Source organism: Planctomycetia bacterium (assembly GCA_015200345.1).
GTDB lineage: Bacteria > Planctomycetota > Phycisphaerae > UBA1845 > UTPLA1 > PLA3.
In genome coordinates, this window is the sequence record CP054187.1 from 288,115 (window position 1) to 345,785 (window position 57,671).

Genomic DNA, 57,671 nt, shown 5'->3' on the forward strand with positions numbered 1-57,671 from the left:
GAGCGAGTCAAGAAAAGCCTCCATGCGCCGAATGCCTTCCTCGTTCAGGCGGCGCAGTTCCATCTTTACTCCTCCTCCCTGTACCATTCCCGGAACCGTCCGGCTATCTGAGCCTTGCGGCAGAAGGCAGCGACCGCATCATCGATCCATCGTTCCACCTCACCGTCCTCGGAACGCGGTGGTGCCCCCGCCGCGCCCGGCAGCCCAGCGGCGAATCGCAGCCACTGAGTCCGCCAGTCTTCCACGTCGTCCAAGTCAGTGTGTTTCTCAACGAGCACGATATGCTTCAGAATCGAACGGAAAATCTCGGGCAGTGCGAGCGTCACGAACTCCCGCGTGCCGGGCAGCGAACGCCAGTCCGGGACGAGATGACGGCTTACCTTGAGAACCGGCGGGCCTGATTCGTCGAACTCCAGTCGCCAGACTTCGTCCCGGAAATCGCCCTGGTCGATAGCCAGAAGCGAGCGTTTCTCACGCTCCTTCACCGCACGCGGGCGAATGCCGTCCGCATGCGCGAAAATCCGCGCGGGGCGGTTTCCGCCCGCGGCGCTGGGGACCTCTACAACTTTCACACGGAACAGAACGCCCTCGGTCGACCCGAAGGCGCTCAGCCGCCGATCCGGCGGTGGCCGGAGTTCTCCGACTGTGCCGAAGTCGAACCGCTGCCAGGCTGTCTGCCGGTATGCCTCGATGAACACCCGGGCATCGGAGGGCAGCCGATACCGCGCCAGCGAAAGCGTCGCATCAACGGAAGGCACTTCGTCGCCGTTGGTCTGGATCCGGATCCCGATATCGTCGCGACGGATACGACGACGCCCTGTGTAGTTCAGTCGTCTGATCATCGCGCGGCCCCCGTCGCACCTTCGGTCAGGGGAGTGTCAGTTTCTTCGCCCTCTGGGAAGTTTACTCGGACATACAGATCGCGGTTCTGGTCAAAGCCTGTGACTTCGATCCGGAAGTCCTCGCCCGTCAGCCGCACCTGCAACTGATTGGCCGAAACCGTGACCTGCTCCGCGCTCTCCAGGACAATCTCGATCGGCGGCTCAGCGAGATCGAAGTCAGCGGGGTGATACTTCTTCAGCGGGCTCCCCCGCGTCGTGTCGTAGGCCACTCGCACGTCAAGCGCTGTCGGCAGCGGCGCAGCCCCGGGGTTGTCGCGCACGATGCGGAACCCGCCAGGAGCGTGTTCAATCCGGTACGGCTGCGGTCGGCCCTGCGGCTGTGGCGGGACAGGTCGCTCGACTTCACGGCCTTCGTCCGTGCCGCCGTCTTCCTCGGGCAGCCCTTCATCCAGCGGAGGTGTCGGAAAGAAATCGGCCAGGGTGAGCCAGTCCCGTTCCTGGCGCGCCCGGCTAAGAATGTCAAGGATCTCGGCGGGCGCGGTACTGACAAAGTTGATTACCTCTTTTCCGTTTTCATATTTGTGCCTGAAGTTTCTCGAATCCGGCGACCAATGCGTGTGAGCCGGTGTCTCCGCATCACCGAGCATCGATGAAAGGCTTTCATCGTCGATCACAACCAGTGCGTGAACGCTGTGCCCTTTTACGCGCCTTTTCCGTACCTTGGGTATGATGAGTCCGCCCCGGACGAAGACAGGCGGGTATCCCTGTCCGTCCCGGTCGAGACGGACATACACGAGAAAGTTTGAATCTCGCACGGTTCCGCGACGCTCCCGGACAACGAGAGGAATGCGGAAGACAAGCAGTTCGCTCCGCTGATAGCACCTGGCCAGCTCTTCCAAGCTGCCCTCCCGGAAGATTGAATCCGTCCATCGCGGCGGCTCGTCGGGCCGTAGCAGCGTCATGATCCGGGACTCGGGCGAGGTCTGGGCATCAATGGCAAACTGAATCAGAGATCGCAGTTCGCTTCCGAGGCCCGCACGATCCTCTTCGGCGGCGCAGCCGAGAAGCGTGTCGGGGTCGAGCCGCACAGCTCCGCCTTCCGGAGAGTTGATCGCGACGGTGAGCCTTCCGGTGAGGATCGGCCAGAAGTATTCCCGGACGACCGCCGAACGGATCGCCTCCACCGTGATCTCGTCATCAACGTACGGGAGCACGACGGACAGGCCGGGGTTATCCGGGGCACGGGCGATGCGGAAATCGCGGCGGAACTGAGCGAGCGTGCCGGCATCTTCCACCGGCAGAATAAAATCGTCCGCCTCGACCAGACCGAATCGGCCGTAGGGCTGGTATTCGTCGCCGTTGACCTTGTGCGTGAGAAGAAAACAGCGACCGATCAGGTGGGTGGCGCGATCGCTGTTTCGTACGGACAGCGCCAGAAAGCTGTTGATCCGGCTCGCACGGTTGAACACGCTCTTGCCGACGCCCCATCGTCCGCCTTCCTGGCCCGCCTTGCCGGACAGACCATTCGCCCGGAAAAACGCGAAGAAGTCATCCCGCTCATCCTCGTCCGGCGTGGTGCCGCGACGCGGATCGCCTTCGAGGCCGCGGGTGCCGAAATCCTCGACGACCGCGAAGCGGCATGCCTGCGGGCAGGGCGGGACATCGCGCAGACCGCTGCGCCGCGCCCGCAGGTGCGGCCAGAGGCCGGCGAACCAATGTCGGGCACGGTCGGTGGCCAGACCTTCGCCGGAAGACAGGTAGAATCGCACATCAACGGGGCCGCTGCCCACCCGGGCATCCAGCGAGTTCTGGATCGCCTCACGCACGAGCGATGCGGCCGGCCCCCTGCGGCGCTCATCGGGATCGGCGGCTTCGTCGAAGAACTCCCCCTGAATGGGGTCGGCGACCTCGTCGGATCGTTCGCGCCGCTTGAAGTGCCAGCCCGGATTGAACATCAGTAATCTCCCGTCACGAAGCCACTTTCGAAAAACGCATGTCAGCCCGGCTCTCCATGCCGCGACCGTAAGGGAGCGGCTTCTCCATGATCGCGCGACAGGAACGCGGGTTCGCGAATCGAACACGCCTGCTCACGCGCGCGGCGCGGATCATTCGCGCAACCGTAGGACACGAACTCCAGTCCCCACGACCAGCCTCCGCCGTCCGGCGTGGTGAGAAACCCCCGTCTGTCGAACCGCGTCCGCCACTGCTGGCCGAGGTTGCGCGCCCGCCAACCGCCCTCGACGGCGAAGGCCTCATGCCGCTTCGTCTCATACGCCGCGCGGATGCCCGACCAGGCCGCGGCGCTCTGCCCCTGCGGCACACGGCCGTCAAATGGCCCGTCATCGGCTGGCCCGGTCGCCGTGCTGGCGTTGGCCATCAATAGGGCAAGGGTCAGGGAAACAACAAAAGACCGACGAGTCGAAAGGATGCGTCCACGTCGCAAGGCAGTCCTCCGGAGAATAGAGGCGACCGTCAGGCGATGAAACGATGGATCGTCCAGGTTCACGGCGCCTGAACGGCCATCACGATAACCGAAGAGGGTGGTCGAACTCAAGCGGAAGCCCCGTCTTGACAGGAGCCGGGCACCGCGAGCCGCCGTGTCGCTACAGCGACCCATATCGCCGGACGCTGCGGATTCACACCAAGCATGTGGCCACGGACCCTTGACACGCCGCGTGCCGCTTTGCGGCATCGGTCGCAGAGCGACCGCCGGGCTTCGCCCGAAGCGGCGAGTCAAGGGCGGAGGGCTGAGACGTGACGAGCGAGAGCGATAACGGCTGGCCATTGACACGCGGCTCAGGCAAAAGGAGCGAGCCGATCTCGCGGAAAGCGCTGAATCAGCAATTCAATCGTTTTGCGGCGCGTCCGGCCGAGTTTCAAGGAACGCTCCTTTTGCCTGGCCTGATCCGGCGTCTGGAACTCCTCAAACCAAACCAGCTCCACCGGAAGGCGCGGCTTCGTCGCCCGGACTTGGCCCGCTCGGTGCAGAGCCAGACGCCGGATCAGATCGTTCGTGCTGCCGTAGTAATACCGCCCGTCATGGCAGCGCAGGATGTATGCGTAGGCGGGCATGGTCACAGATAGGAAGGCACGAACGATGCCGCGTGTCAATGGCTGGCCGGAATACAAGAAGGCTGTGCTCTGGCGACTGGACGACCTGGACAAGCGGATCAGCGCCATCGACCGCAAGCTGTGGGGCGTGATGGCCGGCGTGGTCTTTGTCGGACTGAAGGCGGTCTTTGACATCATCGTGAAGTGACGCATGAGCACGATCCTCGACATCTCCGACGCCGTGACCAGCAGCCTGAATGCCGGGCCGTTCGACCCGGCGCTGAACGCCGAGCGGCGCTATCAGCCGGCCTTCGACCTGGCGGACCTGGCGGCGCTGAAGGTCAGCGTGGTGCCCAAGTCGGTGACGATCAGCAACGCCACGCGGACGGACGGCTATTTCGACTGCGCCGTTGATATCGGCGTGCAGAAGAAGATTACGGACGACGCGGAGATTGATGCGCTGGTGAACCTTATTGAAGAAATCGCCGACCACCTGCGGCAGAAGCGTTTAGACGATGCGCCCGAGGCGGCGTTCGTCTCGATTGCCAATGAGCCGGTGTTCGCCCCCGAGCACCTGGATACTCAACGGGTGTTCACCAGCGTCCTGACCGTGACGTATCGGGTGCGGAGGTGAGCGACCGTGGCCCCGGTCTTCATCCGCTCGATCACGTTGTCGTCCACATGGCAGAAGCTGGCGGCCACGCGGACTGTGCTGACCGCCGCGATCACCACGGCCTCGACCAATGCGCAGAACGCGCAGTTCCGCGTGGATGGCGGCCCCACGGTGCTCTGGCCGGCCGGCGTGTCGGCCACGCTGATCGGCGTGGACCTGTCGCGGATCGAGGTCAAGGGCACGTCGCCGGACTCGGTGCTGGTGACCGGCGGAGTATCGCGGAATGTGATCAGGCTGCCGCCCCCGCCGGGCGGCGGCGGGTCGGACGCGTTCTTCGGGATGGGTTTCTGAGCGGGATGCGGCGATGCGCAACATCTTCATGAAGTCGTACACCATCTCGGCCAACTGGCAGAAGCTGGCCGACACGCGGACCGTGCTGGTCGCCACGCTCATCGCCAGCCCGCTGAACGCCGGGGCGCTCCAGGTGCGGGTGGATGGCGGCCCGACGTCGCTGTGGTCCAAGGGCGTGTCGGCGACGTTGTTCGGCGTGGACATCTCGCGGATCGAGGTCAAGGGCAACGCCGGCGACATGGCGCTGGTGGTGGGAACGGGATAGTCGCACGGAGGTGACGCATGGCGATCAAGCTGGGCATGGATGCCCGACTGAACTACAAGGCCGGCGGCCAGGGGGGCGGCGGGGCCTGGACGGAACTGGCCAATGTCAAGGACGTGACGCTGAGCCTCGAAACGGGCGAGGCCGACGTCACCACCCGCGCCAATTCCGGCTGGCGGGCGATTGTCGCCACGCTGAAAGAGGCATCCGTCGAGTTCGAGATGGTCTGGGACACGGCCGACGCCGGGTTCACCCGTCAGAAGCGAGTGCCGTTCACGTGGGGACGGGACGCGATTCGGGAGCGAGCGTAGATGCCCATGCCGATGAGCCCTAGGGCAAGTCCAGCCGATAGAACTTCGCTCTTAGGACTAGCGGGAGCGTAGCCCAGGTGGGCGAAGACCCTTCATGCGTCATCACGTTTCTAAGGCTCCTCGTGTCTTGCACGAGCGCAATTTCGGATGCGTCCTTTTCCGTAAAGATACCGCACTCTTCGCATGCGATGAGAAGATCAAGATTAGATTTGAGGGCGTCCGGCTTGTTCTCTCTCTCGATTGCCGTCAGCACGGCACTTCGGATTTCGCTTCGCGGTATTCCATGCCGCACGGCTTGACGGACGACCCACCCGCGATCAAGAATCTTGCTGCCTGATTTCAGATATGCGATGAGGTTGGCGGGCGGCGTTTGAAGCTGAATCTTCTCGGCAAGCGTCCTTAAGAATCGGGTTCGTGGATCGTCTTCTTTCAATGTCTCGGCGGTGCGTTGTATCCACTCCGCGAATGCCGCATCTCCCAGGGTCGCGAGCGACTCCATTGCCGGATGCAGCCGCTCGCCTTTCCATGCCTCGGCCACTTCATGGAGAAGCGCCTTGCGGCCTTTCTGGTCGGCCACGTAGACAATCAGCACACAGGCTTCGTTGACAACCGTATCATTCGCTGCGTTCCGGATGACGCGCAGGAGATAATCCTGGATTAGCGCGTTGTCCTTGGCGAGATGGATCATAGCGCGAAGCGCGATTACCCCTATGGACGGATCAACGCCATCGCGGGAAGCGATAGCCCGTAATCTGTTGGTGACAGCATTCGCCTCCGTTCCCGATCGCACGCAGTCCATGCTTGAGTTGATGTACGCGAGGTCCTCATTCGGGTCTGGACGGTCATCGCTGAACGCGATTTGAGCTTGAGACACGGTCCCTGCTGCGAACAGAAGGGCGAGACAGGCTCGGAGCGGTTGTTTGGTTCTTTCGGTGGTCATGGCGGTAGGCACCCCTGATTTAGGTTACGAATCTGCTGTTGCACCGTGGTCGGGACCTGTGCCGGCCTCTTTCCATTATAGACGCCCTGACAAGGGCCGGCGAGCAATATATCGCCACCAATGCAGAGATTCTGTGGACAAGGATTCGCGGGTGTTGCACTCGGATGTGCGGCATCCCCTAGGCGTTGTAACCAATGGCAGACAACCTCATGAGTAAGCGTCTTGCGATCCCGAATCTGGTTGGGGTCGGTCGGGTTTGTGCAACTCGTGAGGGCGAGATCGTTGATAAAGACGAAATCCGGAATGCCCATCTGGTTCGGCGGTATCGTCGCCCCCGCCAAACTGAACAAGCCCACCGAGGCCCCGCGCGTGTTGGAGCATGGCGGCACGACCACCGTCACGAAGTTCACGCGCGGCCGGCTCCGCAAGCGCCGCGTCCGAGTCAGGGCAAGGCCCTTCATGGGGCCTGCCCTCGAGAAGGAGCGCCCGAAACTGTCGAGACTCTGGGCCGGAAGCGTGCGGGGAGGGTAGGTGAGTGGCCAACACGCAGGGCATCCGCGCCGGTCGGGCGTTCATCGAACTCGGCGTGAGCGACAAGCTCACCAAGGGCCTGCGTGCTGCGCAGAAGCGGCTCGAAGCCTTCGGCGCGGGCCTGCGTTCCATCGGCACGCGAATGACCGCCCTCGGCGCGGGCATCCTCGCGCCCCTGGCCGCCAGCGCGAAGACGTTCGCCAACATGGGCGACAGTCTCGACGAGATGTCGGCGCGGACCGGCGTCAGCGTCGAAGCCCTGTCGGAGTTGGGGCTGGCCGCCGAGCTGTCCGGCGCGGACTTGGAGACGCTGTAGATCGGCCTGCGCAAGATGCAGAAGGCCATCACCGAGGCCGCCGGCGGATCGAAGAGCGCCATCGACGCCCTCGCCCAGCTCGGCCTGAACGTGCAGGACCTGGTCAATCTCTCCCCCGAGCAGCAATTCAAGCTGATCGCCGACCGGATCAGCAAGATCGAGGACCCCATGCGCAAGGCGGCGCTGGCGATGGAGATCTTCGGCAAGAGCGGCACGCGCCTGCTGCCCATGATCCAGGATGGCGCGAAGGGACTCGAGGCGTTCCAGGAACAGGCCCGGCGATTGGGCCTGACCATTTCCACCCAGACGGCCAAGGATGCGGCGCTGCTGGCAGACAGCCTGGACATCTTGTGGCGCGTCTTGAAGCAAGGCGTCTTCATCATCGGCTCGGCGCTGGCCGGGACGGTCCGCGACCTGGCCAACGCCGTCACGCGGACGGTGGTCACCATCACCAACTGGATCAAGCAGAACCGCGAGTTGGTGGTCTGGGTCGCCAAGGTTGCGGCGGTTGTCGCCGTCGCCGGCGTGACGCTGATAGCTCTGGGCTACCTCGTCTCCGGCATCGCGGCGGCATTCGGCACGCTGGCGGCAATTGCCTCAGGCGTGGCACCGTGCTGGGCGTTGTCGGCTCGGTGCTGGCGGCGATGGTGTCACCCATCGGGCTGGTCATCACCGCCGCCGTAGCCTTGGGCGGAACACTGCTGGTCGTCTCCGGCGCTGGCGCGGATGCGCTGGCGTGGCTGGGCGAGCAATTCCGTTCCCTGCGGGACACGGTCATGAAGGTCGTCGGTGGGATTGCAGACGCCCTGGCCGCCGGCGACATCGCCCTGGCCGCGCAGATCCTCTGGCTCTCGCTGAAACTCGCCTGGCAACAGGGCGTGGCGGCGCTGAACCGCGTGTGGCTGGAGGCCAAGCGGTTCTTCATCTCCACCGCGCAGAAGATGTGGTTCGGCGCGCTCGCTACAGCCGAGACCGTATTCCACGTCCTCGAGGTCGCCTGGATCGAGACGACCGCGTTCCTGTCAAAGACCTGGACCAGCTTCACGTCCGGCTTCCAGAAGGCCTGGAACACGGCCATCAACTGGACCACCAAGCGGCTGCTGGAACTGTGGGGCCTGTTCGACGAGACGCTCGACGTGGAAGCGGCCCAGCGGATGGCCGACCAGGACCTGGCCGACCTGAACGCCGAGATCGACCACCAGCGCGAGGCGGCCCTGGCCCAACGAGAGGCGCAGCGAAAGCAGCAGCGCGATCAGGCCAGTGAAGAACACGACGCCGCGCTCGCCGAGATCGGCCGGCAGCTCGACGAGGCCGAGAAGCGCCTGGCGGGCGAGACCGACGCGAAGGTTGCCGAGACGCGCCGCGCCCTGGCCGAGGCCCGGCGCCAGCTCGACGAGGCCATCGCCCAGGCGAAGAAGCGCCGCCACGAAGCGGAGCAGGCCGGCGGCCCACCGCGCCGCAGGCTGGGCGATCCGCTCGAAGGTCTCGAAGACCGTCTGGCCGGCATCGGCGATGCCCTGGCGCAGAAGATCAGCGTCACCGGCACGTTCAGCGCCGCGGCCGTGCACGGCCTGGGCACCGGCGGCGATGCGATGGAGCGCACCGCGCGGGCCACGGAACAGACCGCCCGCCACACGAAGCGCCTGGCCGAGGCCGCGTCCATCGGCGGGCTGACGTTCGCGTAGTCAAGCGTGCGGGCATGAACGGAGTCATGCGAGGCCCGTCACCGTCGAGGAGAAGTTCGAGAGCCGGCTGGTCACGACGGGCAACAATCCGTCGGCCGAGCTGCGCTACGTCATTCGCGGCACGAATGATGACGTGCAGGCCCGCGGCGCGCTGGCGGCGGCCGCACCGGCCACGTTCGACCTGAACGGCAACGGCCTCTTCTTTCTTCCGCGCGACAGTCTGTCCATCGAACCCGTCGGCGATCAACTGTGGGAGGGCGTCGCCCGCTACTCGAACAGCGCCCCGCAGACCGACGAGAGCGTCTTCGCCTTCGATACCGGCGGCGGCACGCAGCACATCACGCAGAGCCTCCAGACTGTCGGGGCCTACGGATCGCCAGGTCAGGCCGCGCCCAATTTCAAGGGGGCCATCGGCGTCACCGCCGACAGCGTCGAGGGCGTCGACATCACGGTGCCCGTCTATCAGTTCTCGGAGACGCACTACCTCGACGACGCCTATGTGACGCCGGCCTACAAGGGCACGCTGTTCGCCTTGACCGGCAAGGTCAACGGCGGAGGTTTCAAGGGTCTTGACCGGGGCGAGTGCCTTTTCCTCGGCGCTTCCGGCTCCAAACGCGGCTCAGGCGACTGGGAAATCAACTACCGCTTCGCCGCCAGTCCCAACGTCACCGGCCTGAACGTCGGCGACATTTCCGGCATCAATAAGAAGGGTTGGGAATATTTGTGGGTTCGCTACATGGACACCGAGGACACCTTCGCCAAGGCGCTGGTGAAAAAACCCGTCGCCGTCTACATAGAACAGGTCTATCCCTACGGCAACTTCGGCGGCCTGGGCATCTGAGGAGGAAGCGATACCCACGCTCAAACACGTCCGCCCCGGCGATCCGCTGACCATCCCGGCATCGACGTTCAACACGTTCGTCGATGCTGCGCGGGACTTTCAAGAGCGGCAGCGTAACCGCAGCCGCGATGCCCAGCGCGACTTTCGGCAGAACGGCATCGTCCTGATCCGCAATGACAGCGGCGGCGACCTGGGGCGCTTCGACATCTTGGGCATCGAAGGGCCGATAATCGACCCCATCGTGAACTCCAACGCCTTCAAGGAGCGTGTCTCGCTGCGCGGCATCGTTCCGCTACGGCGACATCGAGGGCGCTTCGCCGTGCTACTCGAGCCGATCGCGGCCTGTCGCCGCCGCGGCATCCTGCCGCTGCTCGGGCGGCCACGCGTTGGGCACGGCAGTGGGCTGGGCGTATTCCGGTATGTCGTCGAGAGTTGCATGTCGTGGTTCAGCAACTTCCGACGCCTGAAACTGTGCTATGAAAGGACCGGTGAACACTTTCAAGTCTTCCACGAACTGGCCGCCGCACTCATTCTCGCCAAAAAGCTCGGATGGACGTGACTGGTTTTGAAACAGCTCCTAAGGATGAATACCGAGTTACTTCCCGCATTCGACGCCGCCAGATCCACGTGCCCGTCAAGGTCGAGGTCCACGGCCACCACATCGCTCGGGCCGGTGCCGGCGACGAGGTCGGCGGCGACGACGTTAAAGCCGCCATTTCCATCGTTCTGGCGGATTCTGATCATGTTCCCGGAATCTAGAGCGACGGCCAGGTCGGCGACGTGATGAAGGAGTCCGCCCAGACCGCTTACTCGCTCGTCCGCAGCAACGCCGCGCGGCTTGGCATCGACCCCAAGCGCTTCGCCGAGTCCGACGTCCACATTCACGTCCCCGCCGGCGCCGTCCCCAAGGACGGCCCCAGTGCCGGAATCGCCATGTACGCCGCGCTCGTCTCGCTGCTCACCGCCCGCGCCTGCCGCAGCGACGTCGCCATGACCGGCGAGTTCACCCTGCGCGGGCTCGTCCTGCCGATCGGCGGACTGAAGTCCAAGGTGCTCGCCGCGCACCGCGCCGGCATCCGAATGATCCTGATTCCGAAGCGCAACGAGAAGGACCTGGTCGACGTCCCGGCCGACATCCGCCGGCAGCTTTCGTTCAAGCCGGTGGAGAACGTTGAGCAGGCGCTCGCTGCGGCCTTGGATCGCAGGCCCGGTTCCCCGCGCCGCCGCAAGGCCCGCCCCCGCACACCGCGGTCGACGCTCCCGCGGCGGGTTGAAAAAAGAAGGCCAGCGGGAAATGCGAGCCGGGTGTCCCCGGAAAGCCCCTTGCACAACCAGAAAACGCAGTAGTGACAGACCACTAGCGCGGCAGTTCGGTCGCCCTGCTCACTGCTACGCCGATGTGGCGCGCCGCCCACTCCATGGCTCTTCGAGTGCCTGAGTCCTTTTCCGTGGCCAGCAGGCGAGCTACTTCGTCTCGCAAACCCGCCGATGCTCTCCGTCGCAAAGCGGCGACAGCGCGAGCCCAAAGGTTCTTCAGTTTCGCGGTCACAAGGCCGGCGGTGGCGATGCGAGTCAGCTCGGCATCAACGGCCCGAACCACGGCGACGGAGACACGTGGCCGCTCGAGGATGCGACGATACGTAATCAGAAGAACGGCAACGAGTTGTCGGTCGACGCAGCGATCGCCGGAACCAGCGGCAATATCAGCGGAAAGCCGCGTGATTTCGTCTGCATCACGAACGCCCCTTCGAGCCAACCGGCGCAGGTGGTTGATCTGTGCTCGGGCCGTCTTGAACGCGGGTTCCGACAGCCGTATGTCGCGCTCCGGGCAATCATCATCATCTTCGCGAGCACGGGCGCCCCCATTTCCGTGCGCCTTCACTTCTTGCAATAATGACGAAACGGCTTCAATCTCATCATCCGCTGTCCGCATCAAAACCGCTTCCAGTGCGGTGCGCCGGCTGCCGGTGAATGATTCCGCCATCGTTCCTAGCCGTTCAGGCGTAACGGAATCGGCCATGACGAGGCTCAGCAACTCGACAAACTCCAAGTCCTCTGCCCGAATCGATTCGGTCAATTGCTCGACAGACACACCGTGCATTTCACTTACCTGGGCGACCACCTCGGGGGTCCAGATCGTCGTCTGACTGGACGAACACCGCGACGCCAGCTCCTCCAACAACTCCTGAACCTCACCATCGCCCGCTCGAGCGACGCGAACGAGAGCGCCTGCCACGGGTGCCAGTGCGTCTGGAAGAACTTCAGGATAGCTGCTGGACTCCACCTCCGAGAGGCCGCCCGTCCGGCAGAACTCTAAGAGACTCGACCGAATGGCGTCGGAGATCACTTCATCCGGTTTCCGTCTCTGATCATCGGCGATCGCCTGGATCACAAGCAGCAGGCTGTGCTGAAAATCAAAGTTGAGTGCTGGATTACCCCAGTCTTCCCACAACGCCGAACAGAGTCCACGAACGCTTTCGGGGTCGATGTTTTCAAAGCTGGTCAGTTCCGTGATCCGTTGATTCATCGCCTGAATCGCATCGCCCATGTCCGACGTGTATTCACCGGGCACCGCTCGGGGGACGCGGCCTGACGGAGGCCAAGCGCTAGCATTCGCCATTGGGACCGAGACCGAGGAAAGACTCAATACGCCCAAAACTCTGCACGTAATGGTACTCGACATGTTCTTCCTCCACGGACCGCGTATCCATGAGCAAAGGGCGTTCACATGGTGCGATCACCTTCACCTTCACCAGGGAATTGTCCTGCAAAGCGCGAAGCATCCGCGCCTGCAGGCAGCCCGCGCAATGGGGTTGGGAATCAGATTACAGGCAATCAAGCACGCCCGAACACAAAGCGGTCCCGCCTCGGAGTCGCCGTAACCGATTTCGAGCGCAACTCGTGGCTCTTCCGCAACAACCTGCAGCGTCGGTCCAAACACGAACACGCACACGAGACACAAGCAAACCGTAAGCAAGCATAAACTCAATGGTTTCGACCGCATGGGAATCCTCCGTACCGGCCGTTCAGTTCCGCGTCGGGCTCCGCCCCGTTTGGGGGCGTCGCGGCCCCCACGCCATGCGCGATCCACGCCGCGAACGCCGCGGCGCACGCGGGCAAGCGCGATCTGAAACGTCGCGTGGCGATGTCGTCTGGGATTCGAACCGAAGAACGGAAGCAACCGACCGTTCACGACCATAACTCCTCCTCGTCGCCGCCGGTTCAGGCGCGAGCAGGAATACGTCACAAACGCCCTGCGGACCGCCTGCGAGGCGTCCATGAGCACCTGATAATATACCCCTCCCCCCCCACCGCCGTGTCAAGACCTTTCGCAGATTTTTTTCAACCGGCTGGAATGGCCTTCGGGGCCTGGGGCTGCATGTTGTCTCACATCATACTGGAAGCGGCGTTGATGGACGGCCTCGATCAGCGTGGCGGCGTGCTCCTCGTTCTGGAGGATGACGCCCTCTTTCCCCCGGACTTCGCGGAAAAAGGCCAGCGGTTCATCGCCGCACTGCCGCGCGATTGGGAGCAGGTCTATTTCGGCGGCCAACATCGGGGCATGCGCGTTCGTCCCCCCAAGCGGATCAACGACGAGGTGATCCGGCCCTTCATGGTCAATCGCACGCAGGCCTACGCCGTGCGCGGTTCGTTCATCCTCACGCTGTACCGCCATCTGTGCGACTGGCCGACGCATTCGCGGCATCCTCGGCACCACGTCGATCATCGCATGGAGCTGCTGCACAGCACGGGCCGACACAACGTCTATGCCCCGACGCGCTGGATCATCGGCCAGGCCGGCGGCAAGAGCGACGTCTGCGGCCGCGTGGCCCAGGACCGCTTCTGGAACTTCCACGTCGCCGGCCGCCGCCGCATGAAACCGTCCGGCACGGCCCGCAAGCCGCCGGTGTGGGTCATTGGCCTGCACCGCTCGGGCTCTTCGGTGACCGCCGGCATCCTGCACAAGCTCGGCGTCAACATGGGCAATCGCCTGATCGGCTACGAGAATCGCGGCACCGGCGGCTTCGAGGCCCGGGGCCTGGCGAAGATCTGCGAGCGGGCCTACCCGTTCCCCGCGACCGAGCCGGCCGTCGATCCGGCCGTGACGAAGCGCCAGCTCCGCGCCTGGCTTGATCACCGCCTGCGCGAGGCCGCCCATCGCGGCACCGTAGCCGGCGGCAAGTACCCGCACCTGTGCTTCCTTGTAGACGTGCTGCTGGAACTGGAACCGGAGAGCCGCTTCATCCACATCGACCGCCCGCTCGACGAGTCGATCTGCTCCCTCACCGACCGCTCCACGAAGGCACGCGGCTGGCTCCGCGCAACGCCGAATCAGTGCGAACAGCTCCAACGCGCCCTCAATGCCGCCAAACGTGACGCGCTGGCGAAAGTCTCACCGGATCGCGTGCTCACGATTCGCTATCACGACCTGCTTGCCGATCCGGCCTCACACGTCGACGGAGTGATGGAATTCTTGAGCCTCGCCGTCCGCCCGGAGCAGCGCCAGGCGGCGATTGCCCTCGTGGAGCCTCACCGCAAGACCCATTGACTGTGCATTGCGGAGTCTGAATCTGCGAGACACGATGCCCACTAATCAAACTAGCGCCTCGCTGCAAACAATCCTTGGGTTTGCGTGGTCCTGAAGCGCCACACTTCTGCGATCCGCGATCTCTCGCATGTTATGCTGGTGGTAGATTCGCGCCAGGTTCTTCAAGAGCGATTCGCCCATCACTCCATTTCGTCGCAAGATATTCAGCTCCCTGTTTATCGCGGTCGTGATCGGCTGGCGAAAGGACGCCTCCAGAACGTTAATCTGTGCCTTCGTGTCCTCGTCACGAATCCCGCCGAAGAGCGTGCGCAGCTCCCGCAGGATGTACCGTTGTGCAATCGTGAGGGAAAGCGTGTGCTCACGCTCCGATTGCCGGTGCCGGACTTCCTCTGCGAAACGGCGAAGCACCCGCATGACTGCCGCGTTGTATTCCATAGGAAGCGGCGCAGCAGAAGCATCCGGTGTACATTTGAGTTTTGCCAGAATCCGTGGAATCTCGCGTGAAACAACTTCGCCACTCTCGTCTACCAGGAACAGCTGCTGATAACGACCGGCTTGGCAAAGCGCGAACAGCCCTTTTGCATCGCTCGACATGGCACTGCGGATGCCGTCTCGAAGGTCCCCAATTCGCTCGTACTCCCCAGGATTCTCGCTGCGAAGCTGTCGCAGCAGCTCCTCCGCCTCATTCAAATCAATGAATTCCTCTTCTTCCTCCTCGAACAAGCTCAGTTGCCCGCCCTTCTGTTCGTAAATTGCGTACATCGCCTCTTCGTTGAGTCGCTCGGCCGGATCGAGAATCGCGGCGTCCTCGCCGATTGAGTCGTGAATTTCCTGAATTCGATTCCGGAGCTTCTCGCGTAGCCGAAGCGTCCGTTCAATTCCTGTCTCCGGCAAGAAGTTATAGCCGAAAATCACGTCGTGCTCCGATCCAATCCGATCAATTCGACCGAAGCGTTGAATCAACCGCACAGGATTCCAGTGCAGGTCGTAGTTCACAATCGTGTTGCAGTCCTGTAGATTGAGACCCTCCGCAAGCACGTCCGTCGCCACGACCAACATTAACTCCGCTTCGCCCGATGCAAACCGATATTCGGGATTGGCCTTCGGTGCAAAACGACCGACGACGCGCGTTTTGCTCTTGTCGCCGCTGAAAATTACGTCGATGTCGTGTCGCTTCTGTCCCGGATTCACATTCTCATACACATACCGGGCCGTGTCCGCGTACTGCGTGAAAATGAGGCACTTACCGTCCTTCAATGGCGTCCGTCCAAGATGGCGCAGCAAAGTCTGCAGTTTTGCATCCTTGTCGGGCGTAATGGGGGCGACCAGCGCAAGAATCTTGCGGAGCAAAGCAATGTCGTGCTCGATGTCCCTTGACAAGCGGTCCAGGTCGAAATCACCCGCATCGTATCGCATGGGCAGGCCGCGCAACGCGTCAAGAATCTCCGCCTCTTCGAGATGATCGGACTCGTAAAGGATGGCCTGCGCGTCCTCACCCGCCGGAACGAACCCTTCGCCCGTTGCTGCTAGAAACACTTCATGCACGCGGAGCAGACGACGCACCGTTTCCCGGAAGGCATAGACGCTTGACTCGAATCGCTTGAACAGCAGAATGCGAATCAAGCCACGCAGATTAGCGCCGGCCCGATGCAAGCTGGCATACGGTTCACGATCTCGCTTTCGTTCAATGACATAGTGCCAGAGGCCATACCGCGCATACGACAACTCGCCCTCCAGCGGCACGGCCAACTGGGAACGCCGTGACTTTCCGAGATAGCCGCGAAGCTCTTGGTACAGGCCCTGGTAGGTCTCCTCAATGCTGTACTCAACGGTCTTCAATTCGCGGCGTGGAAAAAACTGGTGCCGACCGGCGACGAGCACGTATGCCCGTCGCTTGCCGTCCAGGTAATCCTTGAATTGCGATGGATCAACCGGTTCATGCGTCTTCGAGTCAAAACCGTACCAGCGGAGAATATGGTTCCGCGTTCGGCGAATGAGAACGTGTGCGAGCAAGTCTGGAAGCTTCTTCTCGCCGCGCTCCACCAGGCGAAAAAACTCGCGCAGGTTGGGAGGGTCAACTGGCAAGTCGGTTACGTCGTCCTGATGGAACAATTTGATCTGGTGATAGACATCATGTGCGCTTTTGTTACGCGGGGTTGCCGTAAGGAAGCATGTCCGTCGTCCTGTGGCCAGGAAGCCCTCGACGAGCTTGTAGCGTTGCGTGTCGGGATGTCTGAGGTTGTGGCTTTCATCGATGAGAACAAAATCGCGGTCGCGGTACTTTATGTCTTCCAAAAGGAAGTTCACCGAACCATTCGATTCCTCTCGCAGAAGCCCCATCGAGAGAACGCGAGCGTTCAGGTGATAAACTTCGTTGTACGTCTCCCACATATCGACCAGGGGGGCCGGACAAATAATGAGTGGTCGTGCGTGCTCGGTGCGCTCAAAATGCTTGAGGATCGCTGCACCGATGTAGGACTTGCCGAGCCCGACGACGTCTGAAATGAAAACGCCGCCGACGTCGCGGATCACTTGGAGCGCCTGTCTTACTGCGACTCGCTGAAAATCGGCGAGCCGAGCGGTAATCTCGTCATCCCAGAGGATTTCACGGTCTTCGCCGCCCTCCAGGCGATCCTTGACCAGCGAGTACAGGGTCTTCATGTAAATGTCGTACGGCCGCACCGCAGCGACGGCCCAGGACTCGCGCATCTCGGCCATCAACGCTTCGTCGAATTCCTGCGACTCCCCCCAAAGCGCCTCAAACCAGTTGACCAACTGTTCATGATTCGCATTGCCGTGGACCACAACGTTTAGTTCGGTATTGTGCGTTACACCGGCGAGCGTGAGGTTCGACGATCCGACAATTGCGATACCGTTTTCCTGCCGGTCCGTCGGTCTTCCACCGCGGTCAAATACCTGTCCGTAGTCGAAGATGTAGGCTTTGGCATGAAGCCTTCCCTTCGTGTAGACCTTCACTTTCAATCGCTTCTCTTCAATCATCCGAACAAGCTCGCGGACGAGGGCCTGGCCGTCATCGGTCTGATCCATGAGTTCCACGGCGGTGCGGAGGTTCTCGGATGTCTCGGTTGTCATCTGGCGCACGTCCGTGCGCTTTGGATATGCTTGCGCCTCGGCGGCGTCGGCGACGAGATCAAGTCGGTGGTAGCCTTCGGCGAGCTGTTCAAGGGTCTGTCGGTTGGTCGTGTTTCCGATCAACAGGCGAAGCTCCTTTACGTTGCGAAGCTGTCCCGCAATTGCCGTCAACCCGGAAACGAAGAAATAGCCAACCGCGAAGCGCGCCGCTTCGGTCGTGCCCAGAATTCGGTTGATCTGGTCGACTAGTCGTTGGTCCCTGTTGTCGATGATGTCGTGGCTCATTGGGATGCCATCTTATCTGAGGAAGCCGCATAATCCCAACCGTTGCGGACATTCGATAGCAGTCGCTGAATCTTCGCCATCGCGCCGACCTCGATTTGTCGCACACGCTCCCGCGTCAGACCGAGCTGCTGTCCAAGCTCCTCGAGCGTCGGGGCTTCACCCCCGTCGGCCAGCCCAAGTCGATGCCGAATGATCGTGGCGTCGCGCTCGCGCAGCGTGCCCAACGCGTTCTCCAGCGTTCGCTCAAAGTCCTCGCGTTCGATTCGCGTACTTGGATGGTCGTCTGGGTGCGGTGTCGAGACACTGGAGAGTCCAATGGTTTGTTCGCGGACATGGACGCCGGTTCGAAATGCAGCCCGCGCATGTCGAAGGTGACGCGCCTGTTTTCGGCTCAGCCCCAGCTCGCGATCAACGCGGCGCGGCGTGGGCGGCGCAGCCGGATCGCGAGTCAAACGCCGCTCGGCTTGCTTCCAACGCGCGTGCAGCTCGAACAGGTATGCCGGGACCGTGATCAGAAGCGGTTGTTCGAGCACGGCGCGAGCGAGGACTTGTCGAATCCAATAGGTCGCATACGTCGAAAGCCTCGCCCCCTTGGTCGGATCGAATCGATCAACCGCGAGAATCAGGCCGATACAGCCCTCCTGGATCAGGTCATCCAAGTCGAGCCCTCGCCCCCGATACTGCTTGGCGACGTGGATGACGAGACGAAGATTGGAGCAGATCAGTCTTAGGCGTGCATCTTGATCGCCGTCGACCCGCCAACGCAGGCCAAGCTCTTCTTCCTCCGTGTCGGACAGCAACGCCCATTGGCCGATCCTACGCATGAACACGGCGAGCGGCTCGTCGCGGCGGCGTTCACGCCGGCGCTTCGGGAGACGGCTGAATACGTGGTCCAGCTTGTCTACGATGTCCAATGCCGACAGCTCGTCGCCCGTGGTCGGGTTGTATGCCGAGATCGCCGTGAGCATTCCGGCCAAACGGTCCAGCCCGTAAGCGTCCGCATCAACCAAGAGTCGGCACGTTGCGTTGGACGCTGCTGTCCCGTTTCGCCAACAGAAGTCCATTTCACTATCGCCCTGGTTCGAGAAGACCGCCAGGACGGAAGGCCACGCTCGCGCCAAACAGTCGAGCACCGGTTCCTCTAACCCGTGTTGAAGGTCGGAGATGGGCAACCGCACATGGCAGACGAAAACTTGGTCGCGCCGCGCCAGAATGCAGCAGTCCGCGATGTTCGATCTGCGGTGTTCGGCCAGCACCGTGAACGGGACCGGTTGGTTCACGCGGTCGAAGCCGAGCAGCTCCCAGAACAGGCGCTTGAGGAACGGCTCGCCCCGCGTGGTCGTTAGCAATCGCACAATGTCATTGGCCAGCGCTGCCATCTTTCATTCCCACATCGGCTTTCAGGCCACGGCTCCGGTCACGTCGCCCTTCGCCAGCGCCCGACGACCGGCTTCCGTCAATTCCCAGACCCCTCGCGGCGAGTCGGCCTTGAGCAGACCGTCCTTGACCATCGCGTTGCGCGCCCACTGCGCCGCGTTGCGCCAGCGGGGCATGTCGGGACTCGACGCGAGCGGATCGTAGTCCACCTCCTTGAGGACCGGTTTCATCAGTTTCCCGACGCGGTCGATCACGTCGGCGACTTTTCCCGATCCGCTCAATTCGCTCAGCGCCCTCATAATCGGTTGCTGATACATCGCCTCGGGCGTCCGCTGGCCGCGCCGCAGCCGGCCCAGATCGCGGCGATTGGCCCTCGTTTCCTCGTCCTCCTGGCTCTCGGCGGCGGCGGCCAGTACTGCCCATTCCTGTCGAAGCGCCGCAACGCGGTCGCGGAAGGCCGTAATGGTCCCCGCCCTCTCCAGGGCTTCTTTGGCCCGGTCGTAGTCGCGCGCCTCGAACGCCCGCGCGCCGACGTTATTGACGAAGTCGATCTCCGCCTCCACCTCTTCCAGCAACATTTCGAAGGCCGAGGCAACGTTTGACGGGTTATTTTCGATCATGATTGCGACCCACCATGTTACGGAACGACGTCCATAGGCTCCCAAACCGTCAATCCGTTGATGTGTGCGAAGTCGCCATCCTTGGTCGCGATGTTCAAAATTGGCGCGGAATGCCGGTTCATGTTTCCGACGTGCAACGAGTCGCCCGTCATCAGGCCGTGGTTCTGACGCTCTACCTTCGACTCGACGAGCAACTTCCGCGTAATCGGCATGACTTGGACGCCCAGCGCCAAGACTTGCTCGAGCTGGGTCTGGCAGTCCGTCAGTTGGCCTCCAATCGACCGATTCGCCACAAGTGCCTGTTTGAGCAAGGTCGCCTTGCGACTGGCGATGAGCCGCTTGCTCGCTGCCTCATACAACATGAGCTTGTGCAGCATGTCCGACAGTACCTGAGTGTTCACGAAGCCCGTGACTTCGCCGGTTGTCCTGGTTCAGCGTGAAATGAAAAACGTCGAGGTCTGAGTTACGTACACTCCGGGAGACCGTCTCCCGGATTTGATCGCTCACTCGCGCTTCGATGGTTCGCGGCTGCGCCGCGAGGGATTTATCGCTTGGGTGCCAATCCTGATGACAAGATGGGGGCGGTCTTTTGACCGCCCCGGCCATCAGTCTTGGCCCCTGGGTCGGCGCTCGGGTCGCTTCCCAGCGTTGCCCTATCCTCCGCCCAGATCGTGCATCATCGTACTGATTCATCGTACACCTGCAATCGCCCCAGATCGTTATCCGGCTCATGCCACGGCTCTGTCGTGCTGGGCGGCCCGTGCCAACCGACGACGCTCTCGCGCCGCCTCCAGCTTGCGATCCCGCTCGGCAAAGATCATCGACTTCCGTGCAGCCAGCTTGTCGGCCGGCGTCACGTAGCCGATGGCGCTGTGCAGCCGCACCGCGTTGTAATGCTCGACGTAGCGGCCGATGATCCGTCGGGCGTCCTCCAAGCACAGCGGCGTGCCCGGCCGAATGCACTCCGATTTCAGGGACTTGTGCCAACGCTCGATCTTGCCATTGCTCTGCGGGTAATAGGGCGATGTTCGCACGTGCGTCATCCCGCAGATGCGGATGAACTCCTTGAAGTCCTTGGCGATAAACTGCGGGCCGTTGTCACTGATGATCCGCGGCGCGACGCCGGGGATCTTCTCCCGCGCCGCCTGTAGAAGAATCTCCACGTCCGCTTCACGCATGGATTCACGCAGGTCCCAGTGCACGATCGAGCGGCTGTAGCCATCCAGCAGGCTGCACAGGTAATAGAACGTCCCGCACACGTTGATGTAGGAGATATCCACATGCCAGTGCTCGTGGGCTTGCAGGGGAGGCACGAAGCCCGTGCCCTTGCGCGACGGCTTGCGGTTCCAGCGCCCCAGCCGCCCCGCCGCCTTCAGCACGCGGTACACGCTCGAGGGACTCACCGCCACAAGGTCTCGGTCCAGCATCATGAACGCCTGCCGGCGATAGCCTTCCAACCGGTGCTGATCATCGAAGTCCAGAATGGCCTGCCGCTCCCACGCTTCCAGCCAGTGATCGCGCGGCACCTTGGCATTGTGCTCGTTGGCCTTCCCGTAGCGCTGTCGCCAGTTGTGAAACTTGGAGGGCGAGACCCCCAGCCAGACGGTCATCCGATTCACGGCGAGCTCCGTCTTGTCCGACCAGCGATTCACGAAGTCCACCACCTCATCCCGCGTGTCGTGCGGCGTCCATTCGCCGTTCAGGCTTCCCCAAGACTTTTTTTTAACGCCACGTGCTCCTCCATCAGCTCGGCCAGGACCTCGTCCTTACGCCGCACCTTGGCCTCCAGGGCCTCGATCCGCCGGGCCTCGGCGGACTGCTGACGTGACGACTTGGCTCGCGGCTGCTCGAACACCGCCGCCCCTTCCTCAAACAGCTTTTTCTGCCACTGGTAGAACACCGTGGGCTGGATGCCGTGCTTCTCACAAACCTCCGAGACCGGCGCCTGCTCGATCAAGTGCTCCCGCAAAATCGCCATCTTCTCCGCCCCTGTGAAATTCCGTCGCGCTCTGGACATGGAAAACTCCTACGTTGAGTGTCCGAATAGGTGTAACCCAAACGGTCGAGTTCTCCAATTCCGACTGAAGCAGGACAACTTCTTCATCAGAAAACTCCTCCCGCCAGAGGCGGGTCTGATGACCGAAATCTAACAGGATTCTCTCGTTTTGAATGGACCAAAATCTGGGGGGAAGGTCAGCCGGTTTTCAAGTGATAATCACTGGACGGTTTTGAGTGATAACTGACAGTTACGAGTCCTCGTCAAATCCCCGAGTCGATCGCGTTCGCCCGGGGATGGCCCCACATCGGTAGTCCGCTTTCCAGCTCAACGCCGAGCGCATCGGCGACGCGATTGATGTAATTGAAGTATGCGATGACCTGTACGGCGTCGTGAATCGCAGCGTCGGACCAGCCGGCGGTCCGGAGGCGGTGCACATCGTTTTGGCAGCAGCTTGCAGGAACGCGTGTAATTTTTTCCGCGTATTCAAGGATCACGCGTACTTTGTCGGAGACCGGACATCCCCGCCAATCGCTGACCGCCTGATGAACGAAAGCATCACAGCCGGCGGGTGGAATCGGCCCGGCAGTGCCTGCTTCAACCAACCCGGCCGAATCTTTTTCGACCTCAACACGGAGGTCGTTGGCGTGCGCCTGCACTCAGTAATGGCACCCGTTCGTTTTGCTCACGACGACCGCCAGCAGTTCGCGCAGGGCGCGAGGCAATTCCGACGGGCCGAACATCACCGCCTGATATAGGCCTATGCCGGACTTCAGGACCGGCGCATTAAGGCTCTGTGCGCGCACGATGTTGAAGACCCGGCCTGCGCGGCGATGCGCCGCATCGTAAAGCTGCTTTAAAGGTCCGTTTGCATCTTCATCGCCAATCGTTCTGATCCATGCCATGTCACTTACTCCTCACGCTACGGCATTCCCTATCCGAATCAGACCAATAACTCGGTCTCGGGCTTTGCTGCAGAATATCCTCGAAACTCTCGACTAATCGGCTCGGAAGAGTCGGCGCCGGCTTGTGCCAATTCTGGCGTACTTGAGTCGAATCCAGAGGACCGCTTGTTTCGCAGCCGCCACAAGAGCTTTGGAGGGAAACCACACAAGTAGCCCAGTATGCATAGCTGGTTCACTATGACAGTCCTAAGGACTCCGTCGCGCACCCAGCGCCGTGCAGAAGTACGTACTGTGCGACCCGAAAGTCTGACTTTGCCATGCCGGCGGATTCGACGAACGAATTCGAAATCCTCCATGACGGGCAGCTCGCGAAAACCTCCGACGCGTCGAAAGGTGCCGGTACGAACAGCAATTGCCTGATCGCCATACGGCATGCCCAACCATTTCGAGCGGAAGTTGGCGAGAAACTCGATGCAGCGCAAGCGGGGCGAGCGATGATCTATCCCAAGCCGAAAGGCGGCTAGCGTAACACCAGGCACGGAAAGGAGACGAGCCGCTTCCAGGTCGGCCTGCGGAGGAAGGCGGGTGTCGGCGTGAAGAAACAGGAGTAGTTCTCCTCGCGCAATTGCGGCGCCAGCGTTCAACTGGGCCGCCCGTCCGCTCGGCACTGAGACCACGGTGGCACCGAGCATTCGAGCCAGGGCGACGGTTCCATCGGTGCTCCCGCCGTCGGCAACGATAATTTCGATTTCAGGGCTCGTTGGAATGCTTGTGATGCAATCGGCAAGGAGCTGTGCTTCATTCAGCGTGGGAATGATGACGCTTAGCCGCGGGGCCGATCCGTCTCGAATCAGCGCTTCGCACGCATGAGGGAATTCCGCCAGGTCGCGGGGTTCGTCGATGTCGGACAGAACATCCAAATTGTGTACGGACAGACCTTGATCCGCGGCGCGTTTCATCGTCTGGGCATGTACACGGGACGATCCCCAATCGATTTCGTGGAACAGGCCAGCGCAGGAGCGGCGCAGGCCGATCAAGTAATATCCGCCATCGCGCGCCGGTCCAAGTACGACGTCGTGGTCACGAAGCGCGGCGAAAGCGGACTCAAGATGATCGGCACCAAGCAACGGGCAGTCGCTGCCGATGACCAATGTTGAATGTGCGCCGCGCTCAAACGAATCGACGAAGGCTTCATGAATCCGTTTGCCGAGATCGCCGCGATGTTGACGCAGATAGAGGCGCCCGGCTCCAAACGTATCACGCATGCGAGCATGATCACCCCCGTCAAATCGAATTTCGATGGAGCAAGTTCGATGCGCCGCCATGGCGTCTGCGATCGTGAGGGTTCGCTTGGTTAATCCACGCTGAAGCCTTGCAGCGCCTTCAGCACCGAGTGCCGGAATGAGTCGCGTCTTCGTACGCCCCGGCTGCGGATAGCGCGTAAAAACGATGAGGTGGTCCGGTTGGGGTCGGACCGTGGTGATGGCAGGCCGGCTCGCTCGTTCGTGAGCTATTGTCCCGAGAATTTTCGTGCCTGCGCGGATCACGCCAGAGAGGGTGCCGGAGATCTTCGAGACGCCGATCCTTCGACGATAGTCGACAGGAACTTCAGTCACGCGTAATCCGGCGCGCAGGGCACGAATCTGCATTTGGATCGTCCATCCGAACGTCTCGTCATCCATGCCCAGGGCCGCGAGTGCATCCACTCGAATCGCGCGGAAGGGACCCAAGTCGGTGTAGCGGTGTTTCCAAAGCAGTCGCATCAGTCCGCAGGCCAGCGCGTTGCCGAATCGCTGCTGAATCGAAAGCGAGCCGCGCTCTCGCTTTCCAAGCATCCGTGAGCCAATCACCAAATCGGCCTCGCCGCGCACAAGTGGGTCCACAAGGCGACCCATCTGGGCGGGATCATCGCTGAAGTCTGCATCCAGAAACACGAGTATGTCGGCGTCCGGGACGGCCGCTATTCCGGTGAGGCACGCGATGCCATAGCCGCGTGTTGGCTGATGAAGTACCGAAGCGCCGTGGTGTTTCGCGACGACATCGGTTTGGTCGGTGGAACCATTGTCGACAACGATCACTTGGTCAATCCAGCGCGGTATTGCGTCAAGGACATGCGGAAGCGCCTGCTCCTCATTGAGTGCGGGTATGATGACGGCAATGGCGTGGTCGTGATACAACTAAATTCCTCCTGCGAGAACCGGCGATGCCTCACTTTGTCGTTTGAGCTTCCTTGTCTCTATAAGAAACCAGGCCAGTATTGGAAGATGTTCGACCCACACGATCCACGGGAAGTCGTAATGAAAATAATACAGTGGAAGCAAGGCCGTATAGGTCAGCAGAGACAGCCGCGGCGCGGCGGCAAGCAGAGGGAGCATCCACAAGTAATACCACGGGAATTGAGTCGGGCTGAGCATGAATACCGCTGCGATGATCAGGAGCGATCGACGAACAAGTTCCGTCACATTAGGGACGAGCCGACGGGTCTGCTGGATAATACAGCCAGCTAGAAGACCCGACACAATCAGCCGCGCCATGGGAGGAGCGAATCCGGGGTTCAATTTGAAAGCCACCAGTCCCCGTTGCGTAAGCCACTCGATTGCCCGGAACACCGCGTCATTGTTGTACCATGTGGAAGCGTAGGCGAGAAAGCCGCTTGATCCGGCCAGCATTCCCATGACAACTGGTAGCCACAGTACTGTCGACGCCACCACGAATATAGCCAGAAACCGAACGACCTCACTCAAACGGCGTGCTGCCATTCGAATCAACAGCGGAATAAGCACAATCGGCCAGACTTTGGCGCCTACCGCCAGTGCGAGGATAAGGCTGGCCAACATGGTCGATCGTCGAACCGCAAGCAGCAACGCGATTAGTACAAACGGGAGCACGATCACATCCATGTGCGCGCTGTGGCTCACTTCACGCAGCAGAAGCGGATTCCACCAATACCATGCGATACCGTGAAGCGGACGATTCATTGAGCGGAGAAGCACGATCAGCAACAACACCGTCGCCGAGTCGAACAGCAGCAAGACCGCGCGCAAAGCGGCCAGACTCCACGGCTTGATCCAGTAGGCAATCGCAAATACCGCCTGTGCCGTGGCGGGATAAATCGTGGACAGATCCGGATGGTTGATGCTCTGCATGTTTTGCCCGGAAGTGCGTGCAAGTTCGACCAGATGTGGCGGCACATCACGCGAGTTTGCCGGGTCCGCGAGCGCCGACAGCATGGATTGCGGCGTATGAATCCAGGGATTCGTACCGGTAGCCGTCACCGCGCCATCCCAGAGGTATCGATAAAAGTCAGAGACGAAGATCGGCGCCGCAGGAATAAGAATGATCCGGGCAGCCAATCCGACCGTGATTATGATTGCCAAATCAGTGGACCGAGCCGGTCGAACACGAGCCCAACACAATCCAGTCAGAAAGAGGACACCAGCGATAACTGAAGCGGCCACGAGAAGCCATCGAGTTGTCTCGATGACGATTGCCCCATCGTTTCGGTACTTGCTGACGAGCGCCAGCGTCGCTGAATACGCGAGTATCGTGAATCCAGCGGCGTAGAGCCCGAGGCTGCCGCGAGGCCACTTGTCGATAGCGGAGCCGTATGCGTCAGAAACACATGCCTGTAGAAGAGCACCCTGACGCGTCTGAGCGCTACTCCTGCTTCGTTGCATCTCTTCTTGCATGGTCTCACCAGGGTCTATCGAGATGTCAACGTCGCCATCGGAGAAGCATATTGAACAACTTTCGGACGAACGGCGTCAGGCGCGTACGGTTGTACGCATCCCCGGCCCTGCGGATGACCTCCGCTTGCGTGGGATACGGATGAATGGTGCGCGCAATCGTCCCCAGCCCCTTGCCGGCCACCATCGCTAGCGTGATTTCGCTGATCATCTCGCCGGCGTGCCGGGCCACCAGTGTCGCGCCGAGAATCTTGTCGGTTCCGCGCTTAAGGTGCACCTTTAGAAACCCGTCCGTTTCGCCGTCTAAGATGGCCCGATCCACGTCAGCCATTTCGATGGTGATTGTGTGGACGGGGATTCCTTTTTCCTTTGCTTCGTGCTCGTACATTCCGACGTGGGCGATCTCCGGATCGGTGTAGGTGCACCAGGGGATTGTCAAGGCGCTGGATTTAGCGCGGCCGAAGAAGAGGGAATTCTGAATGACGATCCGGGCCATGAAGTCGGCCGCATGGGTGAATTTGAAGCGGGAACAGACGTCGCCGGCGGCGAAGATGCGCGGATTCGTCGTCCGCAGGCGGTCATCGACCTTCACACCGTCCCGTTTTTCGTAATCGACACCTGCCGCTTCCAGGCCCATTCCCTCCACGTTCGGTGCGCGCCCGACGCCGAGAAGAATGGCATCGGACCGGACTTCGTCGGCCTCTTGCAATTCGATCACCTTTTCGCCGTCATGACGAACGGACTGGATATTGGCGGAACAGCGAATATCAACGCCGTCACGCATTAGGGCCGCTTCGATCCTCCTTGCCGCATCGGGATCCTCGCGGCCGAGGATGTGCGGACCCGCCTCCAGCAGAGTGACCTTGGAACCGAAACGGGCGAAAGTCTGCGCCATTTCGCAGCCGATCGGCCCCGCTCCGATGATGGCAAGTCGCGGCGGCAACTGGGTCAACGAAAAGAGCGACTCATTGGTGAGATATCCGGCTTCCGCAAGTCCGGGGATCGGCAGCGCGGCGGCTCGCGCTCCCGTCGCGATACAGGCTCGGGCGAATCGAAGCGACTTTCCCGCGACTTCAACCGTTTGCGCGCCCGTAAATCGCGCTGCACCCATGAAGACGTCGATGCCCAAGTCTTGAAATCGTCGCGCCGAATCATGCGGGCTGATTCCGGCACGCAGTCGTCGCATCCGTTCCATCACTGCTGAAAAATCAATCAGCGCGTCATTCGCAACCTGAACCCCGAATAGACGGGCGTCGCGCACATCCGCGATCGCCCGTGCGCAGCGAATCAAGGCCTTGGAAGGGACGCAGCCGACATTCAGACAGTCGCCGCCCATGAGGTCGCGTTCAATCAGTGCGACCTTTGCGCCGAGACCCGCCGCGCCGGCCGCGGTCACGAGTCCGGCCGTTCCGGCGCCGATGACAACGAGGTTGTAGCGTCCGCTCGGAGTTGGATTGACCCAGTCCGTGGGATGGACATTCTCCACCAGTCGGCGGTTGTGATCGTCCGAAGGGGAAGTCTGTGGAAGTCGTTCGATAACGGCGCTTCCCTTCTCTTCACTCGCCATGGCGCTTTCACGTGTAGACCCGGTTGTAGCGGGTTTTCGTGTTGTGATCATGGAGCCATATCCGTCCTATCGTTCCTGCCGATTCTGAACGCTGTTCAGTCGCCAGTCGTAGTCCAGCCACTCGCTACGAACCGTCTTGCCGTTGTTGACCGCGGCCTGAAGTGTCTCCGCGTAGGACGCGGCAAACTTGAGCACACTGCCCGACACCTGTTCAAAATCTCCTCCATACCACTTGTACAGCGGAGTCAGATAGGCAATCCTTGCATCCGAGTCGAATCGAAACCACGTTCCGTACGAGTGAATGTAGCGCGTCTGATCCTCAAGCTGCTGCCCGATGCGATTGCCGACGTATGCTTCGTTTCGGAGCGGAGGACAGCCCACCGCCGCGCACACCAACGCAAAATGAATCCGCGGTTCCTTGAATTTCGGTCGGATCTGCTCCTGCTCAATCTGGTTCAAGCTCCAGTTGTTTCCGGCCAGATTCCAGCGTCGATCGTTCCAGCGTTTTGAGGCAGGGATGTCCTTGATCGACTTGAGTTTCCCGCCGTCGAAGTGATCGAGAATCAGGCGGAGCGTGCAGGCGTTGTAGGCATTGATCAACAGCGCGAGTTTCTCATCGCGGCCCAATCTGTCGAATGGTGCGCTCTTCAACGAAGCCAGATAGGAATCCAGTGCCTTCGCGTCATGGCCCAGGCCCTCGTAGTCCACCCATCCTCCATCGGACACATGTTTATTGAGCAGAGCGTCGAATTGTGAATGGTCAAAGGCGATGCCTTCGGATTTCTGTTCGTACGCTTCCTGAAGCGTGACACTGGACGGTCCGAACAGACCCCGTATCGCATCTTGCTGCGTGCATGCCGCGATCGTTATCGCCAACATTGCGATTGCCGCGAGCGGCAAGATGAACGGCCGCATTCCACGCGACATCGTCATCGGCTGCGCAGTCATCTGCGTGTTTGAATCCGCACCACGCACCGGTTCGAGGGCGCCCTGTTCGGCAAGCGCGCGCCGCGCCAGCCGAGTCACATACACGGTCACAACGATGGTCGCAGCCAGTCCGGCGATCAACAGCACGGTCTTGCCGACTCCGACGGCGTCTTTGCCCCCGCCCGCCGCTTGCAATCCTTGCGCGCCGATATGGCCGACGTATACATACATAAACGTGCCTGGCAGCATGCAGATCCAGCTCGCCAGCACATAGGGCCAGAAGCGGATCGAAGTCAGGCCATAGAGATAGTTCCCCAGGCTGTAGGGAACCGCCGGCGAGAGTCGGAGCAAGGCCACAATCCTCCAGCCACCTTTCCCGATGGCATGATCGATGGCGGCGAAGCGGCGATTTCGCTGCGCCGCTCGCTCAATGGTTGTGCGAGCGAAGTAACGCGCGATGAGGAATGCCAGCGCCGCGTTGATCGTCGATGCGATTGAGACGATTGCCGTCCCCCAAAGCAGGCCGAACAACGCGCCGGAAGCGATAGTCAGGGCGGACCCGGGCACGAACAGCAGCCCCGCAAGCACGTAGGCACCCGCGAAGATCAGCGGACTGAACGCGCCCAGGCGATCGACGCCGCCTTGAAGCGCCTGCACCGCACGATCAACGGGAAGGACGCGAACCAGAATCAGCAAACACGCGACCAGCGAGACAACCGACAGTACGTTCAACCAACGCACCCAGCTTCGGCCCGAGTGCGGTGTGTTTTCATTCACTGCAACAGCCGGGACTCCCTTTGCGCCACCGGTCACACTTGATGCCTTCGACAATTGCATGCACGACTCCGTTGCACACGCGCGGGGATGTCCCGTCGCGCAAATGGCATCACTTTCAGCGCTTCAGCGAACGCACCGCCGCAATCACTTCGTCGGGGTCGGCGCGCTTCGTGTAATCCCAGTCGGCGAACGCGTAGCGAATGACGCCGTCCTTGTCGATGACGAACGTTGCCGGGGCGGGGAGTTCCCACGTCCCGCTTACGTTGGACTCGGCGACCTTCATGCCGAACTTCTCGTACTTCGCCTTCGTGGCCTCATCAACAACGAAGTAGACCTTGAACGCCTTGGCAGCCGCGAAGGTGCCGTCGCTGAAGACCGCGTAATCGCCGCCGGCCATCTCGCGCGTCCTGACGGCGAGGTTGGGCTTCTCCGGCGTGAGCGCGACAAATGTACCGTCAGCGGCCTTGAGTGCGTCCAACTTGCCTGCCCACGCCGATAGGGCGCGGTTGCAAATCGGACACCATCCGCCGCGGTAGAACGTAAGAACGATCGGGCCGTCCTTGTAGAACGATGCCAGTTGAACGGTCTTACCGTCCACCGCGGTAACCGCGACATCCGGGGCTCGCGCACCGACGGCAAGTCCCGGTGACGTGGAGTCGCCGTCCGCGCCCAGTTTGACGACGGTTGTGTCTGGGTAGAACGCGGACCAGGAGTAGTAGAACGTCTGCGCCGACCGCACTCCCTTCGGAGCCTCGATCACGGCGATGCCGGCTTCGCTCCGCGCGAGACGCACCTTGCCCGCCGGCGTGTCGATCGTCCGGCCGTCACCGATGGCGCTCGTCGGCACGAACCAGGCCTGCGACGCATCTCCGTCGCCCACCGCAATACCCACGCCGAGAGTCTTGCGCGGCAGCGCATCGCCGACGCGCGCAACAGGGACCATCAGCGTTTCGTTCTTGAAGTACCGCTCATACGGTGAGCGCGAATAGTCGCGCTGGTGACCGGTCTTGCTGCTGACGATCTTGGCGCCCGGATGGGCCTTCTTGAACGCGGCGAACGAAACCACCTCGACCGGCAGCATGTCCAGCGCCGTCCCGGCCAGCGGACCGCTGACGGCGCGCATGCCGAGCTGGCTCCAGAGGCCCTTGTCCTTGCGGTCGTACATCAGGACGTTTGAATTGTAGAGCGCCCCCGACACGCCAAATTCGAGCACGGTCGCCGCGCCGCCGGCGCCGACCTTTCGCGAGAAGACCGTCGCGGAATCGCACAGCGGACAGTAGGTCACGGCAACCGGCTTTCCCCCTACGGTCGTGTTCACGACTTCATGCCAGTCGAGCACGCGCAGTGGAACGCCGAGTACGTCTTCGCCAACGACCACCTCGATCACGCGGGCGTCGTCCGGAAGCCAATCGGCCTTGTCGGCGGGCTCCATCCCGGGGTCAGTCAGCGCCGGGATCGCGTCGCGCGGCAGGAGCGTGTGAATCTGATCCTTCGGAATCGTCAACCCCGTTAGGTCGTATTCCTTCTCGATGTCCACTGATCCATTCCGCCGCACCTGCTCGAACTTGCTCCCGTCCGCCGGACGCAAACCCGCTGCGGGCCGCGAGGTTGACGCGGCGCGCGAGCTCTGTGCGGACGCGCTATCGCAGATTGCCATGACCACTATCATCAACGGAACAATCAATTTTCGTTTCATGCTTCGATCTCCTTCAAGAAATAATGAGGCGCTCAAACGCCCGCGAGCGCTCCGCCGCACGACGACCCGCATCCAGCCGTGCAGCCGAAGCAATGTCCGCCCGTAACGATGGTCCGATTTTGAAGCCTCGTGGGATCGAAGTCGCGAACATGCCGCGGAAGTCCGTCCGCCGTCGCCAAGCCGAGTGCGTAGTTGAAATCGCAATCATGCAGGGTGCCGTCCCAACTCACGTGTACCTGGTGACGGCACATGAGTGGTTCGAGTGTCTGCGGATTGAAGCGTTCTTGCAGCAGTCGCTCGTATTCATCGGCGCGACCGTCGCGCTGGAGGTCGTGCAGGAATCGCCCGATCGGCATGTTGGTGATTGTGTAAAGCTTCGTAAACTTGATTCCGAACCGCTGTTCGAGCTCGTGCCGGTACTCCGACTCCAACTTGGCTTGTTCCGGCGGAAGCGACGGGCCCAACGGGTTGTAGACGAGATCAAGCCGCAAGCGGGCGTCGATGCCATAACCGACCGCGTTCAGGGCCTGAATCGATTCGACGCTCTTTTCGTAAACCCGCGCTCCGCGCTGCCGATTCACGCTGTCTGGAAGATAACACGGAAGCGATGCGATCAGGTGTACGCCGGTTGCCCGGAAAAACTCCGGAAGGTCGCGATATCCTTCGTCGAGCATGATCGTCAGATCGGTTCGCACGATCACGTCGAACCCCTCCGACCGCGCCAATTCCACGAAGCTCCGAAAATGAGGGTTCATTGCCGGTTCACCACCGGTGATATCAATGGTTTGCGCCCCGCTGAGTCGAGCGGCATTTATGACCAGGCGCATCGTGGCCCAGTCCATCTGTTCCGTTCGCTTTGGAGATGCTTCAACATGGCAATGCCGACACGCGAGATTGCAGACCAGGCCCACGTTGACCTGAATGGTGCTGATCGCTGCCGCGCGCAAGGGAGCGCCAGTTGCCTTGACTACGCGGTGGTCAAAGCTTCTTTCGCTGACGATGGTCAGCGGGATAGTCTGCTGCGTGATCATTTACATGCCTCCGAAGCGGGCCTTGACCAGGTTACATGCGACCGTCACGTTTCCTTCAGATGGTTGGTTGTGTTGCGCCGCAACAGCAATCTGCGGGAGATCCGCGGAGTTGGACATGTCGATTTCGCCGTTACTGCACGCGCCGGTCACCGCGGTCGTTCGACTGTCCATCAGGGGTTGCAGGCCGTAGCGGAAGCCGATGGCAGACAACGCGCCGCCGACAAGCGGAGCAGCGACATACACAAGGAAGAATCCACCTCGCGGACCAGGGATGGCAACGCCATCCCACCCTGCAAGAAAGGCGACCAACCGTGGGCCGAAGTCGCGGGCCGGGTTGAGTCCCGCCTGTGTTAGCGGCGCGAGAATCGAGATAATGGCCGCTACGGTCGCGCCGATGAACACGGGGGCGAGCCCATCGGCCGGTCGGCCTACATTGCAGCCCTCCGTCAAGGAGAAGACCATCGTGACGAGCAGAAATGTCCCCAGAGCCTCAGCCAGGATCGCGATGCTAATCGTCGCGCCCAGGCCTGACGCCGCGAGTCCCGGATGAGGGAAGTACTCGCCGAAAATCATGGCCGTTTGTACCGACCCAGGCGCGCCCCGCACGATCCCGCGGGCATGTTCAAAATCACCAATCGCGCTGCCAAACAGCAGCAGCACCGTCGCTCCGGCAGCGATGCCGCCAGCGAGTTGCGCGAGCCAATACCACGGCAGGAGGCGCAGGTTCATCCGGCCGGCTAGCACCATCCCCAATGAGACCGCGGGATTCAAGTGCGCGCACGACAGGTGTCGCGTCGCGTAAATGGCGAGCGTCACCCCAATGCCCCAAACTACGGCCACTTGCAGCAGGCCGACATGTGCGTTGAAGAGCACTGCGACCGCAACCGTCGCCGTCCCGAAAAGAACCAATAGAAATGTGCCAATGAACTCGCCCAGGCATATGGCGCCGAGAACGGTTTTGCTGGTGGACTTCACGGCGTGCCTCCCTCAATCATCCGTCGCGCGTCGAGTGTCGCCATCAGCAGCAGCCTCCTGCGATGGACGCAGATCCTGCCGCGCCCGATTCGGCCGGGCCGCATGGAAATAGTCCGAAATGGTGAGATCGATCCCCCTGCACGCGAAAGTGTGCGGAAAAACGGGTCTCGGCGAGCATCGCCGCGGTGTTCCCGCAAACCAGCATGGGCTTGCCGGTGATAAACTCGTGATGATCATCCAGCACAAACGAGTGCGGACAATGCGCGATCGTTCCAAGATAGGTCGCGACCTGACCGAAGTCTTCACACTTGTCCTCCAGCGACGCAATCTTGAACGCTCGAATGGTCATGGACTCAAACCGCGCCATTCCGATCTTTGCTTGAACGTCTTCATTGTCGATAGCGACCGGCCGTCGGGCGACCACGCGATAATCGGGAACGCCCATCGAAAGGAGCAGGCGGCGAAAATCTTCGACGTACATCGCGCCCGCCAGGCACTCGCCCAGCAGGACCTGATCTTCACGCCAATCCTTCGAGAGCCTTCGGTCCGCAAAGATATCCGAGAAAAACAACTCGCCGCCCGGCTTGAGCACTCGAAAAATCTCGGAGAAAACGCGTTCCTTGTCGGGAGATAAATTCAAGACACAATTTGAAATCACAACGTCTACGGATTCATCCTCGATGCCGACATCTTGAAGCGATTCCATGTATCCCTGAACAAACCGTGTGTTCGGTGTGGCAAAGCCGAAGGCGGCGGCCTGTGACTCCTCGTTCGCTTGAGCCACGCTCAACTGTTCAGCAGTCATGTCAAGGCCGATGACCCTTCCGCGCGGGCCAACGAGTTTGGCGCAGATGAACGCATCGCGACCGGTGCCGCAGCCGAGATCAAGTACCGTGTGGCCCTCAATCGCCGGTGGAATGGGCGAGCCGCAGCCGTAGAATCGCTCGACGATCTCGGGAGCAAGTTGCCCGACAATCGCCTTGATGTGCGCCGGCAGGCCGTCTGCGGAACAGCAAGCATCCGTCTTCAAGCATGTGGTATTGCGAAGAATGCGCCCATAGTATTCGCGAACCGATGAATGCAACGGAGTTGACGCGATCATGCGAGGTCTCCTGTAATTGTGCTCAATCTAAGCAATCGAGATTTCTTCGAGGAAATTGCCGATAGCAGGGTTGTCAGTGCCATGCGGGCATGGTGCAAAAGGCGCTTAAACTCTGATATACCGATGTCCTGTGATGGCGAGATGTCTTGGACACCAACAGACGCCAAGTCATGAAGCAGGAGCACGTCCCGGTACCTTCTCGGCAGGTCATGCATCGTCGCGCGAACCTCTTCACCCGCTAGAAACCCTGGCTCGATTTTTGGAATCGGGGTTGACCACCGCCCATGACAATCGAACTTTGGTGGCAGCTTCTCGATGCTCGCGACGTCATGCTCGTATGTGTTCAGTCGTGACACCATCGGGCACGTCCTGCTGCTGTTAGCGGGTACAAAAAACAATGGCGGCCTGCGACACCTAGAGGAGGAAGGAATGCCGCAGGCTCGCCAACACACTACCCGCTCGTGCTATTCGCGGGCATAGCGATCGGGGCGTGCGAGGAATCGATCCCGTGTCTTACCATCCGGAAACAGGTATCTCTTCCCGTGATAATCCGCTGCGAACTTTTCGCTGCCAGGCACATCCTTTTTCATCTCGACCTTGCACACGACGCACTTGCCGCCCAGTGCGACGTCTGCCCATTTGTACTTGTGCGGATCGGCGTTGAACATGTCGAGTTGTTTCTGGGAGGGAAAGAGAAAGAGCCTGTCGTCATGCACGGCGAAAAACTCCGCCTTGCCCGGCACGGCCTTCTTCATCTCGACCTTGCACACGACGCAGTTGCCGCCGAGCGCCGGCGTGAAGGCGGCCGGGCTCTTTTCGAACATCGCCTTTTGCTCGGCACTCGGAAACAGGTAGCGCAGCCCGTCATGCACGACCGCGTACTTCGGATCGCCCTTGACGACCTTGTTCATCTTCACCAGGCAAACCGGACAGTTGCCGCCCAGCGCCAGGTCGGCGTCGGCGTATTTGGCCGGGTTCTTCTTGAACATGTCGAGCTGCTCCTGTGCCGGGAAGAGGAACAGCCGCCCGTCGTGCACCAGCGCGTGCTCGGGCTTGCCGGCGACGCGCTTGCCCATCTCAACCAGGCACACCACGCAGTCGCCGCCGAGCGCCGGCACAAACTTAGCCGGGTCGGCATCGAACATCTTCTTTTGCTCGTCAGACGGGAATCGGTAAGTCTTACCGTCGTAGTCAGATGTAAACGCCGCCTTCCCGTCGACGAGCTTGTTCATCTTGGCCAGGCACACCGTGCACTTGCCATCCAGCGCCAGCGGCAACTCCGCGGCGCTAGCCGTCGCCCATGCTCCCAAGCCCAGCGCCCACGCAGCCATCATGATCCGAACAGACCGCAGTTTCATCGTTTGCTCCTAAAGTCGCTTGTGGCTCGCCGCCGGCAACCCGCCAGCGCGCTTCAGGAGTACATTCCGGGCAGCACGGGATAATTGCGGAAAAAGCGTCACGGGGCGATTTATGCGGCTTTGGACGGCTAGCTGCCAGCGGCTAGAGGGCTCACCGCTCAGTCTGCCCTACGAACTTGACGGTCAAGGCTTCATGTGTTCGGGGTCCAAGAAGTGTCCGGTGTAGTCTCCCGCCTTGCGGATCGCTTTCAGGATCACTTGAGGGGGAATGCGATTCGTACTGGGCACCCCGATTACCGCCTGACCTTTTTCGTAGCTCACCTCCGCCGCGGCCACGCCGGGGATCATGCGAAGCGATGCCGCGATGCCCGCAGCGCACGCCTCGCACGTCATGCCATCGATTTGCACCACAATCTTTTCGAGATCGTTGCGTGCTGCGAAGCTGTCATTACCTCTTAGGAGGTAGCCCACGTAATTGGGGAATAACGCGAAAGCCAGGACAAAGATCGTTACGACCCAGAGCACGGGCTTGTTGAGTTTGTGAAACGCGAAACCTTTGATATTGTGAGGCGGGCAGCAGGCTTCCGGGCAGGATTCCGTTTCCGGCGTCGCGCAACAGTTCGTTTCGCATCCAGCGGAAGCAACACGGGGCGCGTGGTAGGCGAAGTAGAAGGCGAGTCCGAGCAGCGCGAGCGTCACCGGCAGGAGCACGGGTCGCCACGCCTCGAACGTGCTCGCGAGCGCCCCGCCGGAAACTCCCAGGGCGATCAGGAGCAGCGGCAACCAGCAACAAGCGGACGCGGCGATGGCCGACGCGAGCGCGCCGAACTGCACCACGGTTCCGGTGTCCATCCGGGACTTGCGGCCCTGGGGAGTTGTTGCGCCGTACTTGGCCTGGGCATTCTTCAACGCCTGGCGCACATTGCTCAGACAACAGGCGCCTTGCGGATTCGTCTCCTCGCATCGGTCAAGGCCCTGCCGGCATTTTTCAGTGATCTCGTCAGGAATGCGGGAAGTCCCCGTATGGGCGACCTCGCTTTCGACCTCCTCGATGGTATGCCCAAAGCAATAGCAGACCGGGCGCGGCGACCCTGTCTCCTTCTGCCCGATGCGAACCCTCACATCAGAGCGTAAGAATCGCTCGCCGGTGTCCGGTTGGAAATAGGCTACATCGCATGACGGCGTAGAGCAGAACCGGAACCCGTCGGTGCGGCGCGCACGGGTCCGTGCCGCTTCGGATACGAGCGACTCAATCGTGACCGGCTTCACCGCCCGGCCTTTTCTGCCGCAGGACGGACACAACAGGCTTGTTTCCATGCCCGTGTTGACATGCGTGGCCACGTCGCCGGTCACGCTATTTCCCGCCACGGCAGCACGACGGTGCGGCTTTCACCGCGGTCCGCTCGCTCTTGTTCAGCGGACAGCGATCCCGGCAGACCTCCTCGCCGGTCAGCGGGCAGACAATCTTGCCCGGGCAATCGGGGCGATCAGCAGAGACCCGCGAGTTCACGGCGTACGCGGCGACGGCCAGGCCCACGGTCACAACCATCGTGATGGGAATCAACAATCTTTGCATGGTAGTCCTCCAATCACGAAGGGCCAATTGAGGCGCTTCGCACGCCTTCAGCTAAAGCATACACCTTGAACCGTGGTGTCGAGTCAAGGGGATATTTCAGATTTTATTGCAGCGCCCGGAATTCACGGCCGCCAGCCCCTCTAACACAGCGCATTTGCCGGTTCGTTCCGTCCGGCGGCACGCCGCGAGCCATCGACGCAGCATCCCTGCGACCCCCTGAAGCTGCTCGACCTGCTCGGCCACACGCGCCGCCCTGATCTTGATCAGGTCTTGCACTTCCCGGCAGGGATCAACATCGCCGTCGCGGAATCGCAGCAGCACCGTGATGTCCGACAGCGTGAAGCCGGCGGCCTGGGCGGAGCGGACGAACCGCAGGCGTGCCAGGGCTTCATCGCCATACAGCCGGTAGTTGCCGTGGCTGCGAGTCTCTGGCCGGAGCAACCCGCGCCGCTCGTAGTAGCGGACGGTCGAGGTCGGAACGCCCGCCGCCTTTGCCAGCCCGCCGATGGTGTACTGTGCCGCGCTCATACTGTCATATATAGCGGCCATGCACTTGGGTTCAATGTTCAGGCGGCATCATTGATTCGGTTCTTTCAGATCCCCATCATCTTGATCATCATTCGCAGGCGATGCCCGAGGCTTACGGGCTTGGGATCGGCGGCGTTGTGGTGCAGCACGAGCAGGGTGAGGTCATCATCGCGAGTCGTGGCCGCGCCGCCCGAGGCGCGATCGACCGCAGCGATCAGTTCGTGCCCAAACCTCGCGGGTTCGCCGGCGCCGATAGACGCAGCCACCGAAAGCAGGCCCTCTTCTCCCGGCGGTTCCCGGCCAGGAGCGTGAGCCTCGATGAGCGAATCGGTGTATGCGACGACGAGATCGCCCCGGTTCAGAGTGACCGCGAATTGCCGGTATTCCGTCGGGTGGATAATGCCCAGGGGCAGGCCCTGGAACTCGTGTGTGTCGGCCAGCGAAGGCCCGAGCAATCTCCATGTCCGCGTCGCCGCTTGATACCATAACGGCCGGGGATGGCCGGCGAGGCAGCACACGAGTTGGTCGGTGGGGGCGAAGTAGGTCATGATCACGGCGGTGGCGAAGACGCCGCTTGTGCTCAACTGACCGAATGCACGGTTCAGCCCCCGCGCGATCCGAGTCTGATCGGGCCGGCTGATCGACTTGCGCATGAGCCTGCGCAACTCGATCGCCAAATCACTCACTCCGGTGCCGTGGCCGGATACGTCGGCCAACATGAACCTGCCGATACGTCCCATGCCACACATCGACACGTAGTGAACATCACCGCCGGAGACTTGTGCGTGGAACGGTTGACTGTAGACCCATGCGTCGACGCCCGTCATGGAGATGCCGCTTTCGATTGCGGTGTTGCCTCCCCAGACCTCCATGCATTGCAGCGCATGCACGCCCCTGGCTTCCGTCGATATCTGAACATCAGTTAAATGCGAGTTGGGCAGAGTCAGTCCTCCCGAGCGCCACGGACGCGATCTGTGCTCACTGCAACATCGGCGCGACGATTCGGCGAAGTTCGTCCGCGTCCATCAGGCCCGCCAGGACGCGCTGCACGCGCCCCTGCGCGTCGATGATCGCCAACGTCGGTAGCACTTCGACGTCGAATAGATGGAGCAGTTCGTGCGACGCACGCAACTCGTCCGATACCGCGGCGTGACCCTTCAGATATCGAGTAATCGCGGATGCATCCTCGTCCACCGAGAGCGCCACGATTCGCAGCCGGTCGCTGTACTCGCCGGCGAGCTTGTGCAGCATGTCGCGCTGTGCCCGGCACGGCGGGCACCACGTCGCCCAGAAATCGAGGATTACGGGTTTGCCGACCAGCTCGGACAGGGTGAAAGAGCTGCCATCCAGCCGTGCCGCGGCCATGCGGCTCCAGGCGGTCGCATCCGTGGCGGCGTGAGCGTGCGTGTTCGCTGCTTTCGGGACGTCCCCGTCGGCGGAGGTTCCGCCGGAGTGTAGGTAGAGGAACGCTCCGAGGAGGGGCACGGCGAGTAGCAGGAGCGCGCCGGCCGGACTACGAGACTTCTTCATGCCCGATCAGTCTGTTTCACAGCCGCAACTCATCGAATCACTTCTTGTCGTCGTCCGGCCTCGATCACTGCACCTGCATGGCCGCGAGCAGTTCGTGCGTTGGATGTCGCGACACCGCCACGACGACGTAATCGCCGACTTCGCGCTTCGCGACCGCAACTCTGCTCTCACCACGCAGCGAGGCGAGCCGCGTTGCATCCAGCCCGACAAACTCGTGCAGGCGGCCCGGCTGGTCGCGCTTCGCGGCCCGCACGATCACCGGCTCGCCGCAGCAGTTCAGCCGGAGCTCCACGATTTCGGCGCCATCGGCGTCGCGGACCGTGTCGAGCCGCACGAACTGCACAACGTGCCGAAGCGCCGCCTCCCCGGTGAACGTCGCAACCAGATCGGAGAACGGCTTGAGCGGCATCATCATCCCGGTGGCGACGGTTTGCGCGTCCGCGGACACGAACGGCCGGCCGTTGCTCGTTTCCGCCAGGAACTCTCGCACAACCCAGTGCGTCTGCGGCGCTGCGGCTTTCCACAGCCAGCCGCTCCAAACGATCAGCGCGATGGCGGCCGCCGCAGCCAGCGGTGCGTACAGCCGCCAGCGGACCCATCGCGGCGTCCGCAAAGGTCGAACGACCTCGCGCCAGACTTCGTCGGGGACGCTTTCAACGCTCAGCTTGGCAACGACGGCCAGGTCCACACCGCGCTCCACCTCGAATCTGCGCCGGCAATCGTCGCAGACCCGCAGATGCTCGCTGATCGCGAACGTCGTAGTCGGGTCCAGCTCGGAGTCCAGATACGGGCTGAGGCGGCGGCGCGCTTCGCGGCAGTTCACGAGGAGCCCTCCGAAACATACCGTCGCTCGACCGCGAGAGTCGCCAAGCGCTCCCGGAGTTTCATGCGCGCGCGATGGATGTGCGACATCACCGTTCCGAGCGGAAGCCCGAGCATCGCGCTGACTTCCTTGTACGAAAATCCCTGAATAAGGCAGAGCAGAAAGCACTGCCGTTCGTTTTCGCCCAGTGCGTCGAGCGCATGCACAAGCCGCTCGTCGAGCAACTCTCGCAATCGATCTGGGGCGTCCAGGAGCGCCGCCCACTCCGTCTCATGCTCCAGCACGGCTTCCACGTCGAGCAGCTCAACATCGTCAGCAACCGTATGCTCGCGAGCGCCACGCTTGTTAAAGGCGAATACCGTGTTGACCATGATCCGAAACACCCAAGCCCGGAAATTCGTGCCAGGCACAAAACGCGGATACTCCCGCCAAGCGGTCAGCACCACCTCCTGAAGCACGTCGGTCACTGCGTCCGCTCGGTTCAGCGCGCGACGGCCGTAGCCGTAGAGCTGGTGCCGCAGCGGCTCCAGTTCAGCCAGGAAAGCCGCGCTGTCTCGCTTTTGCTTCAACTCAGCTCCAAACTCGCGAATTCGCCGCCGTCCGTGCTGCCCGGCGCATGTCCGCCGATAGTAAATTCCCAGCGGACGCGGAATATTGCACGCGACCATCCCATTTTAGGCGGATTACGCCGCTGTCGTGCACCATCCGTTCGGGAGCGGAGAAATCAGCCTTGACCTTCCCCCCCCCAGAAACTGATCCAGGTCTTGAGTTAGGATCGGGGTCTGTTGAACCTGCCCCATTTTCTGTACCAGCCTTAATGAGAAATCCTACGTCGATCCGGTCATGGCCAACTGGCTTTGTCGACAGAATTCCGTGGGAGCCAGATTTCCCAGGGAGCTGTGCGGACGACGCTCGTTGTAGTCCATCCGCCATGATTCGATTCTCTGCCGCGCGTCGTCCAGCGACAAGAACCAGCTTTCGTTCAGGCATTCGGCTCGAAGCCGACCGTTGAAGGATTCGATCAGGGCATTGTCTGTTGGCTTTCCCGGCCGACTGAAGTCCAAGGTTACCTTGTTCCAATAGGCCCACTGGTCCAGGGCCTTGGAGATAAATTCGGGGCCGTTGTCCACGCGAATCGTCTTGGGCAAGCCTCGCTCCGTTCCCAGTCGGGTCAGAACGCCGGCCACATCATGGCCTGTCTGTCTTTGATTGACCTCGATGGCCAGACTCTCACGGGTAAAGTCATCGACGATCGTTAAGCGCCGCAGCCGGCGGCCATTGAACAGCTCGTCGGACATGAAGTCCATGGACCAACTCTCATTCACCTGACTGGCTGCCGGCCGTTCACGTCGAACTCGACAGCTCTTGTGCCTTCGGGGCGTCTTCGTCCTCATGGCCAGATTCTCCTGGCAATACAGGCGATAAACGCGTTTGTGGTTGATCGCCCAACCCTCCCGGCGCAACAACACGTGAAGCCGGCGATATCCATACCTGACCCGGGAACTCGCCAGGTCGCGGAGCCTGATCTTCAGGGCAACTTGCTCCAAAGCGATCGACTCATAGCGGCAACTGGATCGGGGGAACTGCAGGACGCCGCAGGCGCGACGTTCACTGACCTGATAGGCCGCCCGGAGATCCGCTGCCATTGACCGCTTCCGGGCAGGCTTCAGACTTTTTTTGAGAGCACATCCTGAAGCATCCGCTTGTCCAGACTCAGGTCTGCTACCAACTGTTTGAGCTTGCGGTTCTCCTCCTCAAGCTGCCGGAGCCGACGCAGTTCGGGCACGCCCAGGCCGGCGAACTTCCTCTTCCACCGGTAGAACGTCTGCTGGCTGACCCCGAGCTTGCGGGTGATCTCCTCGACCGGCGTACCGGTCTCGGATTGCCGCAACGCAAAAAAGCAATCTGCTCTTCCGTGAACCTCGACTTCTTCATCAGAAAACTCCTCCCGCCAGAGGCGGGTCTGATGACCGAAATCTAACAGGATTCTCTCGTTTTGAATGGACCAAAATCTGGGGGGAAGGTCAGTTGCGGCTTCGCAAGCTGCCAACTATGATCCTGCGCGTTTTCGTGCATAGCAGGCCCGTGCAAAGCAGGCCATTGAAAAGTGCCCCAACGCCCGCTTGCATGAATCGAGTGTAAGAATCGAGCATACGCACGACCCAGGTCGTTTGATCGATTCGCTTGCACCCATCGAACTCTTATGGAAAGCTTATCAAACCGCCCTGCAGTCGCTGTCGGCCAATGCTGTCATTTTTCGTTATCCGGGGCGTCCAGCAACTAGCGAAATGACACAGTCAGCCGTTGATCACACGATTGAGATTGGGACCCGTAGTCCGCAAGGCCTTGGGAATTCGGAGATCGGCCGGAATCGCCCTACGCGATCGCGCCCCAAGAGGATCAAACCCAAAAGGAAGAAGAAGCCATGACCCAGCTCGAATCCGCCCGCAAGGGTGTCATCACTCCCGAAATGATCCGTGTTGCGCAGCGCGAATGCACGACGCCGGAGTTCATTCGTGAGGAGGTCGCGCGGGGACGGCTGGTCATTCCCGCGAATGTGCGGCACCTCGCCGGCAGCGGCGGACTCACGCCTCAAACCCCAACGTTCAAACCACAAGCTACAAGCTCCAAGACCCAAGCCGCCGTCGGCCATCCCGGCCATCGCGCCGATGCGGCATTCTGGGTGAACCAGACCGTCGCCCAGCGCTGGGCCGTCATCAGCGATCCGGATTACTGCCGCGGCGAGCGTGCCCCACGGCGGCTCGACCCCACGGGCATCGGCCGCATGATCACCACGAAGATCAATGCCAACATCGGCGCGTCACCGGTCGCCAGCGGCACGCACGAGGAGGTTGAGAAACTCATGTGGGCGCAGAAATACGGCGCCGACACGCTGATGGACCTGTCGACCGGTGGCAATCTCGTGGAGTGCCGGCAAGCGATCATCGATCACAGCACCATCCCCATCGGCACCGTGCCGATCTACAGCATGATCGTCGGCCGCAGCATCGAAGAATTGACATATGACGATATTCTAAAAGAGGTGGAGCGGCAGGCGCAGCAGGGGGTGGACTATTTCACCATTCACGCCGGCGTGCTGCTCGAGAATCTCCACCTGATTCGCAAGCGCCTCACCGGACTCGTATCGCGCGGCGGATCCTTGCTGGCCAAGTGGATGATCCACCACAACAAGCAGAACCCGATGTACACGCTGTTTGACGACATCTCGGCGATCATGCGGCAGTACGACGTGACGTACTCGCTCGGCGACGGCGTGCGGCCGGGCTGCCTGGCCGATGCCGGCGATGCGGCACAGATCGCGGAACTGGAGGTGCTGGGCGAGTTGACGCATCGGGCGCGCGAGGCCGGCGTGCAGGTGATGGTCGAGGGGCCGGGCCATGTGCCGCTGCACGAGATCGCGTGGAACATGCAGATCGAGCAGCGCCTCTGCGATGACGCGCCGTTTTACGTGCTGGGGCCGCTGGTGACCGACGTGTTCCCCGGCTACGACCACATCACGAGCTGCATCGGCGCGACCGAGGCGGCGCGGGCCGGGGCGGCGATGCTCTGCTACGTGACGCCGAAGGAGCACGTGGGCCTGCCCAAGGCCGACGACGTGAAGCAGGGCTGCATCGCGTACAAAATCGCGGCCCACGCAGGCGATATCGCCCGCGGCATCCAGGGCGCGCGACAGTGGGACGACGACATGAGCAAGGCGCGGGCGGCGCTGAACTGGCCGAAGCAGTTCGAGATCGCCTTTGACGGCGAGACGGCCCGGGCGCTGCACGACGAAGACCTGGACGTGGATACCGATTTTTGTGCCATGTGCGGGCACGACTGGTGCAGCATGCGCATCAGCAAGGAGATCAGCGACTGGGCCAGCGGCAAGGCCGACGGGTTCGTGCCGCTGAAGGTCGCGGCGAAGAGTCCGGGTCTGACGCCGGAGCAGATTCACTTTCTCGCGCACCGCGGTAAAAAGCACGATTGCCACAGCGACAACGTGAAAGATAGCGAGGAAGCCAAGCGCATCCAGCAGAAGTATGTCAGCCTTAACGAACTGAAATAAGTTTGACTTGGACTTTACTCGCCGCTCAATGCCAAGGGCGTCATCAAGCTACAAGCTGTTTCAAAACCCCCTCTCCCTTTCAGGGAGAGGGTCGGGGTAAGGGTGATTCATTTCGTTTGAACCACTTTTCCCCCTCACCCGATCGGAGAGTCGCTGCGGCGACCCGCTCCCCAAGGGGGAGAGGAGTTTTGAAACCGGTTCTAGCAGTTCTCTAACGCCTCATTCAATTCGGCGATCAAATCGTGCCAGTCTTCCAGGCCGATGCTCAACCGCACGCCGCCCGGGACCAATCCCTCCGCTGCTTTCTGCTCCGGCGGCACGGCTGCGTGCGTCATCGTGTAGGGGCATTCGATCAGCGTTTTGACCTGCCCGAGCGAGACAGCGAGCGTGATGCAGTAGGAGTTCTGCGCGACCCAGTCGATCAGCCGCTCACCGGGATTGTCATCCGGCGATGTATGTTTTAATACAAAATAGATCATCGAACCGGGAGCGAAGCGACCATTCTCGTCGACCATCTGCTTTCGCGCCAGGTCGTACTGCGGGAACGACGGCAGACCGGGATATCGCACATACTCGACGCGCGGGTGATTTTCGAGAAACTTCGCCACGCGCATCGCCGTCTTCTGATAATTCGCCATCCGCGCCGCCAGAGAGGGCAGACCATAAACCAGTGCGCCCCATGCTGCCTTGGGCGACAGCGTGCCGCCGAAGTCCTTGCGATACATCAGCAGCTTATCATGCAGCTCGGCCGGGCCGACGACCGCGCCGCCCAGATCGGTGCCGAAGCCGCCGATGCCCTTGGTCAGGCTCTCGACCACCACGTCCGCGCCCAATTGGAGCGGCCGCTGGCAGAACGGGGAGGCGAACGTGTTGTCGCAGGCAATCCAGACCCGGTGCGACAGCGGCCGGTCGAGATTGATTTGATCCACGATCCGCCGGATGCGGGCGATGTCGATCAGTTGGAGATCGGGGTTGACGGGCGTTTCAAAGTACACGAGGCGCGTTTCGTGATGGATCGATTTTCGCAGCGCGGCTTCGTCAGAGAGGTCGATGAAGGTGATGCCGATTTCCTGGCGCGGTAACCAGTTCGTGAAGAGCGAATAAGTGCAGCCGTAGAGCGTGCGATGCGAAACAATGTGCTGCCCGGTGCGAACCAGGACCCCAGCGAGGGCACTGATGGCCGCCATGCCGGAGGCGAAGCACACGGCCATATCGCCGTGTTCGGCGACGGCAAGGTTCTCTTCCAACATGGCGCGGGTCGGCTCATCGAGGCGGTCATAAATGTAAATGGGAGCGTGCTCGGGAGCACCGGGCGTATGATGAGCAAACTCGCAGAAACCCTTCGCGCCGCGGCGGGCCGAGTCCAGCCGGAACGCCGCACTGCACGTCATCGGCGGCACGACGTGGTGGTCGTACTCCCACTTTCCGGTACGTCCCCTACCATGAATCAGCCGCGTACGGGTACGCCGGCGCGATTCGTCGAGTCGCTTTGAAGGAAGATGTTGGCTTGTCGCGGGCCGCGCTGTGGGAGAATTCCCATTGTTTCGTGTCGATTTCTTCGTTCGCGATGCCATGAGCCACCTCGCTTTGCGGGGTTGATCGTTCTACAGGTCTGCCTCCTGTGGGTACTCGACCTGCACCTGTTCCTCTTCGTGCTCGTGCGGGCTGGATACGTACATCTTTGCAAAGACGACGAACAGGAAAAGCGATGCGAACACAGCGGCCAGCAGGCACATGCCGATTGCATTCCGCCGCCAGGCATCGGCCGACCGGAGAGGCCGGCCGCGCATCAGCAGACGCGCGGTCGTGGTGAAAACCCAGTTCCAGTGCAAGGCCAAGTGCAGGACGATGAGAGCGGCCAACGCGATGGCGGCGTAAAAGTGCAGGGCCCCCCAGTCGTGCCGCGCCAGCGACCAAAGCGTGTCGGGCGCGTGGCGGATACCGCCGCTTCCCGGCGGCAGCACGAATTCCAGGATCAGGCCGGTTGCGACCATGCCAAGCAGCACGAGCAACGTCGCGGCGTCGATCAGATAATTCAACGTCGAACGAGTCATGGTGCGTGTCCCCAGGGCGATTGGCGCCTCTCATTGCTGCTCGGCCGCAGTGAGGGCGCTTCCTACAAAAGGCTGCTGGCAGCCATCGCTTTGAGCCGCTCCCAGCGGCGGTCGACTTCCTCCTGGACTTCATGGGCGATATCGGCGAACTCCGGCGTGGCGAGATGCCGAAACGCGCCGCCCATCTTGCTGAAGGCTTCGGTCACGGGAATCTTCTTCCCTTTCGCTGCCGGGTCGTAGGTAATCGCCGTCTTGCCGTGGTCGATTTCAAACAGCGGATGCATGCACGCATCAACGCACGCCTCCACCGCGGACGGCCCGACATGCTCATCCATGCCCCAGTTCAGCGGACAGACCGAAAGCGTCTTCACAAACGCGAACCCGCCGGCCCGCACGACCGCCTGCGCTTTGCGTGCCTTGCGGATCATGTCGAGGGCGTTGGACTCGGCGGCCGACGCCAGGTACGGCGCGAAGGTGCCGCGCAAAATTTCGATGATGTCCTTGTGGTGCGTGCGTTTGCCGGATTGCTTCACCCCGACTGGTGCGTTGGTGTTCTTCTGCCCGCGGAAACCGCTGTAGCACATCTGCGCGCCGGTGTTCATGTAGCCTTTGTTGTCATACTCCAGCACGATGAACGGATCGTTGCGCAGGGCCGCGGCGATGAGCTGGTCGAGGCCGATGTCGTCGCCGCCGTCGCCGGTCACCATGACGACGGTGATCTCTTCGGGCAGATCGCCCTTGGCGCGGTAGCGCTTGATCATCTCCACGAGACCGGTCGCGGTGCTGCTCCCGTTATGGAACAGGTTGTGGATGTACGGCACCTTGAAGCTCGTCAGCGGGTAGCCCGTCGTGACGACCATGCCGCAACCGGTGTTGAAAACAAGCAGGACGTGCCCGTCTATGCCCCGAAGGAATAGGTTAAGAGTGGTAAAAATGCCGCAGCCGGGACAGGCGCTGTGCTTGTCGAAGCGGGCGGGCATTTTCGAAAGTTCCTTGAGATTGACCTTCCCGTTCTGTCCGGCATTCAATGTGCACTCGTTGACCGTGAGCGGCACAAGCGACTCGGGCGGGTTGTATTCCGGGTCGCCGGGCCACGCGCCGTAATATGCCTTGCGTCGTGCGAAGGTGTAGATCGGCTGGTCGCCGGCGTGTTCGCTGTGCGACGGCCAATCGCGCGCAGCCTCAAACATCGCAAGGGCGTCTTCCTTGTTGAAGTTCAATCCACCGATACCATAAGACCGCTGGATCATGCGCGCGGAGTTGCCGACGCGTTGCAGCGCTGCGCCGATTTCGTTGGCGAGGTAATTGCTCGCGCCGTATTGGCTGGCTCGCTCGGCAACGACGATGCGCTTCGCCGCGCCAATCGCATCGATTAACTCCTGCTCCGGCCAGGGGCGCAGCACCGTGGGAATGACCAAATTGGCCGCTTCGCCGGCGTGCGTCAATTCATCGACCGCGTCCTTCGCCGCCTCGCCCGCCGAGTTCAATGCCACAAGGCAAATGGGCGCGTCCACGTCGCCGTATTGCTCGACAAACGAGTACTTGCGCCCCGAGAGCGAAGCAAACTCCTCGAACGTGCGCGCGATGACGCCGTAAGCCTTCTCGAACTTGTTCTCCATCTGCACCTTGCTGTTGATGCAGTCGTCGTTCATGTACGGCCCGAAGGTGTACGGCCTCTGCATGTTCAGGATATTCAGGCGGCCATTGGTCTCTTCGAGCGTCGCTCGGAACGGCGGCGGACCGACGAAACGCCGTACGTCGACGGCGCTTTCAAACACCTTGATTCGTCGCGTCGCGTGCGACGTATGGAAGCCGTCGTACGCGACGATGGCCGGCAGGTTGACCGCTTCGGCCACTTTGATCGCGATAATGTTCATATCGTACGCGGCCTGCACGGTCGGCGCGAGGAAAATAAGCCAGCCGTATCCCAATGCCGCATAAAGGTCACTATGGCCGTTCTTGATGTTGAGCGGGCCGGAGACTTCGCGCGTCGAGAGGTTCAGCACCATCGGCAGGCCCAAGCCGCTGATCGCCGGCATCTGTTCGGCCTTGAGCAGCAGACCCTGCGCACTGGTCACATCGACGACGCGTCCGCCGGCCGCCGCCATGCCTGCGCAGATCGACAGCGCCGCCAGCTCGCTGGTGCCGACGACGAACGCGAGATCGCTCTTCCCGTCGGCCACGGCTTTCGAAACGAGTTCTCCGACCTCGGATGACGGCGTGATCGGATAGTACCCCTCGCCGTCGTAGCCGATGTCGAGGATGGCCCGCGCGACGGCTTCGTTGCCGTTGCCGATCCACACGGCCTGCGGGGCCTGATTCATCGGAGGAACCTGTCCGGGACTGTCGAGCATGGCGGATTTCATCGGTGCGGTTTCTCGCTTTCCTGATGTTGATTCGATCACGCGGCGTCTTGTTCGATCCCACGGCGAGCAAGCTCGCCGGCTACATGACACATCCTGCTTTGAGTCAGTTTATTCAAGGATCCCCGGAAACCACCCACGGACCACTACTCCACCGTCAGCGCCTTGCCCCGCTTCGTGTCCGGGCAGACTTCCACGCATCGCATGCACCCCTTGCAGAACGACTCATCAATGCCCTGCATCCGACCTTCCCGCCACAGCAAGCCACCCGGATCAGAACAAACGGTGAGGCAAATCCCGCAGGAGGTGCATGCTTCCGCATCAAACTTCGGAACGCGGCCGCGCCCCGCGATCCGATTGTCTCGGTTGAACGTCGTGTGCCGCCGCGCGTCGATCGCGCCGCCGTTCAGCATGTTTTTCCAGCCGATCGGTCCGTGATACGTCAACGGCTCGGTCAGGGCATACTTCCCGTCGGCCTCGAAGGCCATCTCGCGGATTCCTTTAACAGCGGTTTCGAATGCGGCAAGGTTGGCGACCGCAGCGCGCGGCCACTGCTCGGCGATGAGCTTCTTGACCAACTCGTCGGGGAATTCCAGCTCGTGCGCCACAACCGCCAGCAGCGGCATGTTCAGCCGGCTGCGCGTCTCGACGGCGATGCGAGTGGCGTCGACGCAGAGAATCCGCCCGCTGTGCAATCGGAGAAGTTGGCGGATTTCGCTCGGCGGCCGAATCGAATTGACAATGCACACGGCTCCGGCGTGCAGCCCGCGACCCAGCTCAAGCGGTACGATCAGGTCCTCGTGAAACGCCACGAGAAAATGCGGGCGTCGCGTCGGCCCGGCTGGACGCACCGGCGTGCCCAGTTCGCAAAACCGAACGGAGACGTCCGTCGCAGTTCCCTTTTTCTCCGAGCCGTAGCGGGCGTCGTACCCCCCGTCCAACCCGAAATGACTGCAACCGATCTTGAAAAGCAGCTTGCCGGCCATGTTGGCCCCGTCTCCACCCAGGGCCGACAAAAAGACGTTGCAGAACCCCAGTTCGTCTTTCGCCGGCAAGCTGTATTCGCTGCTCGTTCGCGGCTGTCGAACGCCCGCCGCTTCCAATGCTGTCGCCATCGTCCGTGCCTTTCAGCAATTCACAGCGCGTGCTAAGAAACAAAACTTGCAAGCTCCGTACCAGCCTCCGAGAAGCTGCTGGTGTGGCCCGTGTGTGGTGTTTGGCAAGGGTCAGCGCGCGTCTCAATCCGCGGAATCCGTCAGATTGCGGAAATCCACGCACGCGAAGGTGGGTTATGCCGACGCGACAATGGACTTTTCGATGGCCCGCGAACCAGAATCAACCTGCGACGCCAGCCACGTGGAAACTTCCTCAAACCCCCTCTCCATCCCTCGACCGGTTTGAAGGATCGTCGCAGTGGTATTGAGGCGTCGCAGGTGTCGAGTCGCTTGATCCAAATCAAAGTTGACGTACGAAAGCATGTCGCACTTGGTCAGCACGATGAGCTGCGCATCCCGAAACAACAGCGGATACTTCTCCGGCTTGTCATCGCCCTCGGCGACGCTAAGGACCGCCACGCGCAGATGCTCACCCAAGTCGAAATTCGCCGGGCAGACCGGATTTCCGACATTTTCTATAATGACCAGGTCCAACCGGGGCAAATCCAATCGGCGCAGCGCATGCTGCACATGCACTGCCGAGAGATGGCAAGATCCCTCGGTAAGCAACTGAACCACCGGCAGATCCATCGCCGCGATGCGTCGGGCGTCGTTGGTCGTCGCCAAATCGCCCTCCAGGACTGCACACGCGACCTTCGAACGGATGCGCGGAAGCACGCCTTCCAGCAGCGCCGTCTTGCCGCAGCCCGCCCCGCCGAGAAGATTAATGCAGCGGATGCCATGCTGATCGAACAGCGCGCGATTCTCCTGGGCCGCACGATCGTTCTTCTCCAGCACCTTTCGCAGGACGGGTATCTCTTCCATGCCACACCTCATTCGTAGTCCGCGCGGTCGTAACCGGGCTGCCACATCGCGGTCTCGACGGCCGCCGCCGCCTGGTCCGCTGGAATGCAGCGACCAATTCGCATATCCCTCGCAACATTGACAATCGCGCACGCCACGCGGCGGCTGACCTCACGGAGCATCGACTGGTCTGGATAAAGCGCGCCATCGGCCAATCGCTCCGGTGTGACGCATTCCGCCAGCGCTTTTGCCGCCGCAAGGAACAACTCATCGACGACTTCGCTCACTTCGCCAACCATGCAGCCCAGTCCGATTCCCGGAAAGACAAACACGTTGTTGGCCTGACCGATGACGCGTCGCTTGCCTTCGAAATCAACCGGCGCGAAGGGGCTGCCCGTGGCCACCAGCGCGCGGCCGCGCGACCAGCGGATCGCCTCGGCCGGCGTGGCCTCGGCTTTTGACGTGGGATTGCTCAACGGGAAGATCATGGGGCGGTCGACAGACTGCGCCATCGCCCGGATGATCTCCTCGGTAAAAGTTCCCGCCATCGCCGTCGTGCCGATCAGAATCGTCGGCTTGAAACGCGTCACAACCTGTAGCAGGTCAAACGGCCCATTGCCGGCAAAACCCAGCGCAGCAAGGCGCGCCTCGGCAACGGCGAATTCGCGTTTGTTCGCGTCTTCCAGTGGTCGTCGGGCATGCAGAAGGCCATGAGTGTCACATAAGAGTTGCGCGTTCATGACGACCGATTCGGGAATCCGCTCGGCACGCATCGCGGCGCGCACGAGGCGGGCAATGCCGATCCCCGCGTTGCCCGCGCCGGCGTAGACAATCCGCTGATCGGCGAGCTTCCCGCCCGTCAGCCGCAGCCCCGCCAGAATTCCGCCGAGCGTCACCGCCGCGGTGCCCTGAATGTCATCATTAAAACTGGGTGTTCGCCGCCGGTAGCGTTCGAGAATGTCAAAAGCGGTCTGGCGGTTGAAATCCTCCCACTGAATGATCGCGCGTGGAAAGACTTCCTTAACACCTTCGACAAACGCCTCTATCAATTCGTCGTATTCCGCGCCACGAATTCGTCGCCGGCGATAGCCCAGATAGAACGGGTCATTCAACAACTCGGCATTATTGGTTCCGACATCGAGGCTGACCGGCAGGCATTGTGAAGGATGAATCCCGGCGGCAGCGGTGTAGAGTGTCAGTTTCCCGATCGGGATGCCCATCCCCCCGGCGCCCTGATCGCCCAACCCAAGAATGCGTTCATTGTCCGTTACGACAATCAGGCGAATGTCCGCCTCGCCCACATTGCGAAGCAGTTCAGGGATCCGGGCTACGTCGTCGGGTGTGATCCAGATGCCGCGCGGCCGCCGAAGGATGTGACTGTACCGCTGGCATGCGCGGCCGACCGTTGGCGTGTAAACAATCGGCAGCAATTCGGGCAGGTTTTCCGTCAGCACCCGATAAAACAATACTTCGTTCCGGTCCTGGAGCGCGGCCAGCCCGATATATTTTTCCAAATCGTCTGACTTTTCTCGCAGGTGTTCCAGCTCCAGCGCCACGAGTTGCTCGATCGTCAGGCTGGTCGGCGGCAGCAAACCACGCAACCCGAATCGTTCGCGCTCGTCGTCGGTGAAGGCCGGTCCCTTGTTTCGCATGGGATCACGCAACAGGCGCGCACCGGTCAACTGATCGCCTGATCGACCTGCCGCTCGCGCCTTTGTCGTAGCCATCATGGTGTCACTCATGGAACCATTCCTTTCATTCGTCTCGCGCAACTCGACCTTGCTGATTGCGTACCAGGCTCCGTATCGGTCGCCCGGCGGAATGCCCGGCTTGATGGCGATGTTCGCCTTGATTGGCGCGCGAAACACTAAAGTCCGGCATGATCGAAACAATCTCCAGCTCATCCCCGCCGCGCAGGTCCAGACCCTCCGCGCCACAGCGCGGACAGGACCAGTCCCAACCGGTGATATCAAACCCCGTGCCGCAGGTCGGGCAACGGGCCGTCATGGGAGCTGCCACGACCTCGAGCGTCGCGCCGTCGCATGCCGATTCGCTGCATGCCATCTCGAACGCATCGCGCAATAAGTCCGAATCGATCTGGCGAAGCACGCCCACGCGACAGCGAATCCGCTGAATCGCAGCCAATCCGAGCCGATGGGCCTCGGCACAGGCGCCCTCCACGATGGCTTTGGCAATGGCGATCTCATGCATGGCTCAACTCCGCGTGCTTCCGGTGCCAAACGATCACGTCGCGTCGAACGGCCTCCGTTACTTCCTGCACGGCGCGTGCCACGGCTTTGGACATTTTCGCGCCGGCCTCGGTGGAGACCGCGCCGATGGCATAAATCCACACGTCCGGCGGCAGGCATCCGAGGCGATCGGCCAGCGTCAGGGCCGTCGTGACGCTAAGCGTGTGCGCGCTGGGAGATCGTGCCTCGTTCAATCGGTCCTTGATCTCCCGATAATTCACTCTTCGCCAAAATCCCGCCGGCAGGTCCTCGCTGGCACGGGCCGCATCGATCACGATCAGAATCCGCGCGTCTGTCGCATACAAGGCGATGTCCGCCGCAGGCGATTCGCTGGCGTAAATCCGCACATCCGGCAATCGCATGCCCAAGAGTGCCTCGGCCGCTGCGAGACCAGCCAGATCATCTCCGTACAGCCAGCGGCCACAGCCGACAATCACAATCTCCATTCGCCCCGCGATCATGAGCGTTCCCCCTGCCATTCGATATCCAGCAAATGCGTCGCACAGGAGATGCACGGGTCATACGCCCGCACCAACATCTCAAGTTGCAGCTTCATCTCACCCTTGGACAGGTCGCTCTGCAACAACTTGGGCACCATGGCACGCATGTCCGCCTCGATGTTCGCAAGATTCTGGCCTGTGGGAATAATCAAATTGGCGCTTTCCACACGACCTTGACGGTCGATTCCAAACTCGTGGAAAAGCACACCCCGTGGAACTTCGGCCGCACCGGCGCCCAGTTCGCCGTAGCGCTGCGGTTTCACGAGCGGTTCGGGACGCAGTCCCCGTCGCAGCAATTCGTCGATCAATTCAATCGATGCTTCGACGCAGTGAACCGACTCCACGAGCTGCGCGGTGTTGTTGTGGAACGGGTTGTCGCACGGAGCCTGCAAACCCAGCGCTCGGGCCGCTTCCTTGGCCCGGGGATGCAGTTGCTCGTGATTGTTGTTGAACCGCGCCAGCGCCCCCACCGCGTACGTCTCGCTCTGGGGCGAGCGACAGTGCTTGGCCGCCGAATGACGCACGACCGATTCAATGACCCGCTCACGGTATCGAGCAACAGGCGTCGGCGCCGGATCGCGCGTCGAGACAATATCGCCGTCGTAGAAGGCATACTCGCCGCCAGGATCCTTCAAGGCCACGTATTCCGTATCACGATGCAGATCCGGCGGCTTGAGCGTGGCAAAGAGGCCCACCGTCTCTGCCAGATCGGTGCGGCACTCTTCCAGCCGGCGCTTCAGTCCTGCCAGTTCCTCATCGCGCGGCAGGTGCGTGATGCCTCCGACGTGAATGGCAATCGGGTGAATGTGACGCCCGCCGACCGCGCCGCAGATATCGTTGGCGAGTTTTTTCATTCGCAGGGCGCGTTTGACCACATCAGGATTCGTTCGCGCCAAAGGAATGACGGAGCCGACGCCGAGAAAGTCCGGCACAGCGAGAAAGTACAGGTGCAGGAAATGACTCTGCAACTCCTCGCCGTACAGGATCAGCTTGCGCAGCAGCACCGTCTGCTCGCTCGGTGTGATGCCCAGCGCGGCTTCGACAGCCTTGACGCTCGCGGTCGTGTGTCCGACGGAGCAGATGCCGCAGATGCGACAGGTGATGTGCGGCACCTCGTAATACATCCGCCCGCGCAGGAAGGACTCGAAGAACCGTGGGCTTTCCACAATCGCCAGCTCCAGCCGCGTGATCTCGCCATCCTGCACGTTGATGGCGATGTTGCCGTGCCCCTCCACGCGCGTGACATGCCGAACGTCGATCGTGACATCGTTCATGGCAGGTCTCCTTCCTGGTACGCGCCAAAGAGTCTGAAATCGGCAAGAACCTGCTCCAATGGGATGTCGTACTGCTCGCGCAGGTTGACGCCGGCGGCGAGCAGCGCCTCGCGATCCACAATCCCGCGGCAGCCTTCACACTTTGAACCGAAGCTCGGACAGATCGCGTTGCATCCGGCGCGCGTCACCGGCCCAAGGCAGCAGATGCCCTGTTCATACAGGCAGACGTTGCCGCGCTTCTTGCACTCCACGCACACGGCCGTGTCCGGCAGCTTAAACGGCTTGCCCGCGAGCACATCCTTCACAAATTGCAGGAACTCCTCCTTGATCATCGGGCAGCCCGGCAGTTCGTAGTCCACTTTCACGACGGCCGACAGCGGCCGGGCCGGCAGGGTCGGAAACCAATCGGCGCGCTCGCCGTACACGTAGCGGCGATAGTCGTCCATGGCCTGATGATTTTTGAGTGTATTGATGCCGCCGAGGCAGGCGCACGAACCGATGGCTACGAGGGTCTTGCAGGCTTCGCGAAAGCGCTTGGCCTCCCGTTCGTCCTCCGGTGTGGATACGGCACCATCTACGAAGCCGATGTCGATGTCCCAGGCCTTTTCGGTCATGCCTTCGCGGAAATTCACAATGTCCACGGCACCCAGCAGGTCCAGCAACTGGTCCTCCAGTTCGAGGATCGCCAGCGAACATCCCTCACAACCCGTCAGACTGAAGATGGCGATTCGCGGTTTCATGCTTCACTCACTCCATCGCCTCACGCATGGCCTTCAGTTCGCCGTACTTGAACACCGGTCCGTCCATGCAGACGTACACGTGATTCGCCTGGCAGTGGCCGCACTTGCCGATCCCGCATTTCATGTGCCGTTCGAGCGAGCAGTAGATGCTGCTCTGCGGAATGCGCCGCGCGAGCACTTCCAGCACGACGAACTTGAACATCACCGGCGGCCCGACGATCACGACGTTCGTATTCAATGGGTCGAGCTTCGGCAGGTCCTTGAACAACGTCGTCACCACACCGTTGCGTCCCCGCCATTGTTCATCCGGCCGTTCCACGGTGATGAGCAGGTTCACGCCGGGGTTCTGTCGCCAGCGGACGAGGTCTTCCTGAAAGAGCAATTCCGCGGGGCAGCGCGCGCCGTAGAGCAGATGAAACTGCCCGAACCGCTCGCGCTCGTCGAGGACGTACTGAATCAAGGACCGAAGCGGCGCCAGCCCCAACCCCCCCGCCACCACCAGCACGTCGCGCCCATGAAACTCGTGCAGGTCAAAGCCGTGCCCCAGCGGTCCCCGAATTCCAACGACCGAGCCCGCCTCCAGCTGATGCAACCGATTGGTCACGCGCCCGACGCGGCGAATGCACAGCTCGAATCGGTCTCGCTGCGTCGGCGACGAACAGATCGAGATCGGACACTCGCCGTACCCCAGTACGGACACCTGCACGAACTGTCCGGGGTCGTGCCCAAGCGGCCGTTCGTCCAGAAACGCCAGCTCGAAGAGCCTTTCCATTTCCGTTAGCCGAGTGACACGAAGAATCCGAGCGGGCGACGGCACGTAAACACTGCCGGCAGGGTTCTGATGCAGCACGGGGGCCGGGATCATCTCACACCTCCTCCGCGAGCTGGTTGTAGATTTCCACGGAGTTGATCTTCGCCGTGCAGGCTCGATCGCACCGGGCACACCCGACGCACCCCGGCAGGCCCGTCTTCTCACGAATCCACTTCGCCTTGCGATAAATCCGATGGCGCAGACGTGAGGCCGCCTTCGGTCGGAAGTTGTGCGGCCCGGCGACGGTCGCGAAGTTCTTGATCTGGCAGCCGTCCCACTCCCGGCGCCGCGAACCATGTGTGCCGTCCAGACTCAAGTCATCGAGGATATTGAAGCAATAGCAGGTCGGGCAGGAGAGGTTGCAACTGCCGCAGGAATAACACCGCCTCGCCGTGGCTTCCCACAACAGGGAGTCGTACGAGCGATTCAACAGCACTGGCAGTTCTTCCGCGGGGGTCTTGATGCGCCGGGTGAAGGTCGCGGCTTTCTCACGCAGCGCGCGATCGAAAGCACGCTCATCGTCCAGCGTCGGGACTTCGCTGCGCCGCCCATACAGGACCCATTGACGCCCTTCGGCCGTGCCGAACCGCACGCCGTATCGCGCTCCCCCGTTTGACTCGGTGCGCAACGGGTAAAGCATGAGATCAAAGCCGCTCTCGGCATGGTGACAATCCATGTCGGCACAGAACACACCTTCGGTGCAGGGGCGCGCGCAGTCGATCCCGATGATGAACGTGTGCCGCCGGCGCGTCAGATAATGTTCATCCGGGTGTTCCTGGGCAAAGACCTTATCCAGCAGGGCGATGGCGTGCAGATCACACGGATGCACCCCGATCAGCGCCAACGGGCGATCATCCAGCAAGGCTCGCGCTCGAAACGATCCATTTTCACGCTCGAAAGTGAAGAGCGTCTCAACCGGCGGAAACAGATAACTCCGCGGCCCATACACGCAATAAGTAAATGAAAGGTCGAGCTGCCGCGGTTCTGTCACTTCTTCGTAAAGATATCGTTCGCCGCGACGAACCGGCCCGACCAGCCGCCGCTTCCGCGCCATTTCGTCCAGCATCTCGATCAAACCCTCATGATTCAGCATTCGGTCCAGCATGGCAGCACCTCCACGGCCGCCGGTCGGCCCGCCGGGTTATGCTGCAAGTCGGATGCCGCGCGGTTCCAAAGCAACAACTGGAAGTTCTGATGCGCGATCTGAAGCCAGGGCGAATTAGTGCGCAATCCGTGGCTGTTAATCCGCAGGGACCGAAGCGACCAGGTGTTCGAGCGGACGATTTGCCTCGAAGCATCCGCCTGCCGACGCGCGCGGCTCGGATTCGTGGCGATTCGCTAACAAATACGCGGAAGTTCTTCACCGTAGGGCCTCTGGACGATTCGCTCGCCGCCTGAAACAGTATGCAGTTCCACCAAGGGTGGCTGCTCGGCGGTAACACGCCCAATGATCGCGGCCTGTCGACCGCAGGGGTGGCCGCGCAGTTCGTTCAGCACGCTTTCGGCGGCACG

General features: G+C 61.6%; 61 protein-coding genes (2 of these 61 only partly in view). 16 read left to right on the plus strand and 45 right to left on the minus strand.

Going from position 1 to position 57,671, the window contains the following annotated elements; all coding sequences use genetic code 11:
* The 5 genes from HRU71_01330 to HRU71_01350 form a co-directional block, all read right to left on the minus strand.
* On the minus strand, positions 1-63 hold the 5' end (the start) of the coding sequence (locus HRU71_01330; protein QOJ02208.1) for a hypothetical protein. It extends 684 nt beyond the left edge of the window; the window shows 63 of its 747 coding nt (coding positions 1-63); its start codon is at positions 61-63; the stop codon falls past the left edge of the window.
* 2 nt (positions 64-65) lie between these two features.
* Positions 66-842, minus strand: a complete 777-nt coding sequence (locus tag HRU71_01335; protein QOJ02209.1) for a hypothetical protein — start codon at positions 840-842, stop codon at positions 66-68.
* The gene (locus HRU71_01340) at positions 839-2,797 is read right to left on the minus strand and encodes a hypothetical protein (protein ID QOJ02210.1); all 1,959 of its coding nucleotides are present in this window, start codon (positions 2,795-2,797) and stop codon (positions 839-841) included. Before HRU71_01340 ends, HRU71_01335 begins: the two co-directional genes overlap by 4 nt.
* Before the next feature lie 41 nt (positions 2,798-2,838).
* On the minus strand, positions 2,839-3,285 hold the full coding sequence (locus tag HRU71_01345; GenBank protein ID QOJ02211.1) for a hypothetical protein: 447 nt from the start codon (positions 3,283-3,285) through the stop codon (positions 2,839-2,841).
* Between the two features lie 353 nt (positions 3,286-3,638).
* Positions 3,639-3,914 (minus strand): GIY-YIG nuclease family protein, encoded by a 276-nt coding sequence (locus HRU71_01350; protein ID QOJ02212.1) that lies wholly within the window; start codon positions 3,912-3,914, stop codon positions 3,639-3,641.
* 25 nt (positions 3,915-3,939) lie between these two features.
* On the opposite strand from HRU71_01350, the gene HRU71_01355 reads away from it, so the two are divergent.
* Genes HRU71_01355 through HRU71_01375 form a run of 5 tightly spaced genes read left to right on the plus strand, consistent with a single transcriptional unit; the run spans position 3,940 to position 5,430 of the window.
* Positions 3,940-4,101: a hypothetical protein gene (locus HRU71_01355; GenBank protein ID QOJ02213.1), complete on the plus strand. Its 162-nt coding sequence runs from the start codon at positions 3,940-3,942 to the stop codon at positions 4,099-4,101.
* A 3-nt stretch (positions 4,102-4,104) separates the two neighbouring features.
* A complete protein-coding gene (locus tag HRU71_01360; protein QOJ02214.1) occupies positions 4,105-4,527 on the plus strand; it encodes a hypothetical protein in 423 nt (140 codons plus the stop codon).
* A 6-nt stretch (positions 4,528-4,533) separates the two neighbouring features.
* Positions 4,534-4,857: a hypothetical protein gene (locus tag HRU71_01365; protein ID QOJ02215.1), complete on the plus strand. Its 324-nt coding sequence runs from the start codon at positions 4,534-4,536 to the stop codon at positions 4,855-4,857.
* Positions 4,858-4,870: 13 nt separating this feature from the next.
* Positions 4,871-5,122 (plus strand): hypothetical protein, encoded by a 252-nt coding sequence (locus tag HRU71_01370; protein QOJ02216.1) that lies wholly within the window; start codon positions 4,871-4,873, stop codon positions 5,120-5,122.
* A 17-nt stretch (positions 5,123-5,139) separates the two neighbouring features.
* A complete protein-coding gene (locus tag HRU71_01375; GenBank protein QOJ02217.1) occupies positions 5,140-5,430 on the plus strand; it encodes a hypothetical protein in 291 nt (96 codons plus the stop codon).
* Between the two features lie 19 nt (positions 5,431-5,449).
* Here HRU71_01375 and HRU71_01380 read toward each other — a convergent pair whose 3' ends face one another.
* Positions 5,450-6,370: a hypothetical protein gene (locus HRU71_01380; GenBank protein ID QOJ02218.1), complete on the minus strand. Its 921-nt coding sequence runs from the start codon at positions 6,368-6,370 to the stop codon at positions 5,450-5,452.
* Positions 6,371-6,673: 303 nt separating this feature from the next.
* Between HRU71_01380 and HRU71_01385 the strand changes: the two genes are divergently transcribed.
* The 8 genes from HRU71_01385 to HRU71_01420 all read left to right on the plus strand — a co-directional run bounded on the left by HRU71_01385 (position 6,674) and on the right by HRU71_01420 (position 11,090).
* Positions 6,674-6,901: a hypothetical protein gene (locus tag HRU71_01385; protein QOJ02219.1), complete on the plus strand. Its 228-nt coding sequence runs from the start codon at positions 6,674-6,676 to the stop codon at positions 6,899-6,901.
* A 4-nt stretch (positions 6,902-6,905) separates the two neighbouring features.
* Positions 6,906-7,217, plus strand: coding sequence for a hypothetical protein (locus HRU71_01390; protein QOJ02220.1), 312 nt, complete (start codon positions 6,906-6,908; stop codon positions 7,215-7,217).
* 15 nt (positions 7,218-7,232) lie between these two features.
* Positions 7,233-7,901 (plus strand): phage tail tape measure protein, encoded by a 669-nt coding sequence (locus tag HRU71_01395; GenBank protein ID QOJ02221.1) that lies wholly within the window; start codon positions 7,233-7,235, stop codon positions 7,899-7,901.
* Positions 7,829-8,902: a hypothetical protein gene (locus tag HRU71_01400; GenBank protein ID QOJ02222.1), complete on the plus strand. Its 1,074-nt coding sequence runs from the start codon at positions 7,829-7,831 to the stop codon at positions 8,900-8,902. The genes HRU71_01395 and HRU71_01400 overlap by 73 nt, the downstream gene beginning before the upstream one ends.
* 133 nt (positions 8,903-9,035) lie before the next feature.
* Positions 9,036-9,743 carry a hypothetical protein gene (locus tag HRU71_01405; GenBank protein QOJ02223.1) on the plus strand — a complete coding sequence of 236 codons (708 nt, stop codon included), beginning with the start codon at positions 9,036-9,038 and terminating at the stop codon, positions 9,741-9,743.
* 241 nt (positions 9,744-9,984) lie between these two features.
* Entirely contained in the window at positions 9,985-10,302 is a 318-nt protein-coding gene (locus HRU71_01410; protein QOJ02224.1) for a hypothetical protein, read from the plus strand.
* A complete protein-coding gene (locus HRU71_01415; GenBank protein QOJ02225.1) occupies positions 10,293-10,502 on the plus strand; it encodes a hypothetical protein in 210 nt (69 codons plus the stop codon). Before HRU71_01410 ends, HRU71_01415 begins: the two co-directional genes overlap by 10 nt.
* Positions 10,503-10,526: 24 nt before the next feature.
* Positions 10,527-11,090, plus strand: a complete 564-nt coding sequence (locus HRU71_01420; GenBank protein ID QOJ02226.1) for a hypothetical protein — start codon at positions 10,527-10,529, stop codon at positions 11,088-11,090.
* A 10-nt stretch (positions 11,091-11,100) separates the two neighbouring features.
* Here the strand turns inward: HRU71_01420 and HRU71_01425 are convergent, their stop codons facing one another.
* On the minus strand, positions 11,101-12,291 hold the full coding sequence (locus HRU71_01425; GenBank protein ID QOJ02227.1) for a hypothetical protein: 1,191 nt from the start codon (positions 12,289-12,291) through the stop codon (positions 11,101-11,103).
* A gap of 831 nt (positions 12,292-13,122) precedes the next feature.
* On the opposite strand from HRU71_01425, the gene HRU71_01430 reads away from it, so the two are divergent.
* The gene (locus HRU71_01430) at positions 13,123-14,292 is read left to right on the plus strand and encodes a sulfotransferase (protein QOJ02228.1); all 1,170 of its coding nucleotides are present in this window, start codon (positions 13,123-13,125) and stop codon (positions 14,290-14,292) included.
* Between the two features lie 45 nt (positions 14,293-14,337).
* On the opposite strand, the gene HRU71_01435 is transcribed toward HRU71_01430, so the two are convergent.
* From HRU71_01435 to HRU71_01555, 25 genes are all read right to left on the minus strand, one after another.
* A complete protein-coding gene (locus HRU71_01435; GenBank protein ID QOJ04886.1) occupies positions 14,338-17,676 on the minus strand; it encodes a helicase in 3,339 nt (1,112 codons plus the stop codon).
* Entirely contained in the window at positions 17,667-19,049 is a 1,383-nt protein-coding gene (locus HRU71_01440) for an RNA polymerase sigma factor RpoD/SigA (protein QOJ02229.1), read from the minus strand. The genes HRU71_01435 and HRU71_01440 overlap by 10 nt, the downstream gene beginning before the upstream one ends.
* Before the next feature lie 21 nt (positions 19,050-19,070).
* A complete protein-coding gene (locus HRU71_01445; protein QOJ02230.1) occupies positions 19,071-19,667 on the minus strand; it encodes a hypothetical protein in 597 nt (198 codons plus the stop codon).
* Positions 19,668-19,684: 17 nt separating this feature from the next.
* Positions 19,685-20,068 carry a hypothetical protein gene (locus HRU71_01450; protein ID QOJ02231.1) on the minus strand — a complete coding sequence of 128 codons (384 nt, stop codon included), beginning with the start codon at positions 20,066-20,068 and terminating at the stop codon, positions 19,685-19,687.
* Between the two features lie 327 nt (positions 20,069-20,395).
* Positions 20,396-21,286 (minus strand): IS3 family transposase, encoded by an 891-nt coding sequence (locus HRU71_01455; GenBank protein QOJ04887.1) that lies wholly within the window; start codon positions 21,284-21,286, stop codon positions 20,396-20,398.
* 80 nt (positions 21,287-21,366) lie between these two features.
* Positions 21,367-21,684 (minus strand): transposase, encoded by a 318-nt coding sequence (locus HRU71_01460; protein ID QOJ02232.1) that lies wholly within the window; start codon positions 21,682-21,684, stop codon positions 21,367-21,369.
* Between the two features lie 242 nt (positions 21,685-21,926).
* Positions 21,927-22,322, minus strand: a complete 396-nt coding sequence (locus HRU71_01465; GenBank protein ID QOJ02233.1) for a hypothetical protein — start codon at positions 22,320-22,322, stop codon at positions 21,927-21,929.
* Positions 22,323-22,568 carry a carboxymuconolactone decarboxylase family protein gene (locus HRU71_01470; GenBank protein QOJ02234.1) on the minus strand — a complete coding sequence of 82 codons (246 nt, stop codon included), beginning with the start codon at positions 22,566-22,568 and terminating at the stop codon, positions 22,323-22,325.
* Positions 22,569-22,606: 38 nt separating this feature from the next.
* Positions 22,607-24,745: a DUF2064 domain-containing protein gene (locus HRU71_01475; protein ID QOJ02235.1), complete on the minus strand. Its 2,139-nt coding sequence runs from the start codon at positions 24,743-24,745 to the stop codon at positions 22,607-22,609.
* The gene (locus HRU71_01480; GenBank protein QOJ02236.1) at positions 24,746-26,257 is read right to left on the minus strand and encodes a DUF2029 domain-containing protein; all 1,512 of its coding nucleotides are present in this window, start codon (positions 26,255-26,257) and stop codon (positions 24,746-24,748) included. It lies immediately after the preceding gene.
* Positions 26,258-26,282: 25 nt separating this feature from the next.
* Complete coding sequence (locus HRU71_01485; protein ID QOJ02237.1) at positions 26,283-27,821, minus strand: mercuric reductase; 1,539 nt, start codon at positions 27,819-27,821, stop codon at positions 26,283-26,285.
* A 66-nt stretch (positions 27,822-27,887) separates the two neighbouring features.
* Complete coding sequence (locus tag HRU71_01490) at positions 27,888-29,585, minus strand: VTT domain-containing protein (protein QOJ02238.1); 1,698 nt, start codon at positions 29,583-29,585, stop codon at positions 27,888-27,890.
* Positions 29,586-29,640: 55 nt separating this feature from the next.
* Entirely contained in the window at positions 29,641-31,221 is a 1,581-nt protein-coding gene (locus HRU71_01495; GenBank protein QOJ02239.1) for a DUF3179 domain-containing protein, read from the minus strand.
* A 32-nt stretch (positions 31,222-31,253) separates the two neighbouring features.
* Entirely contained in the window at positions 31,254-32,252 is a 999-nt protein-coding gene (gene arsS / locus HRU71_01500) for an arsenosugar biosynthesis radical SAM protein ArsS (GenBank protein QOJ02240.1), read from the minus strand.
* Positions 32,253-33,227 carry an aquaporin gene (locus tag HRU71_01505; protein ID QOJ02241.1) on the minus strand — a complete coding sequence of 325 codons (975 nt, stop codon included), beginning with the start codon at positions 33,225-33,227 and terminating at the stop codon, positions 32,253-32,255.
* A gap of 43 nt (positions 33,228-33,270) precedes the next feature.
* On the minus strand, positions 33,271-34,329 hold the full coding sequence (locus HRU71_01510) for a methyltransferase domain-containing protein (GenBank protein QOJ02242.1): 1,059 nt from the start codon (positions 34,327-34,329) through the stop codon (positions 33,271-33,273).
* 464 nt (positions 34,330-34,793) lie between these two features.
* Positions 34,794-35,687 (minus strand): hypothetical protein, encoded by an 894-nt coding sequence (locus tag HRU71_01515; GenBank protein QOJ02243.1) that lies wholly within the window; start codon positions 35,685-35,687, stop codon positions 34,794-34,796.
* Between the two features lie 183 nt (positions 35,688-35,870).
* Positions 35,871-36,956: a cation transporter gene (locus HRU71_01520; protein QOJ02244.1), complete on the minus strand. Its 1,086-nt coding sequence runs from the start codon at positions 36,954-36,956 to the stop codon at positions 35,871-35,873.
* Between the two features lie 85 nt (positions 36,957-37,041).
* Positions 37,042-37,263, minus strand: coding sequence for a hypothetical protein (locus tag HRU71_01525; protein QOJ02245.1), 222 nt, complete (start codon positions 37,261-37,263; stop codon positions 37,042-37,044).
* Between the two features lie 96 nt (positions 37,264-37,359).
* Positions 37,360-37,791 (minus strand): heavy metal-responsive transcriptional regulator, encoded by a 432-nt coding sequence (locus HRU71_01530; protein ID QOJ02246.1) that lies wholly within the window; start codon positions 37,789-37,791, stop codon positions 37,360-37,362.
* A gap of 65 nt (positions 37,792-37,856) precedes the next feature.
* Positions 37,857-38,681 (minus strand): serine/threonine-protein phosphatase, encoded by an 825-nt coding sequence (locus HRU71_01535; protein ID QOJ02247.1) that lies wholly within the window; start codon positions 38,679-38,681, stop codon positions 37,857-37,859.
* Between the two features lie 88 nt (positions 38,682-38,769).
* The gene (locus HRU71_01540; protein ID QOJ02248.1) at positions 38,770-39,321 is read right to left on the minus strand and encodes a TlpA family protein disulfide reductase; all 552 of its coding nucleotides are present in this window, start codon (positions 39,319-39,321) and stop codon (positions 38,770-38,772) included.
* Between the two features lie 64 nt (positions 39,322-39,385).
* Entirely contained in the window at positions 39,386-40,144 is a 759-nt protein-coding gene (locus tag HRU71_01545; GenBank protein ID QOJ02249.1) for a zf-HC2 domain-containing protein, read from the minus strand.
* On the minus strand, positions 40,141-40,713 hold the full coding sequence (locus tag HRU71_01550) for a sigma-70 family RNA polymerase sigma factor (GenBank protein QOJ02250.1): 573 nt from the start codon (positions 40,711-40,713) through the stop codon (positions 40,141-40,143). Before HRU71_01550 ends, HRU71_01545 begins: the two co-directional genes overlap by 4 nt.
* A 258-nt stretch (positions 40,714-40,971) precedes the next feature.
* Positions 40,972-42,035, minus strand: a protein-coding gene (locus tag HRU71_01555) for an IS3 family transposase (protein QOJ04888.1) whose coding sequence is annotated in 2 segments (ribosomal slippage) — positions 40,972-41,813 and positions 41,813-42,035 — 1,065 coding nt in all. Because the reading frame shifts where the segments join, the coding sequence is not laid out codon by codon here.
* 232 nt (positions 42,036-42,267) lie between these two features.
* On the opposite strand from HRU71_01555, the gene HRU71_01560 reads away from it, so the two are divergent.
* Both HRU71_01560 and thiC read left to right on the plus strand, forming a co-directional pair.
* Complete coding sequence (locus HRU71_01560) at positions 42,268-42,573, plus strand: hypothetical protein (GenBank protein QOJ02251.1); 306 nt, start codon at positions 42,268-42,270, stop codon at positions 42,571-42,573.
* Positions 42,574-42,614: 41 nt separating this feature from the next.
* Positions 42,615-44,210, plus strand: a complete 1,596-nt coding sequence (gene thiC, locus HRU71_01565; GenBank protein ID QOJ04889.1) for a phosphomethylpyrimidine synthase ThiC — start codon at positions 42,615-42,617, stop codon at positions 44,208-44,210.
* Positions 44,211-44,410: 200 nt separating this feature from the next.
* Here the strand turns inward: thiC and HRU71_01570 are convergent, their stop codons facing one another.
* From HRU71_01570 to hypE, 13 genes are all read right to left on the minus strand, one after another.
* Positions 44,411-45,784 carry a PLP-dependent transferase gene (locus HRU71_01570; GenBank protein QOJ02252.1) on the minus strand — a complete coding sequence of 458 codons (1,374 nt, stop codon included), beginning with the start codon at positions 45,782-45,784 and terminating at the stop codon, positions 44,411-44,413.
* A 30-nt stretch (positions 45,785-45,814) separates the two neighbouring features.
* Positions 45,815-46,264: a DUF4405 domain-containing protein gene (locus tag HRU71_01575; protein ID QOJ02253.1), complete on the minus strand. Its 450-nt coding sequence runs from the start codon at positions 46,262-46,264 to the stop codon at positions 45,815-45,817.
* A 62-nt stretch (positions 46,265-46,326) separates the two neighbouring features.
* A complete protein-coding gene (locus HRU71_01580) occupies positions 46,327-48,630 on the minus strand; it encodes a pyruvate synthase (protein ID QOJ02254.1) in 2,304 nt (767 codons plus the stop codon).
* Between the two features lie 143 nt (positions 48,631-48,773).
* Positions 48,774-49,742, minus strand: coding sequence for a 2-oxoacid:acceptor oxidoreductase family protein (locus HRU71_01585; protein ID QOJ02255.1), 969 nt, complete (start codon positions 49,740-49,742; stop codon positions 48,774-48,776).
* Positions 49,743-49,916: 174 nt separating this feature from the next.
* Entirely contained in the window at positions 49,917-50,606 is a 690-nt protein-coding gene (hypB, locus tag HRU71_01590; GenBank protein ID QOJ02256.1) for a hydrogenase nickel incorporation protein HypB, read from the minus strand.
* A gap of 8 nt (positions 50,607-50,614) precedes the next feature.
* Complete coding sequence (locus HRU71_01595) at positions 50,615-52,312, minus strand: NAD-dependent malic enzyme (GenBank protein ID QOJ04890.1); 1,698 nt, start codon at positions 52,310-52,312, stop codon at positions 50,615-50,617.
* A gap of 28 nt (positions 52,313-52,340) precedes the next feature.
* Positions 52,341-52,796: a hydrogenase maturation nickel metallochaperone HypA gene (locus HRU71_01600; GenBank protein ID QOJ02257.1), complete on the minus strand. Its 456-nt coding sequence runs from the start codon at positions 52,794-52,796 to the stop codon at positions 52,341-52,343.
* Positions 52,789-53,313, minus strand: a complete 525-nt coding sequence (locus tag HRU71_01605) for a hydrogenase maturation protease (GenBank protein ID QOJ02258.1) — start codon at positions 53,311-53,313, stop codon at positions 52,789-52,791. The genes HRU71_01600 and HRU71_01605 overlap by 8 nt, the downstream gene beginning before the upstream one ends.
* Entirely contained in the window at positions 53,292-54,608 is a 1,317-nt protein-coding gene (locus tag HRU71_01610; GenBank protein ID QOJ02259.1) for a Ni/Fe hydrogenase subunit alpha, read from the minus strand. The genes HRU71_01605 and HRU71_01610 overlap by 22 nt, the downstream gene beginning before the upstream one ends.
* Positions 54,605-55,348 (minus strand): NADH:ubiquinone oxidoreductase, encoded by a 744-nt coding sequence (locus HRU71_01615; GenBank protein ID QOJ02260.1) that lies wholly within the window; start codon positions 55,346-55,348, stop codon positions 54,605-54,607. The genes HRU71_01610 and HRU71_01615 overlap by 4 nt, the downstream gene beginning before the upstream one ends.
* A gap of 7 nt (positions 55,349-55,355) precedes the next feature.
* Positions 55,356-56,213: an FAD/NAD(P)-binding protein gene (locus tag HRU71_01620; GenBank protein QOJ02261.1), complete on the minus strand. Its 858-nt coding sequence runs from the start codon at positions 56,211-56,213 to the stop codon at positions 55,356-55,358.
* Between the two features lies 1 nt (position 56,214).
* Positions 56,215-57,264 carry a 4Fe-4S dicluster domain-containing protein gene (locus HRU71_01625; GenBank protein ID QOJ02262.1) on the minus strand — a complete coding sequence of 350 codons (1,050 nt, stop codon included), beginning with the start codon at positions 57,262-57,264 and terminating at the stop codon, positions 56,215-56,217.
* A gap of 233 nt (positions 57,265-57,497) precedes the next feature.
* A protein-coding gene (hypE, locus tag HRU71_01630) for a hydrogenase expression/formation protein HypE (GenBank protein QOJ04891.1) crosses the window boundary here: on the minus strand, positions 57,498-57,671 show its final stretch. 879 nt of this gene lie beyond the right edge of the window; the window shows 174 of its 1,053 coding nt (coding positions 880-1,053); the start codon falls outside the window, past its right edge; its stop codon occupies positions 57,498-57,500.

Coding starts and splice junctions, on each gene's coding strand:
- HRU71_01335 (QOJ02209.1), bottom strand. CDS start 842: ATGATCAGACGACTGAACTACACAGGGCGTCGTCGTATCCGTCGCGAC.
- HRU71_01340 (QOJ02210.1), bottom strand. CDS start 2,797: ATGTTCAATCCGGGCTGGCACTTCAAGCGGCGCGAACGATCCGACGAG.
- HRU71_01350 (QOJ02212.1), bottom strand. CDS start 3,914: ATGCCCGCCTACGCATACATCCTGCGCTGCCATGACGGGCGGTATTAC.
- HRU71_01355 (QOJ02213.1), top strand. CDS start 3,940: ATGCCGCGTGTCAATGGCTGGCCGGAATACAAGAAGGCTGTGCTCTGG.
- HRU71_01360 (QOJ02214.1), top strand. CDS start 4,105: ATGAGCACGATCCTCGACATCTCCGACGCCGTGACCAGCAGCCTGAAT.
- HRU71_01370 (QOJ02216.1), top strand. CDS start 4,871: ATGCGCAACATCTTCATGAAGTCGTACACCATCTCGGCCAACTGGCAG.
- HRU71_01375 (QOJ02217.1), top strand. CDS start 5,140: ATGGCGATCAAGCTGGGCATGGATGCCCGACTGAACTACAAGGCCGGC.
- HRU71_01380 (QOJ02218.1), bottom strand. CDS start 6,370: ATGACCACCGAAAGAACCAAACAACCGCTCCGAGCCTGTCTCGCCCTT.
- HRU71_01385 (QOJ02219.1), top strand. CDS start 6,674: ATGCCCATCTGGTTCGGCGGTATCGTCGCCCCCGCCAAACTGAACAAG.
- HRU71_01395 (QOJ02221.1), top strand. CDS start 7,233: ATGCAGAAGGCCATCACCGAGGCCGCCGGCGGATCGAAGAGCGCCATC.
- HRU71_01415 (QOJ02225.1), top strand. CDS start 10,293: ATGGACGTGACTGGTTTTGAAACAGCTCCTAAGGATGAATACCGAGTT.
- HRU71_01420 (QOJ02226.1), top strand. CDS start 10,527: ATGAAGGAGTCCGCCCAGACCGCTTACTCGCTCGTCCGCAGCAACGCC.
- HRU71_01425 (QOJ02227.1), bottom strand. CDS start 12,291: ATGGGCGATGCGATTCAGGCGATGAATCAACGGATCACGGAACTGACC.
- HRU71_01430 (QOJ02228.1), top strand. CDS start 13,123: ATGTTGTCTCACATCATACTGGAAGCGGCGTTGATGGACGGCCTCGAT.
- HRU71_01440 (QOJ02229.1), bottom strand. CDS start 19,049: ATGGCAGCGCTGGCCAATGACATTGTGCGATTGCTAACGACCACGCGG.
- HRU71_01445 (QOJ02230.1), bottom strand. CDS start 19,667: ATGATCGAAAATAACCCGTCAAACGTTGCCTCGGCCTTCGAAATGTTG.
- HRU71_01460 (QOJ02232.1), bottom strand. CDS start 21,684: ATGTCCAGAGCGCGACGGAATTTCACAGGGGCGGAGAAGATGGCGATT.
- HRU71_01470 (QOJ02234.1), bottom strand. CDS start 22,568: ATGGCATGGATCAGAACGATTGGCGATGAAGATGCAAACGGACCTTTA.
- HRU71_01480 (QOJ02236.1), bottom strand. CDS start 26,257: ATGCAAGAAGAGATGCAACGAAGCAGGAGTAGCGCTCAGACGCGTCAG.
- HRU71_01485 (QOJ02237.1), bottom strand. CDS start 27,821: ATGGCGAGTGAAGAGAAGGGAAGCGCCGTTATCGAACGACTTCCACAG.
- HRU71_01490 (QOJ02238.1), bottom strand. CDS start 29,585: ATGCAATTGTCGAAGGCATCAAGTGTGACCGGTGGCGCAAAGGGAGTC.
- HRU71_01495 (QOJ02239.1), bottom strand. CDS start 31,221: ATGAAACGAAAATTGATTGTTCCGTTGATGATAGTGGTCATGGCAATC.
- arsS (QOJ02240.1), bottom strand. CDS start 32,252: ATGATCACGCAGCAGACTATCCCGCTGACCATCGTCAGCGAAAGAAGC.
- HRU71_01510 (QOJ02242.1), bottom strand. CDS start 34,329: ATGATCGCGTCAACTCCGTTGCATTCATCGGTTCGCGAATACTATGGG.
- HRU71_01515 (QOJ02243.1), bottom strand. CDS start 35,687: ATGAAACTGCGGTCTGTTCGGATCATGATGGCTGCGTGGGCGCTGGGC.
- HRU71_01525 (QOJ02245.1), bottom strand. CDS start 37,263: ATGCAAAGATTGTTGATTCCCATCACGATGGTTGTGACCGTGGGCCTG.
- HRU71_01530 (QOJ02246.1), bottom strand. CDS start 37,791: ATGAGCGCGGCACAGTACACCATCGGCGGGCTGGCAAAGGCGGCGGGC.
- HRU71_01540 (QOJ02248.1), bottom strand. CDS start 39,321: ATGAAGAAGTCTCGTAGTCCGGCCGGCGCGCTCCTGCTACTCGCCGTG.
- thiC (QOJ04889.1), top strand. CDS start 42,615: ATGATCCGTGTTGCGCAGCGCGAATGCACGACGCCGGAGTTCATTCGT.
- HRU71_01570 (QOJ02252.1), bottom strand. CDS start 45,784: ATGGCATCGCGAACGAAGAAATCGACACGAAACAATGGGAATTCTCCC.
- HRU71_01575 (QOJ02253.1), bottom strand. CDS start 46,264: ATGACTCGTTCGACGTTGAATTATCTGATCGACGCCGCGACGTTGCTC.
- HRU71_01580 (QOJ02254.1), bottom strand. CDS start 48,630: ATGAAATCCGCCATGCTCGACAGTCCCGGACAGGTTCCTCCGATGAAT.
- HRU71_01585 (QOJ02255.1), bottom strand. CDS start 49,742: ATGGCGACAGCATTGGAAGCGGCGGGCGTTCGACAGCCGCGAACGAGC.
- hypB (QOJ02256.1), bottom strand. CDS start 50,606: ATGGAAGAGATACCCGTCCTGCGAAAGGTGCTGGAGAAGAACGATCGT.
- HRU71_01595 (QOJ04890.1), bottom strand. CDS start 52,312: ATGGCTACGACAAAGGCGCGAGCGGCAGGTCGATCAGGCGATCAGTTG.
- HRU71_01600 (QOJ02257.1), bottom strand. CDS start 52,796: ATGCATGAGATCGCCATTGCCAAAGCCATCGTGGAGGGCGCCTGTGCC.
- HRU71_01605 (QOJ02258.1), bottom strand. CDS start 53,313: ATGGCAGGGGGAACGCTCATGATCGCGGGGCGAATGGAGATTGTGATT.
- HRU71_01610 (QOJ02259.1), bottom strand. CDS start 54,608: ATGAACGATGTCACGATCGACGTTCGGCATGTCACGCGCGTGGAGGGG.
- HRU71_01615 (QOJ02260.1), bottom strand. CDS start 55,348: ATGAAACCGCGAATCGCCATCTTCAGTCTGACGGGTTGTGAGGGATGT.
- HRU71_01620 (QOJ02261.1), bottom strand. CDS start 56,213: ATGATCCCGGCCCCCGTGCTGCATCAGAACCCTGCCGGCAGTGTTTAC.
- HRU71_01625 (QOJ02262.1), bottom strand. CDS start 57,264: ATGCTGGACCGAATGCTGAATCATGAGGGTTTGATCGAGATGCTGGAC.